The sequence below is a fragment of the Brevibacterium permense genome (genome assembly GCF_013280495.1).
Lineage (GTDB): Bacteria > Actinomycetota > Actinomycetes > Actinomycetales > Brevibacteriaceae > Brevibacterium > Brevibacterium permense.
Genome location: NZ_JABSSX010000010.1, coordinates 57672 through 113096 on the forward strand (window position 1 = coordinate 57672; position 55425 = coordinate 113096).

A 55425-nucleotide genomic window follows, 5' to 3' on the forward strand; every position below is an offset into this window, starting at 1 on the left:
TCGCGTCGGCGGCGAGCTCCGCCAGCGTGTATTCGTCGGCGATGACGACTTCCATGTTGTCTCCTTCTGCGTTCAGTCAATCATTTCTGTTCGAGGGCGCGCATGATCGGCTCATAGTGGATGGTGATCGCGGCGCGGAAAGCCTCGACACGCCGGATTCCGCCGCTTCGAGCATGAGCCCGTGAGCCTGCGCGGTCTGCTCCAGGCCGGAGGCCACTTGGCGGCCACGGCCACATTGAGTTTGGGCAGGACGGCAGTGTGCACTGACCATCGGAGAGAATGAGAGCCTTGATTCTGTCGGAGGTCGTCGCTTTCCGTCCGGTCTCTGTCGGATCCGCCATGATCACCTGCCGGTGGTCGTTCCACGCTGAGCCTCCAGTCTACGTCTGACATCAGATGTATCGGTGATGAGCTACCCCTCGAGACGAGAACCAGCGGCCTTGTCATATACGCGGCAGTCGATGACTACTAGAGTGGTAGGCGTCAGCGGTCGTCGCACGGCCGACAACCACGACCCATTGGAGGAGTCATGAGTGGAGTGGCGGTCACCATCGCCGTTGTCATCATCATCCTCGTCGTCGCCGTCCTGCTGTTCGGGAAGCTGCGCACGAGCGTGTTCTTCACGGTGAAGACGCAGGAGAACGTCATCGTCGAACGATTCGGCAAGTTCAAGAAGGTCGCGCGGCCGGGACTGAACACGAAGGTGCCGTTCATCGAGACGACGAGCAGGCCGATCTCGCTGCGCGTCCAGCAGCTCGAGGTCAACATCGAGTCGAAGACGAAGGACAACGTCTTCGTCACGGTGCCGGTTGCGGTCCAGTACGTCGTCGAAGAGGACAACGTCGCCGATGCCTATTACCGTCTGGCGAATTCGGAGGAGCAGATCCGCTCCTATGTCTTCGACACCGTCCGTTCGGCACTGTCGGGACTGACGCTCGACACCGCGTTCGAGTCGAAGGACGACATCGCCGAAAACGTCGAGCGCCGACTGTCGGAGTCGATGAAGCGCTACGGCTTCAAGATCGTGAGCACTCTGGTCACGGACATCACCCCTGATCCGCGCGTGCGGGATTCGATGAACTCGATCAACGCCGCGCAGCGTGACAAGGTCGCCGCGCAGTCGCTGGCCGAGGCCGACAAGATCAAGCGCGTCACTCAAGCGCAGGCCGAATCGGAGGCGATGCGCCTGCACGGTGAAGGCGTGGCCGCTCAGCGGAAGGCGATCGCCAACGGCATCGCCGAACAGTACGCATTGCTCCAGGAGGTGGGCATCCACAAGACTGCCGAGCAGCTGCTGATGATGACCCAGTACTTCGACACGATGCAGAACGTCGCGCAGGAGGGCCGGTCGAACGTGCTGTTCATGCCGTCGAACCCGGGCGGCCTGGGCGAGATGGGCCAGGAGATCCGCAACGCCCTGTTCGCTGCCAATGCCGCCGACGAAGGCTCGCATCTGCCCGCACCGCAGGGCCGCGACGATGCGGGCGGCGATTCCAGGAGCAGCTCCGGCAGCGGCGCCGACGGCACGAACGTCCCGCCGCAGCCGACGACTCCCCCGGCAGATCGGTCCGGGCAGTATGTCGGCGGACAGGGCCAGGGCGGCTCCGGACAGGGCCAGCCGGGCCAGGGCCGCCCGGGGCAGGGCCAACCGGGGCAGGGGCAAGGTGAGCACGGTCAGCAGGGACACACGGATCCGCGCTCCGCGGCCCAGTCGGCCGTTCGCGCCGCCGCCGAGCAGTGGCGCAACCGCCGCGGCGGCAACCAGGGCTGAGCCGGCAGTGCTGAGCCGGCAGAGCTGAACCGGCCGGCAGCGCTGGGCCGGCAGAGTTGAGCCGGCAGACACCGCTCAGCGCACACCGCCGAGGGGCGGGTGAAGAGAGATCTTCACCCGCCCCTCATCCGTATGCGCACCCCCGGTGCGCCACCTGGGAACTCCTCCTCCTGCGGGGTCCTCCCCATAGGAACTCGCCGCCACCTGGGAACTCCTCCTCCTGGGAATTCGACGCCGCCCGCGAACTGACTGACTCCTGGGAACTGGCCGCCTCCCGGAATTATTGGTTGTGCACAATTGAATTGTGTGCAATCATTTTCGTATGAACGCGCTCGACCTCGACCGGCAGCTCTGCTTCGCTCTCTATTCGGCGTCACGAGCGATGACCGCGTCGTACAAGGATCTGCTTGCCGAACTCGGCATCACCTATCCGCAGTATCTGGTGATGCTCGTGCTCTGGGAAGAGGGCTCCAACGACGAGGGTGTGACGGTCAAGCGCCTCGGCGAGCGTCTGCAGCTCGACTCGGGCACGCTCTCCCCTCTGCTGTCACGACTCGAATCGCTCAGCTTCGTCACCCGCCATCGTTCCGCCGAGGATTCGCGCAGAGTTCTCGTCCGCGCCACCGCCGAGGGCGCAGCGGCCAAAGAACGCGCCGAATGCGTACCTGCCCGGATCGGCGAGCGCACGAATCTCGACCCCGCGTCGATGCCCGAGCTGCTGGAGACTCTGCGCGCGCTGACGAGGAACCTGCGCGCGGAACCCGCGCCCGTCGAGTCCCCCGACCCCCCTGCCGCACCTTTGAACTCGCACCGCGCCTCTGCATTGACAGCGCGCCACTGAACCCGTACTGCACCGCTGACCCCACATTTCACCATCGACCCCACCGATCACCACTGATCCGACAATGCACCAACAACGGAAGGAAACATCATGAGGGCTCTCTACACAGCAGAGGCACTGGCCACAGGCGAAGGCCGCGACGGCCACGGACGCACGAGCGACGGAAAGGTCGATGTCGATCTCGCGACTCCGACCGAGATGGGCGGCAGCGGCAACGGCACGAATCCCGAACAGCTCTTCGCCGTCGGCTACGCGGCCTGCTATCACTCAGCGCTGCGCCTCGTGGCCGGTCAAGCCAAGGCGAACGTCGACGATTCCACGGTCGGCTCACGCGTGAGCATCGGCAAGGACAATGAGGGCGGGTTCCAGCTCGCCGTCGAACTCGAGGTCACACTCCCGCACCTCGAGAAGGCCGAGGCCCAGGCGCTGGCCGACAAGGCCCACAAGGTCTGCCCATACTCGAACGCCACCCGCGGCAACATCGACGTGACCATCACCGTCACCGACGACTGATCGGCAACTCGGCTGCCGGGAGTCGGCGGCAGGCCTCCAGCAGCTGACCGACACCGGCTCGCCGACGCGGGCCGCAGCCTCCGGCCGCAACAACAGTTGAGGGGCGGGTGAAGATCTCTCTTCACCCGCCCCTCAGTGCCGTTCGGATTCAACACCCGGCACGCAGGCCCTGCCCCACCCAAACCTCAGCTGACGTCAGCGGATACCAGCTGACATCAGCAGAGACCAGCGGACGCATGCGAACCTCAGCGCGACGCTGAGACCTCAGCGCTCTGCCATCGCCTCGAGCGCGGACTTCTCGACCGCCTCGGCAACGGCCGGAGCCACACGGGAATCGAGCGCGCCGGGCACGATGTAGCCGGGCTCGAGGTCATCGCCGACGAGATCGGCGATCGCACGGGCGGCGACGAGCTTCATATCGTCGGTGATCTCGGACGCATCAGCGTCGAGCGCACCGCGGAAGATTCCGGGGAACGCGAGGACGTTGTTGATCTGGTTCGGGAAGTCGCTGCGCCCGGTAGCCACCACGGTGGCGTACTTGGCGGCGACGTCGGGGACCACCTCGGGGTTGGGGTTCGACAGAGCGAAGATGATCGCGTCGTCGGCCATGTTGGCCAGGTGAGCCTCGTCGATGGTGCCGCCGGAGACGCCGATGAAGGCATCGGCACCGTCGAGGGCCTCGCCGATCCCACCGGCGATTCCGCGCGGGTTCGTCGACTCGGCGAGGAACTGCTTCGTCTCGGTCAGATCTGAGCGGCCGGACTCGACGACGCCCTTGGAATCGAGGACGACGATGTCGTTGACACCAGCGTCGGCGAGGATCTTCACCACGGCCACACCGGCAGCTCCGGCACCGGAGACGACGACGCGGACGGACGAGAAGGACTTCTTCACCACGCGCAGAGCATTCGTCAGCGCGGCGAGGACGACGACGGCGGTGCCGTGCTGGTCATCGTGCATGACGGGAATGTCGAGGGCTTCCTTGACCCGGTTTTCGATCTCGAAGCAGCGCGGAGCGGAGATGTCCTCGAGGTTGATCGCTCCGAAGGTCGGGGCCATGCGGACGATGGTTTCGACGATCTCGTCCGTGTCATTGGTGTCGAGTACGATCGGAATCGCATTCAGCCCGGAGAAGGACTTGAACAGGGCGCACTTGCCCTCCATCACCGGCAGCGAGGCGGCCGGACCGATGTCACCGAGTCCGAGCACAGCCGACCCGTCAGAGATGACCGCGACGAGTCGGCCGGTCCACGTGTGCGTGCGCGCCAGCTGCGGTTCGTCCTTGATCGCGGTGCAGACCTTGGCCACGCCCGGGGTGTACGCGATCGAAAGGTCGCGCTGGGTCTGCAGCGGTGAGGTGAGCTCGGCGGAGAGCTTGCCGCCTTCGTGTGCCTCGAAGATCTCGGCGTCGGTGATCGGGCCCTTCGAGCTCTGGTCGGAGGCGGCTGAGTTGTGAGCGGTGGTCGTCATGGTTGATCCTCGTGGTTGATGCGGCGGCGGTTGGTGAGCCTGCTGGGCTCGTGAGTTCTCGGTCGAGCGAGCACTCCGTTCGATGATCGGATCATCGGTGCAGCCGACAGTGATCGTCTGGCCGTCGGCCGGCGCGGACACGGTCGACCGTGAGCGCAGGCGATGGTCTGGGCGAAGAACTGGTCACCAGTGAAGGATGGCGCGGTGACGTCGAAGCGGCCCGCGACATGACCCTAGGTGAAGGGCGACGCGGTTGCGCGCAGTGCGGATACGGCTCGCATGTGGCGAGTACCGACCTCATGGGTCGCATCCGACAACTCGATCATCATAACCGATGCTGTGACCCGTTTCACTCGAAAATCCGGCCCCCACCGAGGCCGTCCCGCCGTTCCGGTGGCATGTTCTCCAGACCTTTGGACTCAAGGCTGGAACGTCGTCGTTGTCGTCGCCGAGGAGGCACGCCCCCGATGGCCGACTCATTCTGCAGCCGCGACGGGCCAGTACCGAGGAGGCGTATTCTCCCCCGAAATCGCAGCAGAGCTTCCCCGCAATCCCCACCCAGGAACCGCACTCATCCAGAAACCGTGCCTGAACTGCATGGATGAAATCCAACACTCTCATGTCAGCGCCGGATGCAAAGATGATGGGGTAATCAGAACCTCTTCGATCTATCATCGAGAAATATTCGAATCTTTTCTTTGTTTTCTATTGTGAATGTCCATTTGAACGCTTAACATAGAATTAACAGCTTTTCCAATCAGCACCACTCCCGACAACGAAGTCCGAGGCAGGTGAAAACGCAATGAAGGGCACCACCAACCGTTCGACTCCCGCGCAAGCAGACGAGCCGGGTGTGGCACAGCCGTCGCCCCGATTCGCCATCCGCTTCGAATCAAGCATGTCTCGCTTTGCCGAGAACGCGGTCGCTTCCGACCGTGCCCATTTCTCCCTCCTCGAGTCAGTCTCCTCAGTTGTGTTGGAACAGGTCTTCATCGCCCTCGAACTACCCGTGCCCGAGGGTTCCGAACCGTTTCGCTGCGAAACGATCTCCGCATCCTTCGAACGCCGCGCCAAAGAGTCCGAAGAGAACACCGTCTTCGGCGTTGCGGAGAAGTCGGAGTCCTCACCCAAGGGCGCGTCGTCAACCAAGGGCGCGTCTTCGTCCAACGGCGCGTCGTCGCCCACGGACGACACGACCAGCACCGGCGGCTCCGCTTCCGCGACAGTTGTGCTCTATGACGCCGACTTCGCCCGCGAACAGTTACACAAGGCGGCTGAGCCCGAGGCGAAGGCGCTGCCCGAGTTCCCCGAGCTCGATGAGGGCATCTGCTTCTCGAAATGGGTCTATGACAATGTCGACGCTGAGGACCTCGTCGAGATCTCGACGGTGCTGGGGACCAACACTGCCCGTACCTACCGTCAGCTCACCGGCGCGATGACGATCTTCTATGGCCTGCCGCGCTTCGCCGACCGTGTCCGCGGCGGAGAGTTCACCCAGGCTCATGTCGATGTGGTCGCCCGCCAGTGCGCTGATGTCGCGTTCGACTTCCTTCCGAAGCTCGACATCTTCCTGGCCGCGAGGCGCGCCGATATCACCTGCGAGACCCTGCGCCGGGATCTGGCGAAGATGGTCGCCCTGCTCGTCCCGCCGGTCGACAACACCGAACTCGCCACCAAGCGTCGCCGCGTCGATGTCGAAGGCTACAAGGACGGCTCGGCCTGCCTGACCGTCAGCGGGCCTTCAGCGGAGATCTTCGCCTGCTACAACCGAATCCAGGGCATGGCACTGGCCGTGCATGGAAAGAACAAGTCGGCGTTCAATCTGCCTGTGGGCGTTGAGATCAGCGATGACCGCTCCATCTCTCAGCTCGAGTACGATCTGTTCATCCGGCCTGTCCCGGAACTCAAAGTCAAAGTCATTTCGGTCGACCCGATCACGGGTATCCAAACCGCGGAAGAGAAGTCGCTGCTCGACACCGACGGCGAGCTCATTCCGGATATGGACTCCGACGACGCTGTCGCCGACTTCGCGAAGCACCTTGCTTCGGGTTCAGCTGACGACACCGCAGAGTCGTCCGACCGGAGCTCGGCCGCTGGCTCAACGGATTCATCCGACGGACTCTCTGTCGCCAACCGACCCGACGGTTCGGCTTTCCGCCCCGACTGCAGCGTCGAAGGCCAGGACTCTGACGGCCCCGTTGAATATGTCGTCAAGCTGCGCATGCCCACCAATTCGTGGTGGCTGTCGCATCAGGCCGCCACCGTGGTGACCGTTCCCTTCCTCACCCTCACCGAAGATTCGGACCTGCCCGGCACCTTTGCCAACGGCTCGCCTGTACCCGCCGAGGTGGCCCGCACTATCGCCGGCCGTTCGAAGAGCATCCAACGGATTCTCACCGACCCCGGCACCGGCACTCCCATCGACGCCAAAGCGACCACCTACCAGGTCCCCAGGGATCTTCGGAAGACCTTGGTCGAGCAGTGGACCGTGTGCACCGTTCCCGGCTGTGTTCGTCGGGCTGAGAAGTCAGAGATCGACCATGTCGTTCCGTTCTTCCATCTGAATCCGCTCAAGGGCGGTCTCACTCGGTTCGGAAACCTGCATCCGCTGTGCAAGAAACACCATGCGTTGAAGACCGCCGGTCGCCTTCGGGTCACTATGCCCAAATCCGGTGAGCTCGACTACGAGTTCAAGCACGGGATCACGACTACTGTGTCGGCGCCCGGCCAGCCTATCAATGTGGCCCAAGCGCTCGAATTCGATGCCTTGGGACGATTGGGTCTCAAACGGTGGAAACTGCCCTGGTCGATGGTTCCCTCAGCACCGAGGGTGCTCGAACTCATGCCCGGTGAGTCGACGATCCGCCAGCGCGACGAAAAGAAGCGCCGGCGCGACGAGGAGAGGCGTCAGCGGAAGGAACGCGAAGCCCGACAGCGGCGACTGTCGGAGGCGTATCGGGAGCAGCAGGCAGAAAACAGGCGGCTGCGGCTTGAACGCTGCCTCAATTGGGAGAAGTCTGCCCGCCAGCTCAGTCTTCCCGCCGGCACCGACCCAGCTGCAATGAAGCAGCTGACTGGGAACGCCAAGTATGCAAAGGCAGTCAAATGGTCGCGTCTCGCGGGTCTCGCCATCGACGACATCACCGTCGACCCGAACGGGCTCGACAAACCCAGCGCTCGTACCAGCACCGGCTCGAGCATCAGCGACTCGGAGGTCAAGGCGCAGTCTGAGGACGCTTCCGACTCCAAGGACGCTGGAGCCGACGATCCCTGGGACCACCGCTTCGTCTCCAAGACGGTGAACTGGGAACACGACCTCGAAGTCGATCCCCCACCATTCTGATGACGCGCCGCGGAGTCTCTGACGTCACTGCAGGTGGGGCCGTTGCATTTCAATCGGATGGAAGGCACCCAACCGTCTGTGCACGTAGACTCATGACAATTGAACGATCGCTCAGAGGCAGGTGGAGATTGGACACGTTTCCGCCGACACCTGGAGAAAGAGGAATAGATGAGTGTGCTCTATCTGGTCCGGCACGGACAGGCTTCGTTCGGCACCGATGACTATGATCGGCTGTCCGCCCTCGGCAAGGAGCAGAGCCACATCACCGGTCGCTTCCTTGCCTCACAAGGACTCGAACCCGATCGCATCATCCACGGTGAGATGCTGCGGCAGCGCCAGACCGCCGAGGGCCTCCTCGCAGGACTCGGCCGCGATATGGACGCCCACGTCGACGCAGGTTGGAACGAATATGCCGCATGGGAGCTCACCGGCGTACTCACGGATCTCGATCCGCGCGCTCAGCACGATTCGAAGATCTTCCAGGGCGAACTCGAACGCGGTGCCGCCCGGTGGGCCTCGGGTGAGCACGACGAGGACTACACGGAGACCTACAACCAGTTCACGTCACGCGTCGAACGCGCTCTCGCTGATGCGGTCGCGGCCATGGAGTCAGGACAGTCAACGATCGTGGTCTCGAGCGCCGGTGCCATCGCGTGGACCGCGGCCCGACTGATCGGCGGCGGTTTCGACCAATGGATGGCCTTCAACCGAGTGACCATCAACACCGGCATCACGAAGATCATCACCGGCCGAGGCGGCACCAGCCTCATCTCGTTCAACGAGCACGGCCACCAGGATCCGAAGAACGCTACATACCGCTGAGGCGGCGAAAGCCGAACTCGCGAGTCAGCCGTGGCGGCGCATGCCGAACCGACGAGTCAGCCCGCCGTGGCAGCGGAAGCCGAGCCCGCGGGTCAGCCGTTCCCGCTCTCTCCTGATCGCCCGTGTTCTGTCCCCGTGGGGATCCCGATCACAACCGGTTCCGCAGGTCCGCAGCATCCGCCGGCGTCCGGTACACCGGCGACGTCGACGCTATCGGCTGCGTCCGGTGCACCGGCGACGTCGGCAGCGCCCGTTGCTCCAACTGCGTCCGGCACGTCGGCTGCGGCCAAGTCGACAAAACCGGGTCTATTGGCAGGCGCATCACACGAAGATCCGATGTCAGCGGAACACACGCCCGTCTCCGGCAGGACGAGTTCGACTCGGGCCGCAGCTTCGTGGTCTCCCACGATCGCTGCGACAACTGAACGGACCTGCTCGTAACCGGTGTACATGAGGAACGTCGGGGCACGCCCGTAGGACTTCATGCCCACGATGTAGAAATTCGGCTCCGGATGCCCCAGCACCCGGGCACCATGCGGAGGGACCGTTCCGCAGCTGTGATACTCGGGATCGATGAGCGGCCCCAACTGCTGCGGAGCTTCGACAACCGGGTCGAGGTCCAACCGGATCTCGCGCAGGAATCCCAGGTCCGGACGGAAGCCGGTGGCGGGAACGACCCGATCGGCGTGGAGCGTCACCGACTCTCCGCCGGTCTCGGCAGCCACGGTGCCACCACCGTCGGCGGCGAACCCGGTGATCGTCGTGGAGGCATGCACATCGATGGCCCCGTCTTCGACAAGACGGCGGAGCCGCGCGCCCAGGGCTCCGCGAGCCGGCAGACCGTCCTGGTCCTCCCCACCGTAGACGGATGCCGGGTCTGCGCGCCTGAGCACCCAGCCGATTCGCGTGCCCGGCACTTCCGCACGCAGCTCCGCCAGTGCCAAGAGCGTGTTCGCCGCCGAATGCCCTCCACCGACGACAAGAGTCCGCCTCCCGGCGAAATGCTCACGGTCACGGCCGGTCACATCGGGCAGAGGCGAGGTGACGAACCCGCTGCGACGAGCCTCGACTTCGCCGGGCGCTGCGAGCCCGGACTGCCCGATCGGATTCGGGCTCTCCCATGTCCCCGAAGCGTCGATGACCGCCCTGACCTGGAAGTCCGCCGTAGTTCCATCGGAGTTCTGAGTGCGAACAAGAAAGGGAGTCGATTCACGCTGCGCGGTGCCGGTCCGGTCCAGTCCGACTCGGCTCACTGCCACAACCCGGGTATCGGTGAGGATGGCGTCCCGGAGTCCATCTGTCTCGGCCAGCGGAAAGAGATAGTCCCGGATGAGTTCGTCCCCTGTGGGAAGGTGCTCGCCGTCGGGTTCCTGCCAACCGGTGGGTGCCAGCAGGCTGCGGGCCGCGACGTCGATGTTGTATTTCCACGGAGAGAACAACCCGATATGACCCCATTCGGCCACTGCCGCCGCGACGGACGATCCCACTTCGAGGACGAGCGGTCGGATCCCACGTCGGACCAGCTGGGCCGCGGCCGCGAGGCCGACGGGACCGGAACCGATCACGGCGACCGGCAGATCTGCGAGCGCGAAATCAGTCATTGGGAGCCGTCTCGGCGATGGGGTTCGACGTGGTCGTCGACTGTGTGGATTTCGTCCCAGCGTCGGGGGCGAGATCGACGATGAGGGCTTCGACTCGGGTCCGGATCTCATCACGGATTCGGCGCACCGATTCCAGGCTCTGACCTGCGGGATCGTCGAGAACCCAGTCTTCGTATCGTTTGCCGGGGAAGATCGGGCACGCATCGCCGCAGCCCATCGTGATCACGACGTCCGAGGTGCGCACGGTATCTGCGTCGAGCAGAGTGGGGCTGTTGCGGGTGATGTCGATGCCGAGCTCCCGCATAGCATCGACTGCGACGGGATTGATCGACTCGGCCGGTGCGCTTCCGGCGGACCGCACTTCGATGTCTCCCCCGCCCAGTTCCCGAAGGAATCCGGCCGCCATCTGGGACCTGCCGGCGTTGTGCACACAGACGAAGAGGACACTCGGCTTTGGCGTTTGTGTGAGACTCATGCTCGATTCGCTCCTTGAACAGAGGGTGAGGGGAAGAAACGGGGTCGCGCCCAGAGCGCGACATAGACGAGGGCGACGAGGATGGGCACCTCGATGAGCGGGCCGACGACTCCGGCGAGCGCCTGCCCCGAGGCGACGCCGTACGTCCCGATCGCCACTGCGATGGCGAGTTCGAAGTTGTTGCCGGCAGCGGTGAATGCCAGGGTCGTCGTCTTCTCATAGCCCAGGTTCAGGGCTTTGCCGATGACCATCCCGACAGCGAAGACGACGACGAAGTAGACGAGCAGAGGCAGGGCGATGCGGGCGACATTGCCCGGGTGAGAGGTGATCTCGTCACCTTGGAAGGCGAAGAGCACGACGATGGTGAACAGCAGTCCGTACAGCGCCCACGGCCCGACCTTCGGGAGGAAGCGATCTTCATACCACTGACGCCCCTTCGCCTTCTCCCCCACCGTGCGTGTGAGGAAGCCGGCGAGAAGCGGGATTCCGAGGAAGACGAGGACGCTCGCGGTGATCGCCCAGAAGGAGAACTCGCTGCTCGTCGTCGGCAGCCCCAGCAGATTCGGCAGCCACTGCAGATAGAGCCAGCCGAGGAGACCGAATGCGAGAACTTGGAATACGGAGTTGACGGCCACGAGCACGACGGCGGCCTCGCGGTCGCCACACGCCAGGTCGTTCCAGATGAGGACCATGGCGATGCACCTGGCCAGCCCGACGATGATCAGTCCGGTGCGATATTCGGGCAGGTCGGGAAGGAACAGCCAGGCGAGCACGAACATGAACGCCGGAGCTGCCAACCAGTTGATGACCAAGGAGGTGACCATGAGCTTCTTGTCGGCCAGCACGTGCCCGGTCTCGTTGTACCGGACCTTGGCGAGCACCGGAAACATCATCACCAGGAGGCCGATGGCGATCGGCAGGGAGACGTCGGCGACCTTGACCGAGTCCAAGGCCTCCGCCAGGCCGGGCACAACCCTGCCCAGAAGCAGACCCAGCGCCATGGCGCCGAAGATCCACAGCGGCAGGAGGCGATCCAGCGTCGACATCTTCGCCGCCACCGGCGAATCGGTGTGGGTAGTCGCCGTGGAGTGCATGGTCCCCCTTGAGGTCCGAGTCGGCTCTGCGCCGGGCGCATGCGCCGACGCATTGAAGTTCATCGATACGATAGGACCACAAGGCATCGACAAATGTCAATGTATGCGCATAATGGAAGAGTGACCACACAACCCACACTCTCTCCGGCCGAGGCGGACGTCTGCTGCCCGTCGCTGACCGTCTCGCCGTTGAGCATCGAAGACGCTCACGACTTCGCGCGCATCCTCAAAGCAGTGGCCGACCCGACCCGGTTGCGCCTGGTCTCACTCATCGCCGCACATGAACAGCAGGAAGCGTGTGTCTGCGATCTCACCGAACCCGTCGGTCTCGGCCAGCCGACCGTCTCCCACCACCTGAAGATCCTCGTCGATGCCGGGGTCCTGCACCGTGAGAAGCGCGGCGTCTGGTCGTACTACTCGCTCGAGGCCGCCACATTGAACCGTCTCTCCGAATTCCTCTCCCCCGGCTGAGGCGGCGCACGGGTAGGACTCTTTCGCCGAGGCGACCTGGCCCTACCGCTGCCGGTGGACGTGCGCCACGGCTTCGGCGCGACTGCGCACGCCGAGCTTGCGGTAGAGCGCGGACAACCGGTTCTTCAGCGTCCCGGACAACACTCCTCACACCCACCGATACTCGTACTCCGGCCGCCCCGGAGTCCCGTGCCGAGGTTGCTTGATCGCCTGCTTCGTCGAGACGAGGTGCTCCAAGTACCGACGGACGGTGACCCTGGACAGATCAAGCCGACGCCCCACCTCGGTGGCGGAGACCGGAACCGTGGAATCGCGAACGAACGCGGACACGGCCTCCAAAGTCTCGACGATGAGCCCCTTCGGCAGGGTCGTCGACGACACCGACCGCAGGGCTGAGAGCGCATTGTCCACCGAAGCCTGAGTCGCCAACGAACCCGATCCGCTGAGTCCGCGCCGGAACTCCCGCTGGTTCTCCAGCTTCTCCCGGAACGACGCGAAGGTGAATGGCTTGATGAGGTATTGCGTGATACCCGACGAGATCGCCGACCGGATGACCTGCAGGTGCCGCACCGCGGTGATCGCGATGATGTCGACGTCCTGACCGCGCGAGTTCAGCCGCCCAGCCACCTCTAGGCCATGCGAATCCGTGAGGTTCATGTCGAGGAGGACGATATCGACTGGCGTCCCGGCCGCGGCGAGTTCGTCGAAGCGTTCGATCGCCTCGTGCCCACCCAGACACGTTCCGACGACCTCGAACCCGGGCACACGGGCCACGAAGTCCGCATGCGCCTGCGCCGTCGTCGGGTCGTCTTCGACGATGAGGACCCGCAGCGCGGCATCATCGCTCACGTGAGTCTCCTTCCGCCCGATCCTGACTCGAATCCTCACCATCAGTGGTGTGGTTCTCGGAAGAATCGCAGTCGCCGACCGCGGCGATGTCCCGTAGCGGAAGCGTCACCGTGAAGATCGCACCGCCATCGGAATCGACATCGATATGTCCGCCGAGGCGGCTCACCGCCTGCCGGACCAAGACGAGTCCGAATCCGTGCCGTCCCACGCCTGCGACCTCGGGTTTCGCCGAGGCGCCGAGATGGAAGAGCGCCTCGATGTCCTCCCCCACAACTCCGGCTCCGGAATCCGCGATGGTGATGATGAGCTCCCCGTCAGCGGCGACGAAGTCCGCCCACACTTGCTTCTCAACCGAGTCCGCGACCGCGTCGAAGGCATTGTCGAGGAGGTTGCCAGCAACGGTGACGAGGTCGCGAGCGTCGAGTCGTTCGGGAGGGAGTTCGCCGGTGGCGGTGACGGTGAGTTCGATGCCGCGCTCATTGGCCTGCGCGGCCTTGCCGATCATGAGCGCGGTGATGAATGGTTCGTCGAGGGAGGCCACGAAGGAATCCGTCAGCCGCTGTGATTCCTGCTCATCCTTGACTGCGAAGTCCAGCGCCTCCTGCACCCGGCCGAGTTCGATGAGCGTGGAGACCGTGTGCAAACGGTTGGCATGTTCGTGGGTCTGGGCGCGCAGGGCCTCGGACAGAGTGGTCATCGTCGCCAGCTCTCCAGTGAGCTCTTGTATGTCCGTGCGATCGCGCAGGGTCGCGACCGTTCCGCCCTCGTCTCGCCCGCCGCGCGGCTGACGCGCCTGTTTCTGGCTGATGACTAGGACGCGATCCTCGGTGAAGTGGATTTCGTCGACGGCGTCCCGACCGGTCGTCAGAAGGTCGCGGACAGATGAGGGCAGCGCCACCTCGGCGAGGGAGATCGGCGTCGATTCCTCCACCTTGGGAAGACCGAGCAGGGACGCGGCCTCATCGTTGTAGAGGACGAGCCGGCCGGAATCGTCGGCGAGGATGAGACCTTCGCGAAGGGAATGCAGAGCCGAATCGTAGAACGCGAACAGCCGACGCAGCTCCTCGGGACCGTAGCCGAGGGTGACTCGGCGCAGGTAGCGGGCGAGCAGCCAGGAGCCGAGTCCGCCGAGGGCGAGCGCGGCCAGGCCGACGAGGATGATCTGCGGCAGGGAGGCCGCCTGCGCGACCGACAGGGTCTCGAGAGTCACGCCGACGGCGACCATGGCGGTGACCTCGCCGCTGGCGTCCGTGATCGGCACGATCGCGCGCACCGATGGGCCCAATGTGCCCACGTATTCTTCGGTCTGGGTCTGCCCTGCCCGGGCTTTTGCAGTGCTGCCGAGGTAGGTCTTGCCCAGCTGATCTGGGTCGGGGTGGGTGTAGCGGGTACCGTCGCGGTCCATGATCGTCACGAAATCCACCTCGGCGAAATCGATGACGGTCAGTGCATATGGCTGCAACCGAGCGGAGGGATCGTCCCCGGTCACAGCCTCGGTGACAAAGGGATCGTGGGCCAGCGTCTCCGCGATGGACAGGGCCCGCTCTCCGGTGGCGTGCCGGATGTTGTTCAGCGTCGTCACGTAGCTCGTCACCGACAGCGCGGTGCAGACGAGGACGATGAGGACGAGTTGGACGAGGAAGAGGCGCCTCGCCAGGGTTCCGCCTCGGCGAGCCCGGAATCGCTCCCGACCTCGCCGTGGTGTCCGTCCGAGTTCAACACTGTTCACTGGCCTCACGAAGTCAGCAATCATTGGTCATAAGGGAACGGGCGGTGAGAGGAAATCAATGTCCAGCTGCTCCGACTTCCTCATCTTCGACAGCGGGAACTCATCGTCCGAATGCACCTCACCAACAACTTCGGACACAGCGGAAGCGACCCCTTCGATGTACTGTGACTTCCCGGGGACACATTTGGCTGCGAGAGCTTCAGCAAACATGCTCCACAGGGCGCTAACGAGGAAGGGATCCTCCCCCGGCTCGAGGCGAATAATCTGTTCTGCCAACGCATTTGCGTCCCGAGGCTGTGTGCTCAGGTCAGGCAGTTCGTCCATTTCGTCGGGAAGTGAAGGCAATCTACCTGCGTCAACAATGACGTGAATGGTCAACTGCATACCGGAAGAGTTCCAGTCGTTGGACTCCACACGGATTTCCGCCACCTGATTCAGCACTCGACCAATCGGCGATTCGGATTTCTCATGTTTGCTTCTCACAAGCCTCTGGAGCGGCGCAAGCCAATAATGCACGCTGTCAGGCACTGCAAAGCGCCCGAACCAACGTCCAATGGAAAGACCGAAATCTCTGGAGTCAGCTTCTGTGGCGAACTCATAGCCACGGCACACTGGCGAGCCATCGACTTCGGACTTGAGCACACTCACAATTCGAGCGAGATCAGCGAACGAGCAGTCACTGCCTTGACCTACTCGCGGAAACCGCGGGTTTTCGTGGTTGAGAGCTCGAGCGCGTTCGCCCCCTTCCAGCTCGACCAACGGAGCGACCTGGAGGTATTCACGCTTAGCAAGGACTACGTCACAGGTTTGCGAAACGACCACATGCGGACCTGCAAGGCCGGCATGCCCCGAATATTCGACAACACTTCCTTGTCGGAGCTCCTGAAAATAGTCCTCGCCCATGACTCGCTATGGCTCCGGCGAGTAGGTCGGAGCAGGTCTGTTGATGTCAGTGGGAGTAGATGCGTAGCGCGAACGCTGCTGATCGAGCAATGCAAGGAACCGGAGCCGAGCGCCCTGACCGCCGACTTCCTCAATTGTTTCGATCTGCTTCATCACGCGACCGAGCGCTTCTTCGTTTGCAGCCGAGATCCGTCCGCCTGAAGCCCACAGATGAACTGTACGCCTGGAAACACCGAATAGCTTGGCAACCTGATCCCAGGTATACGACCCGCGAGACTTTATCTGCTTGACAAGGTCTGCAGTGGTCTCGATCTCAGCATGAGCCGGAGCAAGTTCTTCGATGCTGGACGGTTTATCGGCTGAGCTATTTGACGCTGTCGGATGAGCGCTGGAAGTCGGTTGGAGTGAACTATCTTCGCAAACAAGCATGACCGGGATCGACGTCCCGGAAATAGACATTGTCGCCATTGGCAGACCTCGTGTAAGGAAGAGTTCTTCCCGTGAGAAATCTGTAGTTGTCATTGGTCGTACCTCTCGTAGAACCGCTCAGTCACCACATCGCCGAAATGGTTCGACGCAATTCCTGACAGTCGGTACAGCTGTGTCTGGACCGCCCCACGTTCGCTATCCAGTCGGCCCTCTTCGTACGCGTCCAAATCGAGGATCCAGCTCGGCTCGTCTACTGGGGAAAGGGTGGGATCGATCGATTGCCCTTCACCTAGCCGTGCGGATCGCACCAAAAGAAAGGACGACTCCACCCGATAGACGGACTCTGTCATGCTATGCACCAAGTCAGCTCTCCTGGGAGATACTGAGTGCCCACCAAGTACCGCTGGGACGAAGTGTTCTTCCAAACTACTCAGGTCTGTTTGGCCGACGATTCGATTCGTATACCGGTATCCAATACGGCTGAAGCGAGGAATAGTCGCACACTCATTCACGATATCTAAACCGGCTAACAACCGAGCCACAAAATCGCCGTGATTCGTGTAATCAGTCGACTCTAGAGCGATGAAATTCAGACCAACAGCGAGGCTCCACCGTTCGTCCCCTGAAAAGAAACGTACGATCCTGCCTCGGCTTTGCTCTTGAACACCACCGGATTGATTGACCACAACTTCAAATTCTGTCTCCTCGCGTTTGAACGGGTAGACAGACCCAAGATCGTCAACGATGCGAGCGACTACTTGGTCCAAGTCAAAGGCCGTCAGATCGGGCCAGCGAACCTGCGCGAGAACTCGAGCGAGCGGAGGATTCTTCAGCTCTGCTCGCCGATTATCTGGAGTCAGCGAATTTGAGGTCACATTTCACACTCTACTTCACACCTCAATAGGTGTGAAGCAATCGAAAGCGATTCACATCAGATACCGAGCCGCCTGGCCAGGGTTCCGCCTCGGTGAGCCCGGAATCGCCCCCGGCCCCGCCATGGAGGGGCCGGGAGGGACGCCATTACTTCTTAACGCTCTTCTTTTTCTTCTTGCTGCCGCCGGAGATGAGGAGGGCCAAGCCGATTGCGGCCAGCCAAGTGTCCTTGGCCACTGCGGTGCCGTCCTCGGCCGGGCGGATGCCGTCGTCCTTGGTCATCGAATCGATGGAGAAGTAGTTCGCGACGAGGCCGGCGGCGAAGGTCGTCAGCGCGGCACCGGCGATGCGGGTAGGCACGAACGGCAGCAGCAGGGCGGAGCCGACGGCGATCTCACCGTAGGACAGGAACTTCCCGAACTGGGCGGGGGTCATGTTCTCGACCATGGGCACACCGTTGGCGGCCATCTGCTGGAGTCCGGCCGCGGATTCCTCGTCGAGACCGAGCTTGCCGATGCCCGAATTGAGGATGAATGCGCCGGGAACTGCGCGCAGAAGTGCGGTGCTGAGTTTCATATCCTGCTCCTTTGTAATCGGATCGTCACTGAGCCAAGACTATCCGTGAGGGCGCTGGCACGCCACAGCTCACTCCCCGCAGCGTGGATCGGGAACAGCCAGATGGGAAGATCTACTTGTCTCTGCTCGTGCGGATGCGCTCGATGAGGTCATCGAGCGCATCGTCGAATTCGCGCTGCGTATGGTCTTCCCTCAGAAGATCCTGGAGACGCTGGACCGTCGGGTACTGCCCCAGATCCGTCTCCGATGACGCTTCAGCGTCTTCGTCCCCGATGGCTTCCGGGGTCAGCGAGGCGGCATGGAGGAGGAGCGCTCCGACGAGGAAGCTCGTGAATGACTTGTACGCAGCCACGGCGTCCCTGTCAGAGAAGCCGAAGCGCTGCAGCGACGACAGGAATTCCTCGACCCAGCGCACGCTGCGCAGCGGCGGTCGAAGCCAGGGTGCCGCGGGCGGTTGAGTGGCGATGAGCGGGAAGATCCGCGGGTGGCCGATGGCGAGCTTGCGCGTGGCATTGGCCACTCGCTGCAGGTACTCTTCCCAGGAGTGAGCGTCCTCGGTCATGAGTTCGTCGTCGAAGAGACCGTCGATGAGCTCGTCGACCATGGCTTCGAGAAGATCCGCACGTCCGGAAATGTGACGATACAGCGCCATCGCCTCTACTTCCAATACCGTTCCGAGGCGGCGCATCGTGAGCTCGCCGAGACCGCAGGCATCAACGAAGGCGATAGCTGATTCCACGATCTGAGTCCGGTCGAGTCGCTGCTGGACCACTTGCACCCTCTTTCCCTCGTCTGAGAAGTCGCGGCTGGGGAGGCGTCTTGCGACATTCTACGCGTTGCACCTGACGAAGCGAGAGGTATTTCCGAAGGACGATTACAGTGTAAACATCTCATGGATGAATAAGGTATCACCCTACGCTGACCTCGCCGCACAAGGGTAAGCCCTCAAACCTCAGGTACCGCCGAAGCGGCACCGCAGGGTTCTGATGCGTCCGAGTCGCCCGATCTGTTGCGGAGCGAAAGCCCGGTCTGCTAGGTTGATTACGCCGTAAACATGAATAGCGCTCGACAGAGCAGTACGTCCACACCGATCTCTACGAAAGGACGAATCATGGATTCTCACGACAAGACCGACAAGGTCTCTGACAAGGCTGAAGAGCTCAAGGGCAAAGCGAAGACCGCTGCAGGCAAGGTCACCGACGACAAAGGCCTCGAAGCCGAAGGCAGGACCGACGCGGCCAAGGGCAAGATCAAGCAGGTCGGCGACGACACCAAGGACTCGCTGAAGGGCGTCAAGGACTCGCTCAAGGACTCACCGGAGAACTGAGGGACGCGGCTGGAGGGCGGAGGCACTGTCCGCCTCCGCCCTTCGGCCATGCTTTCAGATCTCATGCCCCAGAAGTCGGCGTGCCGGTACGATCCGTCCCGGCGGCACGAGAAGAAGAGAAGATGATGGGAACTGACCGCCATGCTTTCGTCGTGGTGGCCAATCGCCTCCCCGTCGACCGCATCGACGGGGCGTGGGAAGCCTCGCCCGGCGGGCTGGTCTCAGCCGTGGCTCCCGTCGTGCGCGAGCAAGCCGGAGCCTGGGTCGGCTGGGCGAACACACATGACGACAGCCTCGAGCCCTTCGACTTCGACGGGATGAGCCTCGTCCCCGTCTCGCTCAGCCACGACGAACATCAGCAGTACTATGAGGGATTCTGCAACGCTACTCTATGGCCGCTGCACCACGACCTCATCGTCGCGCCGCAGTACCACCGCTCATGGTGGCGGGCCTACCGGGAAGTCAACGCCCGATTCGCACAGGCCGCGGTCGAGGCCGCCGAGACTGGGGCGACAGTCTGGGTGCACGATTACCACCTCCAGCTCGTACCGGCGATGATCCGTGCTCAACGACCGGACATCCGGATCGGATATTTCTGCCATATTCCGTTCCCTCCCGTCGAGCAGATGGCCCAGCTGCCGTGGCGTGACGAGATCCTCCGCGGCCTGCTCGGGGCCGATGTCATCGGTCTCCAGCGAGAGGCCGATGCCGCTAAGGCCCGCCAGGCTATGCAGGAGCTGCTGGGCATGGATCCCGAGGAACTTCGCGGCCGCGTCGGCTCGTACCCGATCTCGATCGACGTCGAGGAGATCCGGGCCGCGGCCGAATCCCCGGCGGTACAGGAGATGGCCCGATGCTTTCGCCGTGACCTGGGCGATCCCGCCACCCTCATGATCGGGGTGGATCGCCTCGACTACTCGAAGGGAATCCTGCACCGGCTGTGGGCTTTCGAGGAGCTGATCGACGACGGACTGCTCGATGCGCAGGGAACCTGTCTCGCGCAGATCGCAGTCCCCTCTCGCGAAGGCGTGCGCGCCTACCAGGACCTGCGCGACGAGGTCGAACATACGGTCGGGCGCATCAATGGGAGGTTCTCCACTCTCGGCGGCGATGTCATCCACTACTCCCACCACTCACATTCGACAGAGGAAGCCGTCGCCCTGTACCTGGCCGCCGACATCCTGCTCGTCACCTCCCTGCGGGATGGGATGAACCTCGTGGCCAAGGAATTCGTCACTGCCCGCCGAGACAGGGGCGGTGCACTCGTCCTCTCCGAATTCGCAGGAGCCGCCGAAGAACTCGACCAAGCCATCATCGTCAATCCCCATGATCGGGCCGGCCTGAAGGCGGCCATCCATCACGCGGCCACGCTCAGCGAAGACGAGGCCCGGAAGCGCATGGATGCGATGGCCGACACCGTCGCCGCTTTCGACGTCCGCCACTGGGCGCAAACTTTCCTCCATGACCTGCGAGACCCAGCATCTGCGGCGGCTCTGTCGCCCAGCGACTGGTGACACCGACCATTCTGACCGACCCACCCCAGGAGACCACTATGTACACGATGCTCAACAACCAGGAATCCTCGAAGTACGACCTCTACCTTCCCGGCAGACTCGTGGCCGCGCTCCATTACAAACTCGAGCCCGACGACAATGAGGTCATGTTCATCTACTGTGAAGCTATCGAGCCCACACAGGCCGACCGCCACCGGTGGGAGCTCATGCGGCGCGCCGTCGAAGACGCGAAGAGCCGACGCCTCAAGCTCACCATCACCTGCCCCATCGGCCTCAAGGCCCTCGAACAGCGGGCACCGCGTGCCGATGCCGATCACCAGCACGCGGAGGAGCCGCAGGCCTGACCGTCGCCCGGCCGATCCTCCCCGGCCCGTCTTCCCTGGCCATACTCCTGCCTCGGCGCGTCACTCTTCCTGTGAACACTATGAACGCAACCGAGACACCCGTCACATCGGCTGGCACTGTTGTCGGGTACAGAACTACCGCGGCCAGCAGTCGCGCGCAATCACATCCACCGACGGGTGAGGTTGCGAACAGCATTTGGAGGAATCATGGCAATGTCGCCACAACAGAAGGGCGGCTCCTTCGACAAGGAGATCGCCGCCGCGGCGAACGCTCCTGAACCGGGAGCCCCGCAGCGGAAGAAGGATCGCACTCACTGGCTCTACATCATGGTCATCGTGGCCGTGTTCGCCGGTGCCGCCATCGGGCTCATCGCCCCCGAGGCGGGAATCGCACTCGAACCGCTGGGCAAGGCGTTCGTCGCGCTCATCAAGATGATCATCGCCCCGGTCATCTTCTGCACCATCGTCCTCGGCGTCGGCTCCGTGGCGAAGGCGGCCACCGTCGGCAAGGTCGGCGGACTGGCCCTCATCTACTTCCTGGTCATGGCGACCTTCGCCCTGGTCATCGGCCTCGTCGTCGGCAACTTCATCCACCCCGGCGATGGACTCCACCTCCAGCCGTACGAAGAGGCCTCCGGCGGTGAGGAGACCGGAATGGTCGCCTTCCTCATGAGCCTCATCCCCGGTGACATCCCGGTGCTGCCGACCCTCGTGCTCGCACTCCTCGTCGGATTCGCGCTGCAGTCGATGGGCAAGGCCGGCGAGCCCGTGCTCACCGGAATCAAGCACATCCAGGCCGTGGTCTTCAAGCTCATGATGATGATCATGTGGGCCGCTCCCGTCGGTGCCTTCGGTGCGATCGCTGCGGTCGTCGGCAAGACCGGCTGGGCCGCAATCGGAGCGATGGCGACCCTCATGGGCGCCTTCTACCTCACCTGTGCGCTGTTCATCGTCATCGTCCTCGGCGGTCTGCTCAAGATCGTCACCGGTCTGAACATCTTCCTGCTGCTGAAGTACCTGGCCCGTGAGTTCCTGCTCATTTTCTCCACCTCGTCATCCGAATCGGCCTTGCCGCGCCTCATCGCGAAGATGGAGCACGCCGGTGTCTCGAAGCCGGTCGTCGGCATCACCGTGCCCACCGGCTACTCGTTCAACCTCGACGGCACCGCCATCTACCTGACCATGGCTTCGCTGTTCGTGTCCTCGGCCATGGGCATGCCGATGTCGATCCCCGAGCAGGTCTCGCTGCTCGTGTTCATGATCATCGCGTCGAAGGGCGCCGCCGGAGTCACCGGTGCGGGCCTGGCTACCCTGGCCGCGGGTCTGCAGTCGCACCGTCCCGAGTTGCTCGACGGCATGGGCGTCATCGTTGGCATCGACAAGTTCATGTCCGAGTGCCGTGCACTGACGAACTTCACCGGCAACGCCGTGGCCACCCTGCTCATCGGCAAGTGGACGAACGAGATCGACCTCGACGTCGCCCGCGCCACCCTGTCGGGTGACAACCCGTTCGATGAGCTCTCGCTCGAACCGGATGCACACGGTGCCCCCGCCGAGGCGGCTCGCCCCGCTGAAAGCGAAAAGGTCACAGTGCACTGACCTTCGGTCGCTCCCCCTCCACAACCACCACGGGTGCCGATGTCCTCATCGTAAGGACGTCGGCACCCGTGGTGTTTCGTCTCCCCTCGCCGAGGCGGGGGCGCAGTATCGTCATGTCATCGGCTGACGCCCTGGCGGGTTCACAGCGGTCCTCCGGGCCGCCGGGAAACTAATTACATCTCAGGCGGTCCGCTGCGTGTTCCCGTGCCTGGTTGATGACCGTGGAAGCGATGTCGTTCGGGTGTGATTCGGGGAGCCAGTGGGACGCGCCCTCGAGAGGGACAAAACGATAAGGCCCTTCGACGTAGCGAGCGCTGAGCTCTGCGGTTGCGCGGGAAAAGGCAATATCCTCGCTGCCCCAGATGAAGCTCGTGGGCACCGTGATGGGAGTGCTCGGCGTCCGATCACGGCCATCCATCGCCTCGTAGTACTTGAGCACGAACAGAAAAGCCCGTGGCTCACTGAATCGCGCAACATAGGAGGCTGCGAGGTCGTCGGGGACGGCTCCGCCGTAGAGGTCGAGCAGCTTCTTCCCGTCATCGCGCAGCAACGTTCGGGCCACTCCTTCCGGGTGGTCTTGGATCGACCGCATATAGCCCATGCGTTCGTACTGGTCGTCGTCCGTCTTCAGCTGTTTGCCCAGCGCTCTGGGATGCGGGGTCGACACGACGGTGCAGGTGTGCAGGCGCTGCGGGTGGTTCGCGGCAAAGGGCCAAGCCACCAGTCCACCCCAATCATGACCGACGAGGTGGAAGCGTTCGAGTCCCGCCGCGCGGGAGACTTCGTCGAGGTCGGCGACCAGGCGCGCTATCGTATACTCCCCGACTGAATCCGGGCGTACTCCCGGTGAATATCCTCGCTGGTCGTACGCGAACACACCCATACCCTGCTCGAGGAGCAGCGTTGCGGTCTTCTCCCAGCACGAGGCGAATTCAGGCCACCCGTGCAAAAGGACCGCGTCACTGAGGTCAGGATCCTGGTGCGCGGGCGTTGCTCGGAAAGCGGCGAACTCACCCTGGTCAGTGGACACAGTCATAGCTTCGGCGGCGGCAGTCGTCGGCAGCTCTGCCAAGCGCGCGGCCACGGATGCGTTGTCGAACGGGGCACCGTTGTAGGGCTGGGACGTCGTCGATGTTGCCATGGGTCAGCCTCCTCGCTGATCAAGATTCATTCGCGGCCCGGTGACTACTGTTTGCGACGGGAGCCGTCGGTGGGGATGCCCAGCGCGTTGATCCACAGTTTCGTCGCAGTCTCCACGATCAGTTCGTCACTGCCCCAACCCGGTTCCTCGACCGCATATTTGAAGTACGCCATCCGACCGACCATGGCCGAAAGCGCCCGAGCGGACATGAGGGGGTCGAGGCTCGGGTCCACATAGCCTTCGTCCTGGAGCTTTTGGATCCACCGACAATTGCGTTCAGCGAAGGCCCTCGCCCGGTCCAGACGCAGTCGACGGAAGTTCGCGTCGATCGCGGCAACTTGTTCGAGCAGCAACATCAGCTTCGCATTGCGCTTATACGACTCGACGTAGGCACGATGTCCAGCTTGGAGCTGCTCGACGACGGTGCGCTCTTCGTCGCTGCTGTGCGGCGGGCCCGGGTGGAGCATGTCCTCCTGAGCCTCATTGAGCACAGCGGCGAAAGCCTGCTCCTTGCTGTCGAAGTAGGTGTAGAACGTGCCCGTGGAGCACTTGGCCTCTTTGGTGATGTCGGTCAGCCGAGAATCGATGAAACCATCACGTTCGAACACGACTCGAGCGGCGGCGACCAGGGCCGCTCGGGTGCGGATTCCTCGCGTGGTCGTCGGCATATCACGCAGAAGTGCGCCATCCACGAGCGTGGGCAGATCCTCAGCTGAATCTTCGGTCATCGACATGACAGCCAATCCTACAATCCATCTCTTCGGTGCGAACTCGGTGAGTGTGCCTCATGATGCCAATCCGCTCTCTCCCGCGCAACGGCCCATCCCTGATCGATGAGTTCCTGGATGTCACGCGCTGTGGGCACGCCATGGGCTGCAGCATTCTCAGGGTTCTCCGACACCCGACGACGGATGCCCTCGGCGATGATCGCGATCTTCCACAGCCCCAGTGTGTGCCAGAAACCGAGTGTTCGCCCGCTGCGGCCCGATGCCGCCAGGTATTCGGCAGCGATCTCGGCCCGGGTCGGGAATCCGTCCACCGCCGTGGGGGCTAGGGGTTCATCGGGCGTCTCGCCGGCCTGAGTCCAATACGCCAACGAGCTGCCCACATCGGCCAGCGGGTCACCCAATGTCGCCAGTTCCCAATCGAGAACAGCCCGAATGTCACCGGTGGCGTCGTCGATGATGACGTTGCGGACGTGGAAGTCGCCATGGACCAGAGTGATCTCATCCGGGTCGGGCAGGTGCTCGGTCAGCACCGTCGTCAGTGCGTCGAGATCCGGGCGGTCCTGGGTCCGGCTCTCCTCGAGTTGGCGGCTCCACCTCTTCAGCTGCCTCGGCGCGTAGGGCTTCCGCGAAGCCAGGTCACCCAAGCCCACGGCGTCGATATCAACGACGTGGATCTTCGCCAGGGTCCGAGCCAGTTCGAGACCGAGACGTCTGCGTACTTCGGGGGCGAGCTTGCGCGCGGCCTCCTCATCGTCGATGACGGTTCCCTCGACATGTTCCATGATGACGACGGGGACATCGGCGACCGCGGGATCCTCACAGACTCCGACGGTGGCAGGCACCGGCACTCCGGTCGACTGCAGTGCGGAGATGATCCGAAACTCGCGGGCCACGTCATGGGCCGAGGCGAGGAGATGTCCCAGCGGGGGCCGACGGGCGATCCAGGACCGGCCCGCCTCGTCGTCGATACGGTAGGTGAGATTCGACTGCCCCTGACCCACACGGGCACCGCGGAGCGAACCGGTCACCGGTTCGCCCGCGTCCCGCATCCAGCCGGCCAGGCTCGGCAGATCGAGTTCGACGCTCATCGAGACTCCCGTGCGTTCTTCCTGCGCCGCAGTTCACGCCGCGCGATCGAACGTTTGTGGACTTCGTCGGGGCCATCGGCCAAACGCAGGGTGCGCTGATGGGCGTAGAAGCTGGCCAACGGAAAATCGTCGGTGACTCCGCCGCCACCGTGGACCTGGATCGCCCGGTCGATGATCTTAAGCGCCATGTTCGGGGCCTTGACCTTGATGGCCGCGATCTCCGTGGCCGCTTCCTTGTTGCCGACCGTGTCCATCATCCACGCAGCCTTGAGCACGAGGAGGCGGGTGGCTTCGATCTCGACGCGCGCCTCGGCGATCCAATCCTGGATGTTCGCCCGATCTGCCAGCGGCTGCCCGAAGGTGACCCGCTCCTGAGCACGATCGATGAGCAGGTCGAGGGCCCGTTCGGCCATCCCGATCGAGCGCATGCAGTGGTGGATGCGGCCCGGACCCAGCCGGGCTTGGCTGATGGCGAAGCCATCGCCCTCACCGGACAGCAGCGCAGTCTTCGGCACTCGCACATCCTCGAACACCACCTCGGCGTGGCCTTCCCGGTCGAGGTAGCCGAACACCGGCAGTCCCCGGACCACGGTGATGCCGGGGGTGTCTTTGGGGACGACGAGCATCGACTGCTGCCGGTGGGTCTCGGCGTTCGGGTCGGTCTTGCCCATGACGATGAAGACCTGACAGTTGGCGTGCAGAGCGTTCGAGGCGAACCATTTCCGCCCGTTGAGCACATAGTCGTCTCCGTCGGGAACGATGCTCATCTCGATGTTCGTCGCATCGGAGCTCGCCACCGCCGGTTCGGTCATGCAGAACGCTGAGGCGATCTCACCGTTGAGCAGCGGTTTGAGCCACTTCTCCTTGTGCTCGTCGGTCCCGAAGAGCGCAAGGACCTCCATATTCCCGGTATCGGGTGCGTTGCAGTTGATGGCCTCTGGGGCGATCTCCGCACTGCGTCCTGTGATTTCGGCAAGATGGGCGTACTGAAGGTTCGTCAGTCCTGCTCCCCATTCGTCGTACGGCAGAAACAGGTTCCACAGTCCTTGGGATCGAGCCTCACGCTTGAGGTCTTCGAGGACGGGAGGGTGGAAGTTCGGGTCCCCAGCCTCGGCCCGTTGCCGGTGGTAGACCGGCTCAGCCGGGTAGACGAAGTCGTCCATGAAGGCGTTGAGTCTGGCCTGATAGTCACGAGTCTTCTCATCTGGTGCGAAGTCCATTGTTCCTGCTTTCTCGGATGATTCCTGGCGTATGTGTGGTTTCAGCCCTGGTGGTCGTTCGTATCGGCTCTGCCGGCCTCTCCCCTGACTTCGAGGACGACCTTGCCGCGCACAGATCGGGAGTCGATGAGTTCGAGAGCCTCCGGTGCCCTCTCCAGTGGGAGCACGGTGTGGATGGCCGGATCGAGTGCTCCTGAACTCAGATGTGGCCACAGCGTCTCCCACTGGGTGACGACCATATCGGGGCGTCCGGCCAGGGCCGCGCCCCAGCCCACTCCGGCCACGGAGATGTTGCCCAGCAGCAGACGATTGACCTTGACCTCGGGAATGGATCCTGCGGTGAATCCGAGGACCAGGAGTGTGCCGAAGGTCTTCAATGTGCGCAGCGAATCCGTGAACCGCTCACCGCCGACCGGGTCGGCGACGAGGTCGACTCCGTCGGGGAGCAGGTCCTTGACCGTGTCTTTGAACCGTTCGGCCAAGACCACATGAGAAGCGCCGAGGCTGCGCACCGTCTCCGCCTTCTCCTCGGTCGAGACCACGCCCACGACTTCTCCGCCGTAGGCGCGGGCGACCTGGACGAGGGCGCTGCCGAGTCCGCCTGCGGCGCCGTGGACGAGGACCGTCTGACCCGGTTCGAGTCTCCCGCGCACGCGCAGCGCGAAGTCCGCGGTCAGTAGGTTCATCGGCATTCCTGCTCCTGCGGTCAGCGATACGGACTCCGGAAGCGGGAGGACGCTGGCCGCCGGGACGACGATGGACTCCGCGTAGGCCCCCGTGTTCGCCACCCCGACGACGCGGTCGCCGACGCTGAGACCGGTGACGCCTTCGCCCAGCTCACGCACGGCTCCGGAGATTTCCGACCCCACTGTGTAGGGCAGCGGCGGCTGCATCTGGTACTGCCCGCGAGATTGGAGCAGTTCGGGGAAGGTCACGCCGGCATAGGCGACGTCGATGAGGACCTCGCCAGGCCCGGGTGTCGGAGTTTCGACGTCGCGCAGTTCGAGGGAGCCGGGGCCGTCGGTGGCTCTCAGCTGCATTGCTCTCATGATGGTCGGGGTCCTTTCGTTTGGGTTCGCCACGTGGGTGATGCTGTCAGGGCGGTCGATCGGGAGCGGATCTGGGCGGGGCAGCGAGTGAAGCCGTCAGCGGGGCGGCCGACTGGGTCGTCGTCGAGGACGTCAGAGACGAGACGAGGCGACGACACCGCCGTCGACGGCGATCGTCTCTCCCACGACGTAGTCGCCGGCCCGGGAGGCGAGGTAGGCCGCGACTCCGGCCATGTCCTCACTGGTGCCGATTCGTCCTGCCGGGATCTTCGTCTTCACCTCGTCGCCGTGGTCGCGGGCGTCCTTGTTCATCTTCGTGCCGAAGACCCCGGGAGCGATGCCGCTGACGATCACTCCGTCCGGGGCCAGCCGGGAGGCCAAGCGTTTGGTCAGGTGGATCACCCCGGCCTTGGACGCGTGGTAGCTGTAGGTCTCAAGCGGATTGGGTCGGATACCGTCGATGGAGGCGACGTTGATGACCTTGGCGAGGTGGCTCCCCGAGCTCGCGGCGGTCCGCAGGTCGGGCGCGAGTGCCTGTGTGAGGAAGAACATCGCCTTGAGGTTGAGGTCCATGACCTTGTCCCACCCGTCCTCCGGGAACTCGTCGAACGGGGCGCCCCAGGCGGCGCCGGCGTTGTTGACGAGGATGTCCAGACTCGTCTCGTGCTCACGGAGCCGGGCCACCACCGAGGCGAGTCCCTCTTTCGTCGAAATGTCTCCGGGCAGGGACACGCAGGTCCCCTGTTCGGACAGTTCGGCGGCGGTCGCGTCACAGGCCTCGGCCTTGCGGGCGGTGATGTAGACGCGCACGCCCGACTGCACGAATCCCTCGGCGATCATCCGGCCGATTCCGCGCGAGCCACCGGTGATCAGCGCACTGCGCCCTTTCAGCGCAAACAGTGTCGACATGTCCATGGAAACTCCCTTGTTCAGATGTCTGCTTCGTGTTCGGTGAAGTAGCCGATCGATTCGGCGACGCAGATCGGCTTCTCGATCCCCTCGGCTTCGAAGATCTGAGTGGTGGTCACCTGTGCGGACCCGGTGCCGCGTGCATCGACGGCTGAGACCGTCGCCCGCATGCGCACGTTTGAACCCACTGGTCGAGGCTGCGGGAACCGCACCTTGCCGTAGCCGTAGTTGAGACTGTGCGCGAATCCGTCGAACGCCATGAGCTCCTCCATGAACCCCGGCCCCAGCGACAGGGTGAACAGTCCATGACCGATCGTGCCGCCGAAGGGACCAGCGGCAGCACGTTCCTCATCGACGTGGATCCACTGGTGGTCGTTCGTCAGGTCGGCGAATGAGTTGATGTCGTCCTGGATCAGCGTGTGCCAGCTGGTCGGACCGATTTCCTCACCGACGAGCGATTCAAGGTCGGCGATGGTCGTGGGCCTGATGGGAGTCGTCATTGTCTGCCTTTCGTGGGTACGACGGGTCACGCGCGGTCCGTGAAACCCGAATCATCATCGTATTTGAAATTGAGTTCAGATTCATTAGTCTGAGACTAGCCGTGTGTGCTGGGTCACTTCAAGGTGGAACAGAAACATGTCTCACGGCAGGGACGTCTACGCAAAGGAGCGGCACCCATGACAGAAGTCCAGACCGTCACCGGCACCATCGACAGCAGCGAACTCGGCCGAACCCTCGTCCACGAGCACATCTTCGTCCTCAGCGAGGAGATGCGGCAGAACTACGACACGGCCTGGGACGACGAGGAGAAGATCGCCGATGCCGTCGCCAAGCTCAATGACCTCAAAGCCGCGGGGATCGATACGATCTTCGACCCGACGGTCGTGGGTCTCGGTCGCTACATCCCCCGGGTCCAGAGAGTCGCCGAGCATACCGACCTCAACATCATCGTGGCCACCGGCCTCTACACATTCACCGACCTCCCCCACCAGTTCGAACATCGCGGCCCGGGCCTCCTCATCGACGAACCGGAACCCCTCGTGGGACTGTTCGTCCGCGACCTCACGGAGGGCATCGCCGACACCGGCGTCAAGGCCGCCTTCCTCAAATGCGCCATCGAATCCCCCGGACTCACCGAGGGAGTCGAGCGCACGATGCGGGCGGTGGGTCAGGCGAGCGCTCAGACCGGTGCTCCCATCACCGTGCACACCAATCCGGCTACCGGCTCCGGCCTGGTCACGCAGCGTGTGCTCAAGGAAGAGGGCGCGGATCTGGAGAAGGTCATCATCGGCCACTCGGGCGATTCGACGGATCTCGACTACCTGTCCCAGATCGCCGAGAACGGATCGTTCCTGGGCATGGACCGGTTCGGCATCGATGCCTACCTGCCGACCGAACCACGCGTGGACACCATCGTCGGACTCGTCCGTCGCGGCTATGCCGAACGCATCACCCTAGCCCACGATGCGGCGTGCTATATCGACTACTTCACTCAGGAAGAGAAGGCGCAGATCCAGCCGAACTGGCACTTCCGCCACATCAGCGACGACGTCATTCCGATGCTGCTGGACAAGGGCGTATCCGAAGACGATATCGACACGATGCTGGTGAAGAACCCGCGCCGTTACTTCGAGTAATACCCATCGACCATATGCACTGAGGGACCATTGTCGACGATGAGGGGAATCCCATGTCAGTCCACGCACAAACCATCAATCCGCAGGTGAAACCGGACAAACACGCTGGGTTGAGAACTGCCGGCCTCGTCGGCTCCTCGATCGAATGGTACGACTTCTTCCTCTACGGCACAGCGGCCGCACTGGTCTTCCCGCAGGTATTCTTCCCTGATACGAGCGGAGTCACCGGAACGCTCCTGGCGTTCTCGACCTTCGCCACCGGTTTCATCGCGCGGCCGGTCGGCGGGCTCGTCGCCGGCAACTTCGGAGACAAGATCGGCCGCAAACCCATGGTGGTCATCGCCCTGCTGGGCATGGCTGTCTTCACCTTCCTCATCGGCTGCCTGCCCTCGGCCGGGAGCATCGGCCTCATGGCCCCTGTCCTGCTCGTCACGTGCCGATTCATCCAGGGCATCGCCTGCGGCGCCCAGTGGGGCGGGCTGGCGCTGCTGCTCAGCGAGTCCGCCGGGCCCAAGCACCGAGCATTCTCGGGCTCGTTCATGCAGGTCGGCGTTCCCACTGGAGCCCTGCTCGGCAATCTGGCCTTCGTCATCGTCTCGTCCGCGGTCGATGAGGCGGCCTTCGTATCGTGGGGCTGGCGGATCCCGTTCTGGGCCACGGCGCTGCTGGTGCCGATCGTCATGTACATCCAGCTCAGAGTCGAGGACTCCCCCGAGTTCAGACAGCTCGAGAACGAGGTGTCTGCGGCCAAGCCGAAGGTCGTGCAGGCACCGCTGTGGCAGGCCATCAGATCGCACTGGAAGACGATACTGCTGGCCGCGGGCACACTGTCGGGAACGAACTGCGTCTTCTACATCACGATCGCCGGAGCCCTGTCCTACGGCACGAGCTACCTGGGTATGGACTACGGGCAGATGCTCATCGCCGCCATGCTCTCCTGCGTGTTCGGCATCGCCACCATTCTGATCGGCGGCAGGCTCGCCGATAAGATCGGTCGCCGTCCGGTCATCATCATCGGTGGCGTCGGCCTGCTGGCGTGGGCGTTCCCCTATTTCGCCCTGATCAATACGACGGACATCGTCCTCTTCGCGGTCTCGATCAGCGTGGCCAGCGTGTTCCAGTCACTCATCTACGCCCCGATCGCCGCGTACTTCGGCGAATTGTTCGCCCCGCAGATCCGCTTCTCCGCGGTCTCTCTGGCCTATCAGCTCAGCGCGATCGTCGTGTCGGGCTCGACGCCCATCGTCATGACGTGGCTGATCGCGAAGATGGACGGATCGACGCTGGGGATCACGCTGTTCGTGTGTGCGATGGCGCTGATCACCGTCGTGTCGACGCTGGCCTTGAAGGAGACGAACCCGAAATCCGTCAGGCAGTCCCCGACGGCCGTACCCGGTGAGCACCTGCGCACGGAGACCGTCGCGGCCCAGCCTGCTTAATCGGCCCAGTCTGCGTAGTCGGCTCAGCCCGCAGCCCCGCTGCCACGCAGCTTTGCCTGGTAGCGGCGCATCCCGCGGATCCAGCGGTCATAATCCGAGCCCTTCATCCGGTACATATCGAGGACTTCGGGGTGGGGCAGGATGAGGAAGGTCTCGGCTTCGACGGCGGCCATGACCGCCTCGGCGACCTCTGCCGGTTCGAGGACGTTGCCGGCCTCGGACACGGCCCGCTGGGCGGCGAGTTCCTCTGCACTCAGAGAGTCGGGGTCCTCGCCCCACAGGATCTTCGTGTTCACTCCCATCGGGGCGAGCACAGAGACACCCACGCCCTCGTCGCCGTAGGTCACCGACAGCCATTCGGCAAAAGCGAGTGCGGCGTGCTTGGTCACCGAGTAGCCGGCCTGCCCGATCTGAGTGAGCAGTCCCGCCGCCGAGGCGGTGGCCACGAAATATCCTTCCCCGCGAGTCTGCCACCGGGGTACGAGCCGTTCTGCGGCGCGGATGTGCGCCCGCAAGTTGATGTCGAGGATGCGGTCCCAGTCGCGTTCGCCGCCGATGCCGGGGGCTCCGGCAATCCCGGCATTAGCGAAGTAGAGCTCGACGTCGCCGAGCTCGCTCTCGGCGGCGGCCAGCAGATCGTCGACGCCTGTTGCCGTGGAGACGTCCCCGGTCCAGTGCGGTTGGCCCAGTTGCGTCGCGGTGTCCGCGACCGCCTCAGCGAGGTCGGCGAGCATGCTCATTGCGCCCACCTGCCCGGAGTTCCTCATCGAGTTCTTCGGTGCGCACGCTGCCGGGCTGGTGGTCGTCGCCGTCAATCCGCTCTCGACGGTCAGGGAGCTCGACTACATCCTCGCCGACTCGGAGGCCCGCGTGCTCGTGGCTCACCCTGCTTCGGCCGAGGCAGGGAAGACCGCGGCTGCGCAGCACGATGTCGGCTTCCGGACCCTGGCCATCGTCGGCAATGAGGGTCCGCGCGCCGAGGTGGGCGCCGAGTCCGATGTCACCGTCGATCGTGCCGATTTCGCCTGGGATGACCTCGCCGCGCTCCTCTATACCTCGGGCACGACGGGCAAGCCGAAGGGGACGATGCTGACCTTGGGCAATTTCATTTCGGCCACCGACATCGTCCGCGAAATGATCGAGGCCACCCCGTCGGATCGGTCCGCGACCGGTCTGCCGCTCTTCCACGTGTTCGGTCTGGCGGCCGTAACGCTGCCGGCGATGAGTGCCGGTGCACCGGTGACGCTCTTCCCCCGTTGGGATCCGCAGGCCTTCATCGATTCCCTCGCCGAGGATGAGACGACCATCGTCTCCGGCGTACCGACGATGTGGATGTCCGTACTGGCGAAGGCCCCCGAGGGCGACGCACCGGACCTGCGCATCATCAGCTCGGGAGGCGCCTCGATCGCCGCCGAGGTGGTCCGTCGGGTCGAAGATCGCTTCACGGCACCGCTGGCCGAGGGCTACGGGCTCACGGAGACGTCCGGGCTGGGCACGTTCAACCCGCTGCACGGGACGAGGAAGCCCACGAGCGTCGGTCCGGCGGTGCCCGGTTTCGAGGTCAAGACCGTCGACCCCACCAGCGGCGATGAGCTGTCTGCCGGCGAGGTGGGTGAGGTACTGCTGCGGGGACCCGCAGTCATGGCCGGCTACTGGAAGAAACCCGAGGCGACCGCCGAGGTGCTCGACGCCGAGGGCTGGTTCCGCACCGGCGACCTCGGCCGGGTGGACGAGGACGGGTACCTCTTCATCGTCGACCGCATCAAGGACCTCATCATCCACGGCGGATACAACGTCTACCCGCGCGAGGTCGAAGAGGTCCTCTATGAGATCCCCGAGGTCGATCAGGCCAGCGTCGTGGGCACCCCGGACGAGAAGTACGGTCAGCAGGTGACGGCTGTCATCGCCCGCACCCCAGGTTCCGACCTCGACGCCGATGAGGTCGAGCGGTTCTGTCGGGAGAATCTCGCCGCCTACAAGATCCCGCGGATCATCGAATTCCTCGACGAACTCCCCAAGGGACCCAGCGGCAAGATCCTCAAGCGCGAGATCGTGCGCATGTTCACCCCGAGCACCGAGGCGGGCTGAGGCAGGCGGGCGCCATCGTCGGCATCGACAAGTTCATGTCCGAGTGCCGTGCGCTGACGAACTTCACCGGCAACGCCGTGGCCACCCTGCTCATCGGCAAGTGGACGAACGAGATCGACCTCGACGTCGCCCGCGCCACCCTGTCGGGTGACAACCCGTTCGATGAGCTCTCGCTCGAACCGGATGCGCACGGTACGTCGACCAATGCCCCCGAGGCGGCTCGCCCCTCTGAAAGCGAAAAGGTCGCCGTGAGCTGACCTTCGGTCGCTCCCGCTCCACACCATCACGGGTGCCGGTCTCCTCATCGTGAGGACGTCGGCACCCGTGGTGTTTCGTCTTCCTTCGCCGAGGCGGGGCGGCAGATTAACGCGATGGCTCAAGTATCCGCGGTCCCGGAAACCGGCCTTGAACACCAAAATGTAGCACCTGAAGACTCTGTTATATCCATGCCACACTCGCTACAATTGAGGTGAGGAGAAAGGGGCTGCTATGACTGCACAGGCGCACCAACCAATGGACCCGAATAGGCAGGTAGATTTCGACGGCCTCAGTCCCCACGAAGTTCAGAACGCCATCCGCCTCTACAAACAGCGCAAACGACTCCAGGTCTCCGGTCGCAACACGCTGCGCAAGCACATCGACGAGGACTACGTCGACAATGCGCAGATCGTTTCTGGAGCGACTCAGCGCCAGGCGGTCCGCAGTGGTGAGATTCGCAAGCGGCTCCTCGAAAGTGAAGGTGCGGCCACCTACTCGGCCGTGGCTGACATGCGCGACTCCAACGAGAAAGCCGCACGTCAGTGGGTGCGGCGACAGCGCCACGAAAAGAGGCTATTCACCGTCGAGGCACAAGGGCGAGTCCTCGTGCCCGCCTTTCAGCTCGACGACGACGGCGACCTCGACAAGGCGGTCAGCAGAACCATCGTCCAACCGCTGCTCAAGGCCGGCGTCCGACCGTGGGCAATCTGGGCATGGAGTACTCGGCCCACTGGACTGCTCAGCGGGCGGATCCCCGCCAAGCTGGTCCACGAGAAACCAGAGGTGGTTGAGAACTCGGTCAAGGTTCACATCGATGACCTCGACTTCCCAGCCGGCGCATGAGTCGCGCGTTCAAACCCGAAGCCCTGACCTGTCCGGAGCCGACGACGTGCACGGTGGCGATCGGAGCACTGACTGGCCTTGCCAGCAAAGGCCAGCTGCCGTCGACGACCATCCCCGCAGACACAGCCTGGAGTCGCGTCTATGACTCCCGTTTTGGACGCACGGAGTTCAACCCTGGGTTCGGCAACGCACGATTCTCCCCGTTCGACTCCGAATTGGGCGGGAACCGTGTTGCTGCGATCTACCTCGCCGAAACCCCGGAGGCTGCCCTCCTCGAAGGAAGCCTTCGGGATGTCGACGTAGACGGCATTCCGGAGGCTGAGGAGGAAAGCTTCCACGGACTTCTGCACGTCGAACTGCTTGCTTCGGAAGAGATTAAGGTTGCTGACCTTCGTGATCCGCAACTGGATGACCTTGGCCTGAAGCGGACAGCGGTCTCGTCCAGCCCCAGCCAGCATTACCCCTGCACTCGCGCTGTCGCCAAAGCCATCCATGCTTCGCCTCAGAATTTCAGCGGCATCATCTGGCATTCCCGGCAGGCTGAGGTCAGTCGATTGCCCCGGGTGCCAGTCATTGTCCTCTTCGAAGAGCGTCTGGCCCGAGGCCGGGACGCCTTCCGTCTCAACCCGGGACGGGACTCCATCGGCTCCCTTTACGAAGGCGAAGGGCGCGTGCAGCTCGATACGCTGCTGGACCGACTCGGCGTATCCATCGTGGACTATTGGGACTGATGACGGCCGGAGTAGCCAACTCGGACGAATCGCGAAACGCCACGGACTTTCATGGCGTCTTCGATCGTTCGGAATCAATTTGCTTTGGACGGTGACGTGAGAGAGCAAATCGCGTAACGAAATCCACCGACGCGATCAGACATTCTTATTGCATATCGGTCGCCTCGCTCAGTAGCCACGTTCGCCTCCGGACAGCGGCGCCGAGGCCGCATCACTCATCTCGCGGAGGATGTCCATGAAGGCATCAACGCCCAAGGGGTTGCCCCGAAGATTTAGTGCAGTCTCCAGACGCTCCATATAGCCGAATGCTCCAGTGCACATACCCACTAAGCTACAGCGCAGTCCTAAGTAGTACTTTGGAGTTCGGCTTAACTGCGCCACGGGCAGTTCACTGGAAAGGCGCGGGGTTAGATGACAACGTCGGTCAGCTACGATGGTTTCAGTCGCCCGGATGAGCGAGTTGTCACTCTTATCCCTAACCTCTCGCTCCCTGATCTTCACTACTTGCCACTTCCCCGAGCGACTCACCAGAAATAGTTCGCAAAGTCGCTCGTTTTGCCTGTTGTAGAAGATTCTCGTCCCGCCAGGCAACCCGCTCTTCCCATTTGTCGAGTGACAGCAGTTCTCGGCGCTGCAGCTCGACCTTCTCCACAAGATCCGGAGTCCATTCCGATTGGTCGCCACGTTCCATACCCATTCGGTGGTAGGCGGGTCCCATCTTCTCTGCGTGCGCGGCAATTCCACCGCGAGTATTGAGATCTACTGTTTCGAATGGGCCCATAAACGACCAGCGGCGCCCCAAACCTTCCCGAACGACGGCATCGACATCATCGACGGATGCTATGCCGTCTCGAACCAGAGAATAGGCCTCACGGAGCACCGCACCCTGAATCCGATTGAAAATGAATCCCTCGACTTCCTCCTTCACAAGTACCGGAGACAGTCCTGCCGAACGATACAAGGCGCTCGATCGGCTCACGACAGCGCTGCGGGTCTTCGGATTAGGAACGAGTTCTATGATCGGAATAGCAAACGGCGGGTTGCCTGGATGCGCCACCAGCGTTCGGTCCAAGGCATCCGAATCCTCCGCTGAAGTTGAGCTGGGCATAAATGATGAGGATGACGCGAGGACAGTCTCAACGTCAGTGAGTGACGCAATTTCGCGAAACAATGTCTGCTTCAGTTCCACGTTTTCCGGCGCACACTCTTGAACAAGCACAGCTCCCGGCACCGCTGTAGTGGGTTCCGAGTGGATCGAAACGAGATTCTCAATCTCCGCTATAGGCGTATCGAGCAAATCGTGCGCGAGCAGAAGTTGCAACTTCGAATTCACTTCAGCAGGAAGCTTCGAGCGACGCACTTCACTCGGCTCCACTAGCTTCACTTCGATGCCGGCCTTGGCAAACACAACGGCAAACGCGACACCAATGGAGCCTCCGCCGATGACTGCAACATGACTCTCGCCGAAAGGACCGTCATTCTGCTGCTGATTAGGTCTCACAACTGCACATCACTTCCATTTGTTTCCAGATTCTCACTACGCACTCTGGCATTCGAGCCACCTGCCGAAGATGGTTAGACTGACTCCACAATTCTCGGCACCGCCGCGTCGTCGGCAATATGTCGAAGTAGATAGCTTCTCTCGGGATCCGTGAGCGGTCGAGGCTGCCCGTCGGACCGGTCAAGGACAACCAGTGTGGTTTCAGCCGTGAATCGATTGCGATCCGCCTGCATTCCCGAGTAGCACAAGGTGAATGATGTACGTCCAATTCGCTTGACTGAGATGCTCACCTCCACGTCACAATCAGCCGAAAGCGGTCTCTGGAACTCAACATGGAGTGAAACTACGACCTTGGGCGTGTCGAAAGATACGAGACCTTCGACAGCCGCATCTTTGTTCAACCACTGGATTCGAGCTTCCTCGACTAGCGTGACGATCTTCGCGTTATTGACGTGTCCGTTGATGTCCTGATCGGACCATCGCACCGGAACTGCCACGAGGTACTTGCCCATACCGATTACCAACTTTCTTCGGGTCCACCCAACAGTGTCATATATAATATATGAATGTGCAGAAATAACTGACCTCACAGAGAAAGCAGACGATAGTCAGGCGATAACGGCCCGAGAGAAAATTCCTTGCCGGTCAAGGTCATCAAGCACTGATCGCATTGAGACTCGCTCATGCTCGAACATTGCCGCATACGCATCCGCAGGGCGCCGGTCGATCACCGCCTGAAGAATTCCTTCATGCTGTTCAAGCAACATGGCCGACATCCCTTCGATCCTGGCATAGAACCGCTTCGGAACGTACTTGAGCACACTGAGAAGTACCCACGTCAGCTTAGATGAATCGGCAGCCCGGTTGATGATCCGATGAAATTCATCATTCGTGTGCTCCACGAGCTCGTAGTCGCCGCGAGCAACTGCGTCTCGCATCTTTTCATGAACCTCGGTCAGGCGCTCGACATCCGACTGAGTCATTCCCGCCGCCGCCCGCTCAGCCAGGCGGCTCGACACTTGCGCCAGGAGATCATAGAGATCCTCGAAATCCCGGCGGTTCAAAGCTGACACAACGAAGCCTCGGCGCTCAGCGTGGCGCACGAACCCTTCGACATGCAGACCCATAAAGGCCTCACGGACAGGGGTCACACTGACTCCCAGCTCCTGCGCAACTTCCTCTAGGCGAAGGTGCTGACCAGGCGAATAGGTGCCGTCAAGAATTTCCGCCCGAATGTGCTCGGCGATGTGATTGCTCAGCTGCTTCTGCCTGAAGCCAGCGGGAGTCTTGGAGTTCGCCACCGTCATGCTCATATCTCTTCGTTTGCTCTTTCGTTTCGTAGACACTCTACGTTGCCGCCTCTCTGCCCGCGCTTCAACGCGGCAGCCGTACTGCACGAACTGTCGGATTTGAGCCCACAGAACAGTCGATTCCGCTATGGGTCTTTTCAAATCCGTGTCTTCATATATTATATATGGTTAGAACGTAAGCGCCGCTGTTCGCGGTGTTCTGCCAACACGACGTCAGTCAGGATGAGCTGAGAGTAGGACGACATATGAGTTTGATGGAGGAAAAAGTTGCCGTGGTCACGGGAGCAGGGCAAGGCATCGGTAAAGCGATCTGCGAAACTTTCGTCGCCCATGGGAGCGCCATTGTTGTTTCCGACGTCAACGGCGACGCAGCTGAGGCAGTGGCGGAAGCAGTGCAGTCGCAAGGGGGCAAAGCGATCGGTGTTCGCGCCGATGTCACCTCCGAAGCCGACGTCGAGCGTCTGATCTCAACCGCAGCCTCCGAGTTCGGCCAAATCGACGCGATGGTCAACAACGCAGGCATCACCCGTGACTCAACAATGCGGAAGATGACTACGGAGCAGTTCAGCCAGGTGGTTCAGGTCCATCTGCTGGGATGCTGGCTTGGCACTAAGTACGCATCGCACGTCATGCGGGCACAAGGCCATGGCTCGATTGTGAACATGTCGTCGATTTCCGGAAAGGTCGGCAACATCGGACAGACGAACTACGCGGCGGCGAAGGCCGGCATTGTTGGTCTCACGAAGTCTGCGGCCAAAGAAGTCGGTTTCAAGGGCGTCCGAGTCAACGCGATACAGCCCGGACTCATCAAGACCGCGATGACAGCGGCGATGCCGGAAGATATTTTCGCGGAGCGTGAGAAGGAGATTCCTCTCGGCCGCGCAGGACTGCCTGCTGACATCGCGAACGCCGCTCTCTTCCTCGCTTCGGACCTTTCGGAGTACATCACAGGAACGGTATTGGAGGTCGCCGGTGGTCGTCACATCTGAGACTGAACAATGGCAAGATGCGGTTGCTTCGGCCGTCCGGAAAGCCAGAGACAACCAGGAAGCAATCTGGCCATCTCACATTCCCAGAGAGTTTCCCCAGGAGCTGGCCAACCAGGCATTCATCGACGTATTTCAAGAAAGAGTGCGTCAGATTCCAAATCGCGTTGCCATCCAGTTCTATGGCACTGCGATCACCTATGAAGCTCTTGATGGGTGGAGCAGCAGCATCGCCGGATGGTTGATGCAGCACGGAGTCCGCCGTGGAGCGCGAATAGGGCTGTTCATGCAGAACTGTCCACAGTTCATCGCTGTAATGCTCGGTACCCTTAAAGCCGGTGCTGTCCACGTACCGATCAATCCGATGTTCAAGCGCAGCGAGTTGGAGTACGAAACGCAGGATTCGGGAGCAGAAATCATCGTCTGCTCCACCGAACAACTGAGCGTTGTGAACGATTCGCAGTTACCGTCGGTCCGAGAGATCGTTCCGATCGCTATCGGTGACCTGCTGCCCGAGTCACCAGAGCTGCAGCTCCCCAAGTCCTTGCAGTCGCATACGCCGGTTGAAAGCGGCACGCCAAGCCGCTGGGCCGAGCTGGTTTCAACGGAGCTGACTGATCCGGTTGCGGTCGATCCGCACTCTGTAGCGGCCCTCAACTACACCGGAGGAACCACGGGAGTTCCCAAGGGTTGTATGCATACTCAAGCGAACATGCTTGTTGCCGCACATAACTGCGCATTGGCCTGGGGCTTGATCGGTCAGGAAGCAACCGACGCGGAAGCTGTCCTGGCATTCACTCCGATTTTCTGGATCTCCGGAGAGAACAACTGCATCCTCGCTCCGCTCTTTGCCGGAGCAACGATTGTGCTGCTGACACGATGGGATCCTGTAACCGCGCTCCAAGCAATCGAAAAGTTCGAAGTCACTGCCATGAGCGGAGTTGTCGAAAGTTATCTGCAGCTGCTCAGTCTGACTACGGACGCACCTCGCCAGCTGGAGTCTTTGCGACATCTGCGCGCGATGTCATTCTCGAAGAAGCTTTCGATTGACATCCGTCGCTATTGGGAAAGCGAAACCGGAGGCGGCAGCGTGCTCCGCGAATCGAGTTTCGGTATGACCGAATCACACACCTCCAATACGTTCACCACGACCTTGGAAATCGATGACTACGACCTCAAGAGCGAACCGGTCTTTGTTGGTCTGCCCATGCCAGGTACTGATGTCATCGTGGTCGATCCAAGTACTCGTTATCCTCTGCCACTTGGCGATTCCGGCGAAATCGCTCTGCGCTCACCATCGAACTTCATCGGATACTGGGACGCTCCTGAGAAGACTAAAGAGACTCTCACCGATGGTTGGGTATTCACCGGTGATACCGGCCGTCTTTCCTCAGACGGGACTCTCCATTACCTCGGGCGGCAGAAGGAAATGCTCAAGGTCAACGGTATGAGTGTTTTTCCCTCAGAAGTTGAGGTCCTCATGGCGAGGAATCCGAAGGTCGAAGATATAGGCGTTGTCGGTCACCCCGATGAAAAGACCGGACAGAGCGTGCACGCCTACATACGAGTCACGCCGGGTGAGACCACCGACGCGCAGGAACTCGAACTCTGGGCGCAGGAGAACATGGCGACCTACAAAGTACCGACCGTCCACCTCATGGAGTCGTTGCCGAAAACCGCCACTGGAAAGATTCGAAAGAAGGATCTGCCCAATGGCGCAATTGGCTCCACCACAGAAGATTGAAAGCCTGACGATGCTCACACAGAATCAACTCACTTATGACGACCTGACCGTCGGTGACGTCCTTGGTCGCTTCTCGACTGATTTCACTCGGGATACGGTCGACGCCTTCGCCTCAATCACGGACACGACCACTCGCATCTACCGAGACTGCTCTCCAACGCTCGCCTACGACACATTGCACGCGGTGAAGGCCTTCGTCGAACTGCCTCAGGGCACTGTGCATTCGAAAGAGGCGGTAGAGTTCCATGCCCCGATCTCTCCGCACCTCGAGTGCGTAATCGCCGTCTCGGTTGCAGACGTCAGCGTACGACGGGGGAAACAGACGATGTGCCTCCGATACGACGTGTACTCAGGGTCAACGCTGGCACTGACAGCTTTGAAGACATTCGTTCTACCGGGAAAATCCGATTTGCCGGACACCCCGTCACCGGCATCAACCGGTGACCTCGGCCTCTTCACCGAGGCGCAGTCTACCGCTGAGCCGTCTGGCTTAGCTCTCCCGACCGAGGAGATCGTCGTCTCACAGGATCTCCTCGACGACTTCGGTCGTGCCACCGCCACAGACGGCCCCATCCACACTGACCCTGCAGTGGCCACTCCGCTCTTCGGCGGCACCATACTTCAGGGCATGTACCTATTCGAGACGGCATCGCAGATGATGACGTCCCTGTCCTCTCCCCCGGAATGGCTCAGCAGCGGCCGGCTCGCGGCAAAGATAGTCGGAAGCAGCATCACAGGAGAAACTGTGCGGGTGTCAGCGCGGCTGCTTCAAGTGACGGCCGGGCCGACGAATCGAGCAGATTGCGCTATCACCGCAACCACCGATACCGGTCGAACTGTCTTCGTCGCTAGAGCAGACGCTCCGATGTCGGTTTTCAATTTGGTCGAAGAGGTACCACATCATGGCTGAGCAACTACTTGACAGTGCCATCCACATCACCGAAATACGGTCGCTTATCGGCCACAAACTCGGCCCTACTCGCCCTACGGTTTTGGACCAGGAACGAATCAACCTCTTCGCTGAGGCCACAGACGACTACCAGTGGATTCATACTGATCCCGCCCGCGCTGCTGAGACAGAGACCGGATCAACGATCGCACACGGCTTCCTTATTCTCGCCCTCGCGGCCACAGTCAACCAGGAACTCGTCCTGATCGAGGGAACGTCCAGTCGGGTCAACTACGGCCTCAACAAGGTACGGTTCATTTCCCCTGCTCCAGCGGGCACACGCGCGAGGGGATTTACAACATTGAAGTCGGTCAAGTCGGTGCCGTCCGGCACACAGTTGGTCTTCGACATCGAGATCCGCGGTGATCAGATCGAGAAGCCTCTCTGTGTCGCAGAGTTCATCTCGCTCGCTCCAGGCATTCACCTCGAGCAGGAGCCGACAGCATGACGCGAATCGCGGCAGACGACGCAGTCATCGTTTCTGCTCTACGTTCGCCGATCGGTCGAGCGCACAAGGGGTCTATGACTGCAGTCCGTCCTGATGATCTGGCAGCTCAGGTTGTCGAGGCCGCGCTTGCCCTCGTTCCCGAACTCGATCCAACCCACCTCGACGACCTCATGATGGGTTGCGGCCAACCTGCCGGAAACTCAGGGTTCAACATCGGTCGGGTTGTCTCCGTCCTATTGGGGCTGGATGCATTGCCGGCTACGACAGTGCACAGATATTGCGCATCATCGCTCCAGACAACACGCATGGCTTTCCACGCTATCAAGGCCGGCGAGGGCCACGCGTTCGTCTCTGCCGGAGTTGAAACCGTCTCCCAGGCCGGTCACGGTACCGCTGACTCATGGCCAGCAACAAAGAACTCAAAATTCGACTCCGCCATGGAACGTACCTCTCAGCTCGCATCCGGTCAGGGCCCATGGACAGATCCGCGGAGGTCTGGTGAGGTGCCTGATGTCTACATCGGAATGGGCCAGACCGCCGAAAATGTCGCCCAGCACTTGTCCATTTCCCGTGCAGAGCAGGACGAGTGGGCGGTTCTCAGTCAGAACCGTGCTGAGGCTGCCGTGGATGCCGACTTCTTCTCAGATGAGATCACACCGATCACTGTGCCAGGAGGAAGGACCGTCGAACACGATGACAGTCCGCGCAGAGGCACTACTCTGACCAAAGTCAGTCAACTCCAGCCAGCTTTCCGAGCAAACGGAACGGTGACGGCCGGAAACTCCTGTCCATTGAACGACGGAGCAGCCGCGTTGGTCATCGTCAGCGGGGCCAAGGCGCAGCAACTTGGACTCATTCCACTAGCACGGGTCGTCGCCACAGGCGTCTCGGGTCTTTCACCGGAGATTATGGGGCTCGGACCGGTCGAGGCCAGTCGTCGCGCACTCGACCTTGCCGGAATGACTATGGATGATATGGACCTCGTCGAAATCAACGAGGCATTCGCTGCGCAAGTAATCGGATGTCAACGACAGTTGTCCATCGACGCGGAAAAGCTCAACGTCAACGGGGGCGCTATCGCCCTGGGACATCCCTTTGGCATGACCGGCGCGCGCATCACCTGCACTCTACTGAACGGTCTTCGGAAAACTGACCACCAGTTCGGCCTCGAAGCCATGTGCACTGCTGGTGGGCAGGGCATGGCGATGGTCCTCGAACGTCTCTCGTAATTCGCACCACGCCACCGCACCAGCAGATGAGTGCACGCTCATCTGAAGTCTGAGAAAGGACAACTGCAATGACAACGAAGTCGGCCGCCCACAATACTCAGCCAGCGGCTCCGCCATCGGGCCCGTCGAGGAATCCAGTACAAGCTTGGGGTATCACTGGAATCCTCATGCTGCTCTACATGATCAATTACAGCGACAAGTTGCTATTGGGACTCGTCGCGCAGCCACTGAAAGAAGAATTGGGAATATCGTCCGCACAGCTCGGCTTTGCGGCAAGCGCATTCTTCATGGCGTTCACTATCGGTGGGTTCTTTGCTGGCACCATCAATCGTTTCGCCGCGCTAAGATGGTCGCTCGTCATCATCGCCGTCATCTGGGCGGCAACCATGTTTCCGATGGTTATCGCTGGAACGTTCGCTGTCCTCCTCGTGAGCCGCATCATCCTCGGCTTTTTCGAGGGGCCGTCAGGCGCTCTGATCCTTTCCGCGACATACACGTGGCATCCCGTCGAGAAGCGCGGGCTTCCGAGTTCTCTGATCTCGGCAGCGAACTCCTTCGCCAAGATCGCGGCGGCACCAGCTCTGACCTGGGTAATCGTCACTTTTGGCTGGCACTACGGATTCCTCGCTCTGATGACCGTGGGCCTGCTGTGGTGCGTTCTATGGCTAGTCACATGGAAGCCCGGCCCGTATGCGAGTGTTAAGAACGTTGCCCCAGAAGCGCTGGCCGAAGCCGCGCGGACAAAAGTTCCGTGGACACGGATCTTCCTGAGCCGCACGTTCCTCGGTGCGCTTGCAGCCGCAGTTCCAATGTATGGGCTCATCACTGTAGTCCTGACCTGGCTTCCTTCCTACTTCGAGATCGGTCTCGGATTCTCACGGCTTCAAGCTGGGTCGATGTTCGGCATTCCCAGCATTGTTGCCTTGTTCGCCATGTTCATCTCAACAGCGATCACTGACAAGATCATGAGCCAAGGCGGCAGTTCCCGTATTGCTCGTGGCATTGTTCCGGGAATTGGTCTCATAGTGTGCGGGCTGTCGATGCTCGTCCTCCCACTCATCCATGTACCGATCGCAGTTGTTGCTGCAGTTTCTTTCGGGTACGGGATCGGATGCATCGTCACTCCGATCACTAACGCGGCAGTCTCACAGATCTGTCCTCCGAATCAGGTAGCGGGGGCTCTAGGAGTATTCCTTGCCCTGCAGGCAGTCGCAGGAATCATCGCACCTCCGATTACTGGTGCAATAGTCGACGCAGCATCGTCACCCGCAGCTGGCTATGCTCAATCATTCCAGGTGTTCGGAGGCGTAGCTATCGTCGGTGCTCTCGTCGCAATGGCTCTCATCAACCCAGCCAAGGACGCCAAGCGTCTCTTGATCGCCGAACCCGACAAGAGTGCAACGTCCGAGGTTCACTGAGCAATTTGTTTATTAATGTGGTGCCCTGCCTTCGGACCGGAAGACAGGGCACCACGTCTATCGCAAGCTGAAAATGACTGCGGCAACTTGCGGCTCCGCCCAGTTGCTCAGTCATGCTCTCTTGGTCATCACGAACACCGTCACCGTGCTCCCGGCAAGGTCGATCCACAGCTTCCCGTCATCGCCCACACCACCCGTGGCCTGCGGCGAGCTCGGGCCACCCGACGGGCTCGGAGCGCCCGACGCCGACCCCGGCGCCCCATCTCCACTGAACGGCACATCAGCCGGCAGCGGATTCGCCGGCACCACCTGCGTCGCACTTTTCACATCATTCGACGCCCCGTACACCTGCGACGCCGACGAAACACTGAACCCCGACGGCATCGACAGCGTCACGGGATTTCCACCCACCGAAGCTGCGTCGTTCGCATTGATCACCGTCGTCACCAGCGTGCGACCGTCGTTCTTGACCACGGTGTAGGCGCTCATATTCCCACCGCCCGTAACGTCGGTCGAAGTGAACTCCCCACCGACGCTGGGTACGAGCAGCCGCAGCCCGAGCATGTTCGGTCGCACCTGGAACTCGTTCGATTGATCCCCGCGATCGGCCGGATCGCAGATGAGCGACATCGGTGCTCCGCCTTTGCAGGCTCCGAGCATCGAATGCATGGCCATCCGCTCGACGCCGAGGGTCGCCGCATACAGCGTGTAGTCGGCCGCCCACAGCGCCGAGGCATTCGTCAGTGACGTGTCATTCGTCCCCGGGCAGCTCGTCGGCCCGGTCTCCTCGAGCCACAGCGGCACACCGGCCGCATCGGCCTTGGATTTCCCGATGCCGAGGTTCTTCTTCGCCGCCTCTTTAGCCAGGGGAACGATGAGGTTCGCGGCCTGCGGGCCGCGACCGGGCACCTTGGTGGAGTCGCATTCGTAGAGCTGATACCAATGCTGCGCAAGCGCGGTCTTGTTCTTGACATCAGAGTCCAAGAAGGCCGTCATCCACGCCCCGTCGTAGACATCGGGACCGATGATCGGCGCCTCGGGCCGTTTCGCATGGATCGCCTTGGCATACGCCTCGAGCTGACCCACGTACTTGTCTTCGTTCCAGCCATCCTCCCGGACGGCACCGTCGGGAACATCGTCGACGGTATAGCCATTGGGTTCATTCCCGATCCCCAGCCCGATGAGCGAATCGCCGAGGATGTCGACCGCATGCGCGGCCATGTCGGCTCCCCGCTCCGGATCGTAAGTGCCGAGGGGAACTCCGAGGGTGACCGTCGACCCGGTGGCGTCGACGAGCTTCTTCAGCCTCTTGAGGTCATCAGGAGTGATCGTGGTCTTCTCGCCGTGCTTCGGCGCCTCCCCCTTCGACGTCCAGAACGTCCTCCGGTCGAGGGCATTGCCGGCGAACCGCAGCGCCGGAGACCCGAGCGCTCTCAGCTGCTCGTCGAGATTCGACTTCGCCGGGTCGAGCCGGGGGTCGGCAAGGTCGGTGGCTTCGAAGGAGACTCCGATGTTGTCGGACCTGAAGCTCGGTCCCGTCTGCTCAGCGGTCGTGGTGATCGATGCGGCATCACCGGAGGCGCTGTCAACATTCGCCTGCTCGAATTCGGTCGGCGTGGGGCTCGGATCCGGGGTCTGTTCTGCGGACGGCGTGGAGTCGTCCGAATCGAACCACGAACATCCCGACAGCACGAGGGCGAGCGCCACCACGCTGCCCTGGATACTCCTACTGAGGTTCACGCCAATAACTCTGCCCTGTCCCCGCAGAATCGACAACTTCCACAGTGCCTTTCAAGAGGCCTCCCGTCCGAATCCCCACCCGCCGAGGCGCCCGCCCCACGCCCATGGCATCGTAGTGCTGGAGATCACGCCACCTGAGCCCACCGGAGGAGAGGAACCGCCATGCCCGACAGCTTCGCCCGGCCCTCCCTCACTCCCATCCGCGGGGCCTTGGGTATGTCGGTGGCGATGGGCATGGGCCGGTTCTTCTATACCCCGGCCCTGCCGCTCATGGTCGCAGCCCTCCACTGGAGTTCGGCTCCCGGCGCATGGATCGCGACGCTCAACTACGTCGGCTACTTCATCGGCACCCTCGTCATCGCCCAAGGTTGGGTCGAACCCAACAGGTTCGTCTACCGCCTCAGCCTCATCGTCTCCACCGTGGGTCTCGCCGCGGTCGCCCTGACCCCGAACCTCATCTGGCAGGGCGGCATCCGCACGATCGCCGGCATCGCCTCGGGGCTGATCTTCGTGTGCGTGACCCAACGGATCCCTGCGAACTCCCGCCGGTCCCGCGACGGCGGCATTTCGTATGGCGGGGTCGGCTTCGGCATCCTCGTCTCCGGAGCCATCGTGCTCGCCGCCGGCAGCGTCGCCGACTGGCGTCAGCTGTGGCTCATCTGCGCGGCCGTGTCCGCAATCTTCTCCATCATCGCCTGGACCTGGCCGATCCCCGCCCGGATACCCCGACACACCACCCCCGCCGAGGCGGCCGACCCGACCTCAACCGACGACCCGACCGAAACCGCCACCGACGATCCCGCCGAGGCGGCCACCCCCTTCGACGCCAATCGCCGCCGAGCCATGGCGATCCTCTCCACCGGCTACTTCTTCCAAGGCGGCGGCTACATCATCATCGGCACCTACCTCGTCGTGCTCGCCGGTCCCGTCTTCGGAGCAACCGCGGCCGCCTCGACGTGGCTCATCGCCGGGATCGCGACGGCGGCCTCTCCCCTGACGTGGGCAGCGGTCGCAGCCCGCATCGGCACGGTCAAGGCGCTGACGCTCTGCTACTGCCTCCAGGTCTTCGGTGCCCTGCTCGCCGTCTTCGGCTCCACCCCGATCGTGCTGATCATCGCCGCGGCGCTCTTCGGCTTCACATTCATCGGGGTGGTCATGATGACGATCGGCGTCGGCACGCAGATGGGAGTCGCGAACGCCTCAGCGAAGCTGACGTCCTGGTACAGCATCGGTCAGATCGTCGGCCCGGCCGTCGTCGCCGCGGCCCTGAGCGAACACATCGCCGCCGCCTTCATCGCCTCGGCGATCGCTTTGGCAATCGCCATGGCGCTGACCTTGGTCGGCGTCCTCACCGGCAACGTCGACCGCTGACGCCGGGCGATCGGGTCGGCTCTCTCACACCGCCGTGGTCCTGCCGAAGATCCTCCTGTCGGGAGGGGAGGTGTCGCTCGCGGTGTTTACACTGTAATCTTCTCGGCGAGTGTTGTTTATGGTCGGCAGACTCCGCGGATGAAGCAGCATCTGGAATCGCATCCGCTGGCAGACCAAGAAAGAGACAACTCTCCAACGTCGGCTGCGCGCAGCCTCGGCGTCGATCAGATTCATCACCGGCTCTCGAGCCGGTGATGCCGCACTCACAGTGAAACCGATAGGAAGTTGAATTATGGCTATTGTTCTGTGGATCCTCGCAGCGCTGCTCGTCATCTCGGGCGTCTTCGCAATTCTGCGCAAACAGATTCTGTGGGGCGTCGTCCTCATCGTCGTCGGCTGTCTCGTCGGCCCAGGAGGGGTGAGCATCTTCGCCTGATCTTCTCCCGCCTTCACGTGAGGTGTCATTCCCGGCAGGGAGGCCTCGCGTGAAGCCGGGAACGACGGCCACACCTTTCGGTGCACCGCTGAGGAGGACAGGCTCCGACTCCGCTTCGGCAGGAAAGCACCGTCGCTTCACGTCAGTTGACGCAAGTAGCTGCTGAAGCCCCCGTTCACGCGACCGGACAGACGAGCAGACGTGAGCACTCTGCAGTCATCGGTTCTGCGTCTTGTTAGCGGTCTGCGCATTGCTCGTGACCAGCTTCCTGAGATCATCCTGGCAGGAAGGTTCGTTCCGCCAGGAGGCCAGAGGCATTGAAATCATCCCGGTGACCTGTAAACGATGCTGTGTGTTCTTGTCACTTCTTTCTGGAGTCGCTGGACGTGTCCTCATCAGCCATCAGGAGTTCCGGCTGACATCATCGGTGTCCGGGTCGTTGTCGGTGTATACCCGCTGTCGCATCCGCTGTCCGTGAGTCAGTCGCTTCACATCTAGGTCTGAGTCGAAGCTCGCACCGATACCGCCGGCGACGACGCCCATCGCTGCACTCAACCAGGCAATATCGAGATAGTTCGCCACCGTCGCCTCCTGCCGGATCTGGGCCGTCATGAACTCGGGATCGATGACGACGAGTCCACCCAGCAGAATGAGGACCACCAGTCCAGCGTAGAGCGCGAACACCGTGATCAGCAGCGTCAGGACGGTGGAGAGGTTGTAGTACATCACTACCGTGGCCAGGCTGTCGCTGCGTGGCTCGTCCCAGAGTTTGTGGTTGACGATCAGCCAAATAGTCAGGCTAACAGTTAGCCTGGCTACCAATACTCAGACTCTACATGGACTGGAAGGAATTGGCGACCGTGTCTACCGACGAATCCTCAACCAGCAGCGGTTATTGGTACTCCGAGCGGAGAACTGAATCAGCTGATTCAATCGAGCTGCTCAACGAGTTGCGGCGATACCGCGAGTCCAATGCCCTCATGCGCTCCAAGGTGAGGGAGGACATGGGCATGGGAGAAAAGGATCTGCTGGCTCTCCGGCTCCTGCTTTCCGCACAGGCACAGGGGCGAGCAATGCGGCAGCGCGATCTGGCCCAGAATCTGTCCATTCAGCCTGCCTCTGCCAGTGCTCTGGTGGACCGTCTCGTCAAGGACGGATATGTGAAACGAACGCCTCACCCTGACGACAGGCGCTCAATCGCCGTGGAACCCACCGACTTGGCGAGTCGTGATGTGCGGCGGACCCTCGTAGACATGCACGCCCGCATGCTGGACGTCACTGATGCGATGACTCCCCAGGAGCGAGGTGTCGTCACTCGGTTCCTGCGTGACCTCAACCATGCGATGGACAAGCGCCCGGAGGATGCCGGCTCATCAACGACGAGCTTCACCGAGATCCGCCAGCCGGGGCACGCCTCGGCCGAGACCAGCTGAAGCGCAGCGCAGCTTTGAATGCTCGGGCGGCCAAAGCCCGTACTCGTCAGCACGATCATCGCGTTGCTGCTGAACCAGCTCACCGAGCGTTCTGCGGTGAAGACAGGCGTCGGCGTCATTTGCCTTAGAACTTTCTCGGCGCCGGGTGGTGCCTGTCAATGATCGTGTGGAGAAAGGCAATGTATGAAACCGCTCACCAGCCGGTCACGGCAGGATGTGGTTATTGTCTTTCGGGGAGGAACGTGAGTGCGCCGCTGGTGAGTCGACGATCGACTCGCCAGCGGCGCATAGTCTGCCTGAACAGCGGACCTCAGGCCCTACCTGTCAGCTCTCGGGACGTCGATTCTCGGCGCTGAGGAACCAGGCCTGCTGCTCGAGACGCGCGATGAAGTCATGGAAGATGTCGGCGGTGGTCGCATCCGCCTCATCAACTTCATCATGCACCTGCCGCATCGTGGCCACGGCAGTCTCGACCGCTCGGACAGCGAGGTCAACCACGTCGCCGGTCAGCACTTCACCTGCCGGGAACTCCGGCAATGCAGTCTGCTCAGCGACCACAGCGGGGCGTCCATCAGCGGTGGCGTGGAGTGCGCGCATACGTTCGGCGATTGTGTCGGCGCCCTCTCGGGCGATATCGACTACCTCGTCGAGGTTGAGATGAAGGTCCCGAAAGTTTGGGCCCACAACATTCCAGTGCGCCTGTTTGCCGACGAGCTGGAGGGCGATGAAGTCAACGAGAACTGTCTGCATGTTCTTCGCCAACGCCGGCGACGCTGCGAAACCGCGCTCCGCGTTCTCAGTCCGTGTCGACTCGCTCCCAGCCGGCTGCGGAACTTTCACTGTCTCAGTCATCTCTGTTCCTTCCTGATTCCCACGGTCAGTCACGTGGCTCATTTTTCTGTGGCGTGAAGTCTGACTTCAGGACCGTGCGTGCAGTACTCAGTCACCCGGCCATTCGCCGATGAACTTTGTGAACACGTTTGCCATGCCCCGATCGACCAATGCTTTCACCAGAGCGAAGAGCGCACCCTGCAAAGCGGCTGCCACCAAGATCTCACGTAGCCTGTGCTCAGACTCCAAGGCACCGGGAGCATCGGCGTTGTCACCAGGGGTGGCACGCTTCCAGATCTGTTTGAACACCACCCCCGCCAGGGCACCACCAACGACGCTCCCGACCAGTCCGAACGGACGATACAACAGTTTAGCCGCGGTATTGCCGGTTTTGTCATCGGTCTTGACCATGTCTCACTCTCCTACGAGTCATCATTTCCTGTCAGTCGTTGCGAGTCGGCTGGGCGCTTTCGCCTCGGGTCTTCCTCAGGGCCCGTGCTCTCCGAGCATCTTTGGCGTCCTTCCGCTCTGCCTTATCCAGTGTCGTCGTCTCACGCGGAGGCAGTTGAATATCCTCTTCGGCCCGTATACCGCCCTGAAGCTGACGCCCGCGTTCGATTTCGGCATTGAGCTCAGCCCCCAGCAGCAAGGCGATGTTCGTGATCCACAGCCAGAGCAAGAAGATGATGACTCCTGCCAGGGACCCATACGTCTTCGCGTAATTCGAAAAGTTCGCGATGTAGAACGCAAAAGCCGCCGAGGCCAGCACCCACACGACAATCGCGAAGACCGATCCGAGACTGATCCACTTGACCTTCGGCTGTCGAACATTCGGTGTCGCATGATAGAGCAAAGCGACCAAAGCGATCACGATGATGAGCAGAACGGGCCATTTCGCGATCTGCCAGACCAGCAGAGCACTCGAGCCGAACCCGATCGCACCACCAACCGCCTCTGCCACCGGCCCCGAGACTACGAGGATCAACGCTGCGATGACAACCAGGATCACAGCGGCCAGGGTGACAAGAAGCATGAGGGGGCGAAGTTTCCAGATCGGGCGACCTTCACGTTTCTCATAGATGCGATTCATCGCCTTGCCGAAGGCAACTACATATCCAGAGGCCGACCACAGAGCCACGAGAAGACCAATGACGAATGCCCACCCCGCCGACGAGTTCTGTGCCAACTGCATCAGAGTCGGCCTCAGCGTATCCGCGATGGATCTTCCGCCAAGATCGGTGATGATGCCGGTGACCGTCTCAACCGTCTGCTGACTTTGGCCCACCAGACCCAGGATCGACAGAATCGCCAGAAGAGCCGGAAACAATGCGAGAACCAGATAGTAGGTCAGACCAGCAGCTAACTGCAGGCAGTCATCGCCGAGGAATTCCCGCAGTGTCTTGCCCGCTACGTACTTCCACGTCGGTCCGGTCAGCTTCTGTGGAGTATCAGGTTTGGTCGGATGCTCAGCTGCGACACCGTGCCTCGAATCCTTCGCCTCGTCATAGGAGACCGGACCAGTATCATCAGCATCCACACGCTCATCGCGACTCGACCGCCGGTCAGAGCGTACCGGAGTGCCGGATGCTGACCGTCTCCTGCCGATCATCGCCGCCACCCCACCGCAACAATGACAGCAGTCAGGGCCAGGCCCGAGGCGATCATCAACGGCGCAAGACTGGCCCAGTCAGGTCGAGACCTCGATGCCAGATGGGTCTCTACCGTCGAGTCCGGTCCGGCTCCGGCAGCCGCGGAGGTGGTCGCATCGTCGTAGGAGAACACAGACTTCACTGCACCGGTGGCTGCTGAGAGCTTCTCAGTCACCTTGTGACCCGCCTCGTCGAGGGTATGGGTGGCGTTGTCTTTGATCTCCTCGATCGTGCGCTCGGCCCGGGCTCTGACGTCGAATTTCTCGACGAGCTGGGCCAGTGTCTGGCCAAGCTGCTCACGGGTACGGGCAATGTCAGCTTCGACCTCGGCTTGGGAGGCGTCCGGACCCGGTCTACCCGACGACGAGTCGGGGCCCGCATCAATGGTGTCCGCCATCGCGGGCTCCTTTCTTCACTGTGTCCACAGAGCGCTTCGCACCCTCGATTGCGCGCTCGGGCACGGGCGTCGTCGCTGCGACCTTGGTCTTCCCGACCAGGACGGCAATCCCTGCGACAGCGAGCAGAAAAACAGTGACAATCAGACCCGCCAACCATGCCGGCACGACGAGGGCGAGGGCCATGATGCCGGTCGCGATTCCCGCACCGAGACCGAATAGGGCGATGATGCCACCCGCGCCGAGCAGGCCCGCACCAACGCCAGCCTGTTTGGCTTTCGCGCTCATCTCGATCTGCGCGAGCTGAATTTCATCACGGACCAGGCGTGTAGCCTGCTCTGACAATTGCGAGACGAGCTCAGCAGTCGAGACTGCGCTCGTTGGACTAGGGACATAGTCAGCCATCAGGCACCTGCTTTCGAAGGCGAGGGCGGACTGGACCCTCTGTTTCTGAGATAAGAGAATCGACACATACGCTGACCCAAAGCCCGTTCAGGACGATGAGCTGCAGAGGTTGATCGTTGTCGAAGTCTGCTAGGCGTCCGACTCGTGGCGAGGTGCCTGTGTCGGCGCAGCGCCAGGCGAGGTCTCCGCGCTGGTGTCAGTGAGTGAACTCCCACTGGAATCGCTGCTGTGTCGAGCAGCAGCATTTGACGCGGCCTCCCCCACGGACTTGGCTGCGCCTTGCGCGAAGTCGCCGGCCTTGTCGAGAGTATCGGCTAAACCGGTTTGTCCACGCGAACGAGCCTCATCCGCGGCTCCGGCTCCGAACTGCTTCGCTTTCTCCCCCGCCTGTCCGGCGATGTCAGGTGCATGATCTTTGACCGAGCCAGTCACAGCACCGATGAACCGCTGGACCTGAGGACTGTTCCACATCTCGCGGGTCCTGGCAACGAGGGCGTTGTACTGTTTTCGGCCCGCTCGAGAACCGAGCACGAACCCGACTCCGATGCCAGTCGCCAGGATTAGCTTCTTCTTCATGAAAATCGATCCCCTCATCTTTGTGCGAAGTCATCGTCGCGGGTAATCACCCATTTCAATGTGATGTAGATTACAGTATAAACACGTTTGGGGCGCGGATGGCAATGTCGTCAGTGCGCGTCATGGCTGGGCCACTTTCATCCCAATGCCCACGCGCAGTCCGGTACTCGGCCCTTATCTGCCCAGGGTCGGCAGGGCTGATGCAGACACGTCCGTTGGAGGCATGAATATGAGATTCGAAAGCCACAGAGAGTTCGGCTTCTTTGGGCAGTACCTTCTTCTGCTGGCAGAGCCTCGCAGGTATAGGTGGCCACAGACATAGAAAAATCTGATCATGTCAAGGCCTAGCGGACACTGTAATCGTTGGAACGCGAATCGCTCTGGCCTTCGTGATTCAAGTTTTCAGCTCAGCCAACCGCGCGGCACACGCCGCAGAGCGGAGTATGTGGCCGACCTGGATCTCCCCAGAGACGTCCTTGGCGACGCGGTGTCAAGAGAAGGCAGCCGTTCGTTGCAGATTCGACCGCGAAGCGCCGTGCACCTGCGCGCCGCGTCAAGCGCCTCGCGGCCGCGCAGGTTCAGTTGGAACGGTAGATCAAACGGCGACTGACCGGTTCGGTCAAGGAGCCAGAGAAAGCGGCTTTGACCTCGGTGGCCGGCCAGGTCCCATCACCGACAGTCAGATCCGCAACGCGATTCGACTCATCGACAGTGGTGAAACTGCTGCACAAGCAGCCCGGAACCTCGGGATCTCCACAGCTGCGCTTTGTCGAAAAGTCCGCCTACTCAGCGACTAACGCTATCATCGCACCAGGGACTCAGCCCAGCCCGGAGGCGATGTAGTCGTCAAGCTTGTCCGCGTCCCGGGCCGCTGCGACAGCCAATGCCTCGTTGGGGTCTTCGAGATGGATCACCAAAGCCGCGTCATCGTAGGCTCGCCCCGCGCAGATCGTCTCGCCATCGTTCTCACCACCGTCGATGATCCAGACTTTCAGATCCTGCTCTTCCAGCGCATCCCAGACATCCGCGGCTTGCTTCTCATAAGCGGGAGAGAACCGCTCGAAGACCTTCTCGACCTCGTCACCGGTGGGAGCCTGTGCCCGCCCAGGTCGGGGAAAGTCTGGTCGCGTCGTTATCTTTTCAGTGCTCATAATCACAATCTAGCACTCCCCGGTTCGGCGAGTGCCCATCAAACCCGACCACGTCGATGAGAGCCGTCACGGCCACGAGACAGAGGGCAGGCGGGGGGGGGGGGGGGGGGGGGGGGGGGGGGGGGGGGGGGGGGGGGGGGGGGGGGGGGGGGGGGGGGGGGGGGGGGGGGGGGGGGGC

The 55425-nt window shown here is 62.2% G+C and carries 57 protein-coding genes and 1 pseudogene (1 of these 58 cut by a window edge); 25 read left to right on the forward strand and 33 right to left on the reverse strand.

Annotated features, from left to right (window positions below; genetic code table 11):
• On the reverse strand, positions 1–55 hold the 5' portion of the coding sequence (gene nagB / locus HK353_RS13120; protein WP_173156800.1) for a glucosamine-6-phosphate deaminase. 728 nt of this gene lie to the left of the window's left edge; the window shows 55 of its 783 coding nt (coding positions 1–55); the start codon lies at positions 53–55; its stop codon lies off the left edge, out of view.
• A 474-nt stretch (positions 56–529) separates the two neighbouring features.
• On the opposite strand from nagB, the gene HK353_RS13125 reads away from it, so the two are divergent.
• From HK353_RS13125 to HK353_RS13135, 3 genes are all read left to right on the forward strand, one after another.
• Positions 530–1771, forward strand: coding sequence for an SPFH domain-containing protein (locus HK353_RS13125; protein WP_245396005.1), 1242 nt, complete (start codon positions 530–532; stop codon positions 1769–1771).
• Between the two features lie 322 nt (positions 1772–2093).
• Positions 2094–2612 carry a MarR family winged helix-turn-helix transcriptional regulator gene (locus HK353_RS13130; protein ID WP_173156802.1) on the forward strand — a complete coding sequence of 173 codons (519 nt, stop codon included), beginning with the start codon at positions 2094–2096 and terminating at the stop codon, positions 2610–2612.
• Between the two features lie 90 nt (positions 2613–2702).
• Positions 2703–3125 carry an organic hydroperoxide resistance protein gene (locus tag HK353_RS13135; RefSeq protein ID WP_101546164.1) on the forward strand — a complete coding sequence of 141 codons (423 nt, stop codon included), beginning with the start codon at positions 2703–2705 and terminating at the stop codon, positions 3123–3125.
• A 264-nt stretch (positions 3126–3389) separates the two neighbouring features.
• On the opposite strand, the gene HK353_RS13140 is transcribed toward HK353_RS13135, so the two are convergent.
• Positions 3390–4595, reverse strand: coding sequence for an NAD(P)-dependent malic enzyme (locus HK353_RS13140; RefSeq protein ID WP_173156804.1), 1206 nt, complete (start codon positions 4593–4595; stop codon positions 3390–3392).
• Between the two features lie 898 nt (positions 4596–5493).
• On the opposite strand from HK353_RS13140, the gene HK353_RS13145 reads away from it, so the two are divergent.
• Both HK353_RS13145 and HK353_RS13150 read left to right on the forward strand, forming a co-directional pair.
• Positions 5494–7938 carry an HNH endonuclease signature motif containing protein gene (locus tag HK353_RS13145; RefSeq protein WP_173156806.1) on the forward strand — a complete coding sequence of 815 codons (2445 nt, stop codon included), beginning with the start codon at positions 5494–5496 and terminating at the stop codon, positions 7936–7938.
• A gap of 168 nt (positions 7939–8106) precedes the next feature.
• The gene (locus HK353_RS13150; protein WP_173156808.1) at positions 8107–8760 is read left to right on the forward strand and encodes a histidine phosphatase family protein; all 654 of its coding nucleotides are present in this window, start codon (positions 8107–8109) and stop codon (positions 8758–8760) included.
• 92 nt (positions 8761–8852) lie between these two features.
• Here HK353_RS13150 and HK353_RS13155 read toward each other — a convergent pair whose 3' ends face one another.
• The 3 genes from HK353_RS13155 to arsB are packed head-to-tail and all read right to left on the reverse strand — an operon-like array spanning position 8853 to position 11930.
• Complete coding sequence (locus tag HK353_RS13155) at positions 8853–10361, reverse strand: NAD(P)-binding domain-containing protein (RefSeq protein WP_173156810.1); 1509 nt, start codon at positions 10359–10361, stop codon at positions 8853–8855.
• Positions 10354–10836, reverse strand: a complete 483-nt coding sequence (locus HK353_RS13160) for an arsenate reductase ArsC (RefSeq protein WP_173156812.1) — start codon at positions 10834–10836, stop codon at positions 10354–10356. The genes HK353_RS13155 and HK353_RS13160 overlap by 8 nt, the downstream gene beginning before the upstream one ends.
• Entirely contained in the window at positions 10833–11930 is a 1098-nt protein-coding gene (gene arsB / locus HK353_RS13165; RefSeq protein ID WP_173156814.1) for an ACR3 family arsenite efflux transporter, read from the reverse strand. Before arsB ends, HK353_RS13160 begins: the two co-directional genes overlap by 4 nt.
• A 120-nt stretch (positions 11931–12050) precedes the next feature.
• Here arsB and HK353_RS13170 point away from each other — a divergent pair, with 120 nt between their 5' ends.
• The gene (locus tag HK353_RS13170) at positions 12051–12401 is read left to right on the forward strand and encodes an ArsR/SmtB family transcription factor (RefSeq protein WP_342589925.1); all 351 of its coding nucleotides are present in this window, start codon (positions 12051–12053) and stop codon (positions 12399–12401) included.
• A gap of 147 nt (positions 12402–12548) precedes the next feature.
• Here HK353_RS13170 and HK353_RS13175 read toward each other — a convergent pair whose 3' ends face one another.
• The 7 genes from HK353_RS13175 to HK353_RS13205 form a co-directional block, all read right to left on the reverse strand.
• Positions 12549–13292 carry a response regulator gene (locus tag HK353_RS13175; RefSeq protein WP_173156818.1) on the reverse strand — a complete coding sequence of 248 codons (744 nt, stop codon included), beginning with the start codon at positions 13290–13292 and terminating at the stop codon, positions 12549–12551.
• On the reverse strand, positions 13240–14979 hold the full coding sequence (locus HK353_RS13180; RefSeq protein ID WP_342589926.1) for a sensor histidine kinase: 1740 nt from the start codon (positions 14977–14979) through the stop codon (positions 13240–13242). Before HK353_RS13180 ends, HK353_RS13175 begins: the two co-directional genes overlap by 53 nt.
• Positions 14980–15006: 27 nt before the next feature.
• Positions 15007–15882, reverse strand: a complete 876-nt coding sequence (locus tag HK353_RS13185; RefSeq protein WP_173156821.1) for a hypothetical protein — start codon at positions 15880–15882, stop codon at positions 15007–15009.
• A 6-nt stretch (positions 15883–15888) separates the two neighbouring features.
• Positions 15889–16404 carry a helix-turn-helix domain-containing protein gene (locus HK353_RS13190; RefSeq protein ID WP_173156823.1) on the reverse strand — a complete coding sequence of 172 codons (516 nt, stop codon included), beginning with the start codon at positions 16402–16404 and terminating at the stop codon, positions 15889–15891.
• On the reverse strand, positions 16401–17186 hold the full coding sequence (locus HK353_RS13195; protein ID WP_173156825.1) for a TIGR04255 family protein: 786 nt from the start codon (positions 17184–17186) through the stop codon (positions 16401–16403). Before HK353_RS13195 ends, HK353_RS13190 begins: the two co-directional genes overlap by 4 nt.
• A 145-nt stretch (positions 17187–17331) precedes the next feature.
• Positions 17332–17760, reverse strand: a complete 429-nt coding sequence (locus tag HK353_RS13200) for a hypothetical protein (protein WP_173156827.1) — start codon at positions 17758–17760, stop codon at positions 17332–17334.
• A gap of 112 nt (positions 17761–17872) precedes the next feature.
• Positions 17873–18532, reverse strand: a complete 660-nt coding sequence (locus HK353_RS13205; RefSeq protein ID WP_342589927.1) for a TetR/AcrR family transcriptional regulator — start codon at positions 18530–18532, stop codon at positions 17873–17875.
• Positions 18533–18871: 339 nt separating this feature from the next.
• Here HK353_RS13205 and HK353_RS13210 point away from each other — a divergent pair, with 339 nt between their 5' ends.
• From HK353_RS13210 to HK353_RS13225, 4 genes are all read left to right on the forward strand, one after another.
• Complete coding sequence (locus HK353_RS13210) at positions 18872–19087, forward strand: CsbD family protein (protein WP_173156829.1); 216 nt, start codon at positions 18872–18874, stop codon at positions 19085–19087.
• 125 nt (positions 19088–19212) lie between these two features.
• The gene (locus HK353_RS13215) at positions 19213–20601 is read left to right on the forward strand and encodes an alpha,alpha-trehalose-phosphate synthase (UDP-forming) (protein WP_173156831.1); all 1389 of its coding nucleotides are present in this window, start codon (positions 19213–19215) and stop codon (positions 20599–20601) included.
• 38 nt (positions 20602–20639) lie between these two features.
• Complete coding sequence (locus HK353_RS13220) at positions 20640–20945, forward strand: hypothetical protein (protein WP_173156832.1); 306 nt, start codon at positions 20640–20642, stop codon at positions 20943–20945.
• Positions 20946–21158: 213 nt separating this feature from the next.
• Complete coding sequence (locus HK353_RS13225) at positions 21159–22544, forward strand: cation:dicarboxylate symporter family transporter (RefSeq protein WP_217278464.1); 1386 nt, start codon at positions 21159–21161, stop codon at positions 22542–22544.
• A 169-nt stretch (positions 22545–22713) separates the two neighbouring features.
• Here the strand turns inward: HK353_RS13225 and HK353_RS13230 are convergent, their stop codons facing one another.
• From HK353_RS13230 to HK353_RS13260, 7 genes are all read right to left on the reverse strand, one after another.
• Positions 22714–23685: an alpha/beta fold hydrolase gene (locus tag HK353_RS13230; protein WP_173156833.1), complete on the reverse strand. Its 972-nt coding sequence runs from the start codon at positions 23683–23685 to the stop codon at positions 22714–22716.
• A 44-nt stretch (positions 23686–23729) separates the two neighbouring features.
• Complete coding sequence (locus HK353_RS13235) at positions 23730–24419, reverse strand: TetR/AcrR family transcriptional regulator (RefSeq protein WP_173156834.1); 690 nt, start codon at positions 24417–24419, stop codon at positions 23730–23732.
• Between the two features lie 11 nt (positions 24420–24430).
• A complete protein-coding gene (locus HK353_RS13240) occupies positions 24431–25501 on the reverse strand; it encodes a phosphotransferase family protein (RefSeq protein WP_173156835.1) in 1071 nt (356 codons plus the stop codon).
• The gene (locus tag HK353_RS13245; protein WP_173156836.1) at positions 25498–26721 is read right to left on the reverse strand and encodes an acyl-CoA dehydrogenase family protein; all 1224 of its coding nucleotides are present in this window, start codon (positions 26719–26721) and stop codon (positions 25498–25500) included. The genes HK353_RS13240 and HK353_RS13245 overlap by 4 nt, the downstream gene beginning before the upstream one ends.
• 41 nt (positions 26722–26762) lie before the next feature.
• The gene (locus HK353_RS13250; protein WP_173156837.1) at positions 26763–27770 is read right to left on the reverse strand and encodes an NADPH:quinone oxidoreductase family protein; all 1008 of its coding nucleotides are present in this window, start codon (positions 27768–27770) and stop codon (positions 26763–26765) included.
• Positions 27771–27902: 132 nt separating this feature from the next.
• The gene (locus HK353_RS13255) at positions 27903–28685 is read right to left on the reverse strand and encodes an SDR family oxidoreductase (protein ID WP_173156838.1); all 783 of its coding nucleotides are present in this window, start codon (positions 28683–28685) and stop codon (positions 27903–27905) included.
• A 14-nt stretch (positions 28686–28699) separates the two neighbouring features.
• Positions 28700–29179, reverse strand: coding sequence for a MaoC family dehydratase (locus tag HK353_RS13260; protein WP_173156839.1), 480 nt, complete (start codon positions 29177–29179; stop codon positions 28700–28702).
• A 177-nt stretch (positions 29180–29356) separates the two neighbouring features.
• Here HK353_RS13260 and HK353_RS13265 point away from each other — a divergent pair, with 177 nt between their 5' ends.
• Together HK353_RS13265 and HK353_RS13270 are read left to right on the forward strand one after the other, a co-directional pair.
• Positions 29357–30316 (forward strand): phosphotriesterase family protein, encoded by a 960-nt coding sequence (locus HK353_RS13265; protein WP_173156840.1) that lies wholly within the window; start codon positions 29357–29359, stop codon positions 30314–30316.
• A 53-nt stretch (positions 30317–30369) separates the two neighbouring features.
• Positions 30370–31755, forward strand: coding sequence for an MFS transporter (locus HK353_RS13270; protein WP_173156841.1), 1386 nt, complete (start codon positions 30370–30372; stop codon positions 31753–31755).
• A gap of 23 nt (positions 31756–31778) precedes the next feature.
• Here HK353_RS13270 and HK353_RS13275 read toward each other — a convergent pair whose 3' ends face one another.
• Positions 31779–32495, reverse strand: coding sequence for an SDR family oxidoreductase (locus tag HK353_RS13275; protein ID WP_245396006.1), 717 nt, complete (start codon positions 32493–32495; stop codon positions 31779–31781).
• Between HK353_RS13275 and HK353_RS13280 the strand changes: the two genes are divergently transcribed.
• The 4 genes and pseudogenes from HK353_RS13280 to HK353_RS13295 all read left to right on the forward strand — a co-directional run bounded on the left by HK353_RS13280 (position 32488) and on the right by HK353_RS13295 (position 35675).
• Complete coding sequence (locus tag HK353_RS13280) at positions 32488–33843, forward strand: AMP-binding protein (protein WP_173156843.1); 1356 nt, start codon at positions 32488–32490, stop codon at positions 33841–33843. The two genes, HK353_RS13275 and HK353_RS13280, sit on opposite strands and share 8 nt — an antisense overlap.
• An 8-nt stretch (positions 33844–33851) precedes the next feature.
• Positions 33852–34100: pseudogene (locus HK353_RS13285) on the forward strand (C4-dicarboxylate transporter DctA); the annotation flags it as partial.
• A gap of 232 nt (positions 34101–34332) precedes the next feature.
• Entirely contained in the window at positions 34333–34944 is a 612-nt protein-coding gene (locus HK353_RS13290; RefSeq protein ID WP_173156844.1) for a hypothetical protein, read from the forward strand.
• Between the two features lie 53 nt (positions 34945–34997).
• A complete protein-coding gene (locus HK353_RS13295) occupies positions 34998–35675 on the forward strand; it encodes an RES domain-containing protein (RefSeq protein WP_173156845.1) in 678 nt (225 codons plus the stop codon).
• Between the two features lie 168 nt (positions 35676–35843).
• On the opposite strand, the gene HK353_RS13300 is transcribed toward HK353_RS13295, so the two are convergent.
• The 4 genes from HK353_RS13300 to HK353_RS13315 form a co-directional block, all read right to left on the reverse strand.
• A complete protein-coding gene (locus tag HK353_RS13300) occupies positions 35844–35996 on the reverse strand; it encodes a hypothetical protein (RefSeq protein WP_173156846.1) in 153 nt (50 codons plus the stop codon).
• A gap of 154 nt (positions 35997–36150) precedes the next feature.
• Complete coding sequence (locus HK353_RS13305) at positions 36151–37176, reverse strand: 3-hydroxyacyl-CoA dehydrogenase (protein WP_173156848.1); 1026 nt, start codon at positions 37174–37176, stop codon at positions 36151–36153.
• Between the two features lie 74 nt (positions 37177–37250).
• A complete protein-coding gene (locus tag HK353_RS17615) occupies positions 37251–37688 on the reverse strand; it encodes an acyl-CoA thioesterase (protein WP_173156850.1) in 438 nt (145 codons plus the stop codon).
• Positions 37689–37784: 96 nt separating this feature from the next.
• Entirely contained in the window at positions 37785–38483 is a 699-nt protein-coding gene (locus tag HK353_RS13315) for a GntR family transcriptional regulator (protein WP_217278465.1), read from the reverse strand.
• A 248-nt stretch (positions 38484–38731) separates the two neighbouring features.
• Between HK353_RS13315 and fabG the strand changes: the two genes are divergently transcribed.
• From fabG to HK353_RS13345, 6 genes are all read left to right on the forward strand, one after another.
• Entirely contained in the window at positions 38732–39475 is a 744-nt protein-coding gene (gene fabG / locus HK353_RS13320; RefSeq protein ID WP_173156854.1) for a 3-oxoacyl-ACP reductase FabG, read from the forward strand.
• Positions 39459–41216: an AMP-binding protein gene (locus HK353_RS13325; protein WP_173156856.1), complete on the forward strand. Its 1758-nt coding sequence runs from the start codon at positions 39459–39461 to the stop codon at positions 41214–41216. The genes fabG and HK353_RS13325 overlap by 17 nt, the downstream gene beginning before the upstream one ends.
• Positions 41185–42126, forward strand: a complete 942-nt coding sequence (locus HK353_RS13330) for a hotdog family protein (protein ID WP_173156858.1) — start codon at positions 41185–41187, stop codon at positions 42124–42126. The genes HK353_RS13325 and HK353_RS13330 overlap by 32 nt, the downstream gene beginning before the upstream one ends.
• Positions 42119–42613 (forward strand): MaoC family dehydratase, encoded by a 495-nt coding sequence (locus tag HK353_RS13335; RefSeq protein ID WP_173156861.1) that lies wholly within the window; start codon positions 42119–42121, stop codon positions 42611–42613. The genes HK353_RS13330 and HK353_RS13335 overlap by 8 nt, the downstream gene beginning before the upstream one ends.
• Positions 42610–43842 (forward strand): acetyl-CoA C-acetyltransferase, encoded by a 1233-nt coding sequence (locus tag HK353_RS13340; protein WP_173156863.1) that lies wholly within the window; start codon positions 42610–42612, stop codon positions 43840–43842. The genes HK353_RS13335 and HK353_RS13340 overlap by 4 nt, the downstream gene beginning before the upstream one ends.
• A 167-nt stretch (positions 43843–44009) precedes the next feature.
• Positions 44010–45260, forward strand: coding sequence for an MFS transporter (locus tag HK353_RS13345; protein ID WP_173156865.1), 1251 nt, complete (start codon positions 44010–44012; stop codon positions 45258–45260).
• Positions 45261–45371: 111 nt separating this feature from the next.
• On the opposite strand, the gene HK353_RS13350 is transcribed toward HK353_RS13345, so the two are convergent.
• Positions 45372–47000: a hypothetical protein gene (locus HK353_RS13350; protein ID WP_342589928.1), complete on the reverse strand. Its 1629-nt coding sequence runs from the start codon at positions 46998–47000 to the stop codon at positions 45372–45374.
• Positions 47001–47162: 162 nt separating this feature from the next.
• Here HK353_RS13350 and HK353_RS13355 point away from each other — a divergent pair, with 162 nt between their 5' ends.
• Both HK353_RS13355 and HK353_RS13360 read left to right on the forward strand, forming a co-directional pair.
• Positions 47163–48371, forward strand: a complete 1209-nt coding sequence (locus HK353_RS13355; protein ID WP_173156867.1) for a YbfB/YjiJ family MFS transporter — start codon at positions 47163–47165, stop codon at positions 48369–48371.
• Between the two features lie 292 nt (positions 48372–48663).
• Positions 48664–48807 (forward strand): GPGG-motif small membrane protein, encoded by a 144-nt coding sequence (locus tag HK353_RS13360; RefSeq protein ID WP_172172188.1) that lies wholly within the window; start codon positions 48664–48666, stop codon positions 48805–48807.
• Positions 48808–49209: 402 nt separating this feature from the next.
• Here HK353_RS13360 and HK353_RS13365 read toward each other — a convergent pair whose 3' ends face one another.
• Complete coding sequence (locus tag HK353_RS13365; protein ID WP_173156869.1) at positions 49210–49629, reverse strand: hypothetical protein; 420 nt, start codon at positions 49627–49629, stop codon at positions 49210–49212.
• Positions 49630–49643: 14 nt separating this feature from the next.
• On the opposite strand from HK353_RS13365, the gene HK353_RS13370 reads away from it, so the two are divergent.
• Positions 49644–50240 carry a MarR family winged helix-turn-helix transcriptional regulator gene (locus tag HK353_RS13370; protein ID WP_173156871.1) on the forward strand — a complete coding sequence of 199 codons (597 nt, stop codon included), beginning with the start codon at positions 49644–49646 and terminating at the stop codon, positions 50238–50240.
• Between the two features lie 324 nt (positions 50241–50564).
• Here HK353_RS13370 and HK353_RS13375 read toward each other — a convergent pair whose 3' ends face one another.
• The 7 genes from HK353_RS13375 to HK353_RS13405 all read right to left on the reverse strand — a co-directional run bounded on the left by HK353_RS13375 (position 50565) and on the right by HK353_RS13405 (position 55247).
• On the reverse strand, positions 50565–51092 hold the full coding sequence (locus HK353_RS13375; RefSeq protein WP_173156873.1) for a Dps family protein: 528 nt from the start codon (positions 51090–51092) through the stop codon (positions 50565–50567).
• Positions 51093–51179: 87 nt separating this feature from the next.
• Positions 51180–51482 carry a DUF4235 domain-containing protein gene (locus HK353_RS13380; protein WP_173156875.1) on the reverse strand — a complete coding sequence of 101 codons (303 nt, stop codon included), beginning with the start codon at positions 51480–51482 and terminating at the stop codon, positions 51180–51182.
• Positions 51483–51513: 31 nt separating this feature from the next.
• Entirely contained in the window at positions 51514–52680 is a 1167-nt protein-coding gene (locus HK353_RS13385; RefSeq protein ID WP_217278470.1) for a YihY/virulence factor BrkB family protein, read from the reverse strand.
• Positions 52677–53117, reverse strand: a complete 441-nt coding sequence (locus tag HK353_RS13390; protein WP_173156876.1) for a DUF3618 domain-containing protein — start codon at positions 53115–53117, stop codon at positions 52677–52679. Before HK353_RS13390 ends, HK353_RS13385 begins: the two co-directional genes overlap by 4 nt.
• Entirely contained in the window at positions 53101–53520 is a 420-nt protein-coding gene (locus HK353_RS13395; protein WP_173156878.1) for a phage holin family protein, read from the reverse strand. The genes HK353_RS13390 and HK353_RS13395 overlap by 17 nt, the downstream gene beginning before the upstream one ends.
• Positions 53521–53649: 129 nt before the next feature.
• Complete coding sequence (locus HK353_RS13400; RefSeq protein ID WP_173156880.1) at positions 53650–54096, reverse strand: hypothetical protein; 447 nt, start codon at positions 54094–54096, stop codon at positions 53650–53652.
• A gap of 818 nt (positions 54097–54914) precedes the next feature.
• The gene (locus HK353_RS13405; RefSeq protein WP_173156882.1) at positions 54915–55247 is read right to left on the reverse strand and encodes a hypothetical protein; all 333 of its coding nucleotides are present in this window, start codon (positions 55245–55247) and stop codon (positions 54915–54917) included.
• Between the last annotated feature and the right edge of the window lie 178 nt (positions 55248–55425).

What these genes read in the sequence shown, in the direction of transcription:
- HK353_RS13125 (WP_245396005.1), top strand. Translation starts at nt 530, where the DNA reads ATGAGTGGAGTGGCGGTCACCATCGCCGTTGTCATCATCATCCTCGTC.
- HK353_RS13130 (WP_173156802.1), top strand. Translation starts at nt 2,094, where the DNA reads ATGAACGCGCTCGACCTCGACCGGCAGCTCTGCTTCGCTCTCTATTCG.
- HK353_RS13135 (WP_101546164.1), top strand. Translation starts at nt 2,703, where the DNA reads ATGAGGGCTCTCTACACAGCAGAGGCACTGGCCACAGGCGAAGGCCGC.
- HK353_RS13140 (WP_173156804.1), bottom strand. Translation starts at nt 4,595, where the DNA reads ATGACGACCACCGCTCACAACTCAGCCGCCTCCGACCAGAGCTCGAAG.
- HK353_RS13145 (WP_173156806.1), top strand. Translation starts at nt 5,494, where the DNA reads ATGTCTCGCTTTGCCGAGAACGCGGTCGCTTCCGACCGTGCCCATTTC.
- HK353_RS13150 (WP_173156808.1), top strand. Translation starts at nt 8,107, where the DNA reads ATGAGTGTGCTCTATCTGGTCCGGCACGGACAGGCTTCGTTCGGCACC.
- HK353_RS13155 (WP_173156810.1), bottom strand. Translation starts at nt 10,361, where the DNA reads ATGACTGATTTCGCGCTCGCAGATCTGCCGGTCGCCGTGATCGGTTCC.
- HK353_RS13160 (WP_173156812.1), bottom strand. Translation starts at nt 10,836, where the DNA reads ATGAGTCTCACACAAACGCCAAAGCCGAGTGTCCTCTTCGTCTGTGTG.
- arsB (WP_173156814.1), bottom strand. Translation starts at nt 11,930, where the DNA reads ATGCACTCCACGGCGACTACCCACACCGATTCGCCGGTGGCGGCGAAG.
- HK353_RS13175 (WP_173156818.1), bottom strand. Translation starts at nt 13,292, where the DNA reads ATGGTGAGGATTCGAGTCAGGATCGGGCGGAAGGAGACTCACGTGAGC.
- HK353_RS13185 (WP_173156821.1), bottom strand. Translation starts at nt 15,882, where the DNA reads ATGGGCGAGGACTATTTTCAGGAGCTCCGACAAGGAAGTGTTGTCGAA.
- HK353_RS13190 (WP_173156823.1), bottom strand. Translation starts at nt 16,404, where the DNA reads ATGACAACTACAGATTTCTCACGGGAAGAACTCTTCCTTACACGAGGT.
- HK353_RS13200 (WP_173156827.1), bottom strand. Translation starts at nt 17,760, where the DNA reads ATGAAACTCAGCACCGCACTTCTGCGCGCAGTTCCCGGCGCATTCATC.
- HK353_RS13210 (WP_173156829.1), top strand. Translation starts at nt 18,872, where the DNA reads ATGGATTCTCACGACAAGACCGACAAGGTCTCTGACAAGGCTGAAGAG.
- HK353_RS13215 (WP_173156831.1), top strand. Translation starts at nt 19,213, where the DNA reads ATGGGAACTGACCGCCATGCTTTCGTCGTGGTGGCCAATCGCCTCCCC.
- HK353_RS13220 (WP_173156832.1), top strand. Translation starts at nt 20,640, where the DNA reads ATGTACACGATGCTCAACAACCAGGAATCCTCGAAGTACGACCTCTAC.
- HK353_RS13225 (WP_217278464.1), top strand. Translation starts at nt 21,159, where the DNA reads ATGTCGCCACAACAGAAGGGCGGCTCCTTCGACAAGGAGATCGCCGCC.
- HK353_RS13230 (WP_173156833.1), bottom strand. Translation starts at nt 23,685, where the DNA reads ATGGCAACATCGACGACGTCCCAGCCCTACAACGGTGCCCCGTTCGAC.
- HK353_RS13235 (WP_173156834.1), bottom strand. Translation starts at nt 24,419, where the DNA reads ATGTCGATGACCGAAGATTCAGCTGAGGATCTGCCCACGCTCGTGGAT.
- HK353_RS13240 (WP_173156835.1), bottom strand. Translation starts at nt 25,501, where the DNA reads ATGAGCGTCGAACTCGATCTGCCGAGCCTGGCCGGCTGGATGCGGGAC.
- HK353_RS13245 (WP_173156836.1), bottom strand. Translation starts at nt 26,721, where the DNA reads ATGGACTTCGCACCAGATGAGAAGACTCGTGACTATCAGGCCAGACTC.
- HK353_RS13250 (WP_173156837.1), bottom strand. Translation starts at nt 27,770, where the DNA reads ATGAGAGCAATGCAGCTGAGAGCCACCGACGGCCCCGGCTCCCTCGAA.
- HK353_RS13255 (WP_173156838.1), bottom strand. Translation starts at nt 28,685, where the DNA reads ATGGACATGTCGACACTGTTTGCGCTGAAAGGGCGCAGTGCGCTGATC.
- HK353_RS13260 (WP_173156839.1), bottom strand. Translation starts at nt 29,179, where the DNA reads ATGACGACTCCCATCAGGCCCACGACCATCGCCGACCTTGAATCGCTC.
- HK353_RS13265 (WP_173156840.1), top strand. Translation starts at nt 29,357, where the DNA reads ATGACAGAAGTCCAGACCGTCACCGGCACCATCGACAGCAGCGAACTC.
- HK353_RS13270 (WP_173156841.1), top strand. Translation starts at nt 30,370, where the DNA reads ATGTCAGTCCACGCACAAACCATCAATCCGCAGGTGAAACCGGACAAA.
- HK353_RS13280 (WP_173156843.1), top strand. Translation starts at nt 32,488, where the DNA reads ATGCTCATTGCGCCCACCTGCCCGGAGTTCCTCATCGAGTTCTTCGGT.
- HK353_RS13275 (WP_245396006.1), bottom strand. Translation starts at nt 32,495, where the DNA reads ATGAGCATGCTCGCCGACCTCGCTGAGGCGGTCGCGGACACCGCGACG.
- HK353_RS13290 (WP_173156844.1), top strand. Translation starts at nt 34,333, where the DNA reads ATGACTGCACAGGCGCACCAACCAATGGACCCGAATAGGCAGGTAGAT.
- HK353_RS13300 (WP_173156846.1), bottom strand. Translation starts at nt 35,996, where the DNA reads ATGTGCACTGGAGCATTCGGCTATATGGAGCGTCTGGAGACTGCACTA.
- HK353_RS17615 (WP_173156850.1), bottom strand. Translation starts at nt 37,688, where the DNA reads ATGGGCAAGTACCTCGTGGCAGTTCCGGTGCGATGGTCCGATCAGGAC.
- HK353_RS13315 (WP_217278465.1), bottom strand. Translation starts at nt 38,483, where the DNA reads ATGACGGTGGCGAACTCCAAGACTCCCGCTGGCTTCAGGCAGAAGCAG.
- fabG (WP_173156854.1), top strand. Translation starts at nt 38,732, where the DNA reads ATGAGTTTGATGGAGGAAAAAGTTGCCGTGGTCACGGGAGCAGGGCAA.
- HK353_RS13330 (WP_173156858.1), top strand. Translation starts at nt 41,185, where the DNA reads ATGGCGCAATTGGCTCCACCACAGAAGATTGAAAGCCTGACGATGCTC.
- HK353_RS13335 (WP_173156861.1), top strand. Translation starts at nt 42,119, where the DNA reads ATGGCTGAGCAACTACTTGACAGTGCCATCCACATCACCGAAATACGG.
- HK353_RS13340 (WP_173156863.1), top strand. Translation starts at nt 42,610, where the DNA reads ATGACGCGAATCGCGGCAGACGACGCAGTCATCGTTTCTGCTCTACGT.
- HK353_RS13345 (WP_173156865.1), top strand. Translation starts at nt 44,010, where the DNA reads ATGCTGCTCTACATGATCAATTACAGCGACAAGTTGCTATTGGGACTC.
- HK353_RS13355 (WP_173156867.1), top strand. Translation starts at nt 47,163, where the DNA reads ATGCCCGACAGCTTCGCCCGGCCCTCCCTCACTCCCATCCGCGGGGCC.
- HK353_RS13360 (WP_172172188.1), top strand. Translation starts at nt 48,664, where the DNA reads ATGGCTATTGTTCTGTGGATCCTCGCAGCGCTGCTCGTCATCTCGGGC.
- HK353_RS13370 (WP_173156871.1), top strand. Translation starts at nt 49,644, where the DNA reads ATGGACTGGAAGGAATTGGCGACCGTGTCTACCGACGAATCCTCAACC.
- HK353_RS13375 (WP_173156873.1), bottom strand. Translation starts at nt 51,092, where the DNA reads ATGACTGAGACAGTGAAAGTTCCGCAGCCGGCTGGGAGCGAGTCGACA.
- HK353_RS13380 (WP_173156875.1), bottom strand. Translation starts at nt 51,482, where the DNA reads ATGGTCAAGACCGATGACAAAACCGGCAATACCGCGGCTAAACTGTTG.
- HK353_RS13385 (WP_217278470.1), bottom strand. Translation starts at nt 52,680, where the DNA reads ATGATCGGCAGGAGACGGTCAGCATCCGGCACTCCGGTACGCTCTGAC.
- HK353_RS13390 (WP_173156876.1), bottom strand. Translation starts at nt 53,117, where the DNA reads ATGGCGGACACCATTGATGCGGGCCCCGACTCGTCGTCGGGTAGACCG.
- HK353_RS13395 (WP_173156878.1), bottom strand. Translation starts at nt 53,520, where the DNA reads ATGGCTGACTATGTCCCTAGTCCAACGAGCGCAGTCTCGACTGCTGAG.
- HK353_RS13400 (WP_173156880.1), bottom strand. Translation starts at nt 54,096, where the DNA reads ATGAAGAAGAAGCTAATCCTGGCGACTGGCATCGGAGTCGGGTTCGTG.
- HK353_RS13405 (WP_173156882.1), bottom strand. Translation starts at nt 55,247, where the DNA reads ATGAGCACTGAAAAGATAACGACGCGACCAGACTTTCCCCGACCTGGG.